We start from the raw sequence: 51,580 nt of genomic DNA, 5'->3' as shown, positions 1-51,580 counted from the left end.
TTTCCAATCAGTCAGGTGTACTTTCCCTCGCTAGAGGTTCCGTACCTTTCAAGTATTACTTGCCTGAATCCGGTAAGTGCCCACACAGTTTGCTTGGCTTGGTATATTGTTAAAGAGCGTTCGCTTCTCGTGAAGCGGGATGCGTATTCTACGTCATCCGTTGGTCAGGTCAAGATCCTTTTGGATCTTTTTTTGTGATTTACATCACCTTCTGAACCGGCGTCATCACTTGGTGACAACGGCGGCGAATTATAAGGATCGCCGCCAACTGCGCAAGATCTATTTTCATATTTTTGTTCAAGTGATTTATTTTTACCCAAATTGAACAAAGTTTGACTATTGTTTGTCTATAAAGACTGCTATGTTTACAAATCGTCACTAATTATTACTACAAAGACATAATGATATAATCGGGGTGCGCCTATGAAAGTTTTACCAACTTTATTGGCTGCGAGCGTATTTATGACATGCGCTACATACGCGGCAGATTCTGCTGTCACTGAAGTTTCTAAGACTAAAACTTATGTTTTAGACGAGGAAAATCAACGTCTAGCTGAAACTTATGCACGGATGCTTCGATACTACGAACAACGAAATTTCTCCTCAACTCGATCCGTAAGGGTCTTAATGGGCAATTATCCGCAACATGTGGAGCCTATCCTATATGCTGCTTTTGAACGGTATCCAAACCACTACCGCCATATCATAAAAGCCGCTATTGACGCTGAGCCTGCATTTACTCGCGACATTATAACCGTCGCTTTAAACCTGGAAGTTGCAGACCCAGCCGAAATTGTTCGTATCGGCGTCGAGACTGAACCAAGCTATGCTGAAGCAATGGTTAGTACCGTCGATCAAATTAATCCCGAACAATTTAACGAAGTAATTCGGGTTGCTGTATTAACTGAGCCTCATACAGCCGATGGTATTTTACGCGCTAATAAAGAAGCTGAAGTTGGCAAGCTAGAGTCAATCATTCGTTCTGTACTTGCGGCGGCACCGGCTCTCGGTGGTTACCTTGCCGACACTATCAGCGATATTATTGGTAGCGCCTCAGATACGGATGAACTTCAAGCACAAGATATTGAACGCCAACGTGCAATCGCTTTATTACGAAGCGCTTATGATGCTGGTGGTATCACCGCCGAGCAACTGAAGGTCATCGCGGCACGGCACGAACTTTCTGAAGATGAGCTTGAGTTAATCCTGAATCATTAAAAAAACAGATATTCCATAAACGAAAAAGCCGCTCAATTGAGCGGCTTTTTTATGTAACTTCTTTCAAAGCTACTTATTCTACTACTGCAACTTCTTCAGTTTCAGTAACGTCTACTTCTGGACGGTCAACAAGTTCAACGTATGCCATAGGTGCGTTGTCTCCAGCACGGAAGCCACACTTCATAATACGAGTGTAACCACCAGCACGCTCTTGATAACGTGGACCTAGTTCATTAAACAGCTTACCAACTACTTCTTGGTCGCGAGTGCGAGCAAAAGCCATACGGCGGTTTGCTACGCTATCTTGCTTAGCTAAAGTAATTAGCGGCTCGATAACGCGACGCAGTTCTTTAGCTTTTGGCAGCGTGGTTTTAATCACTTCGTGACGAACCAGTGAGCTTGCCATATTGCTGAACATCGCTTTACGATGGCTGCTGTTGCGGTTGAGTTGACGACCACTCTTACGATGGCGCATACCTATACCCTTCTCAGTAAATCTCTGTAAAAGATGACTTAGTCTCGATCAACCAAGCTTGCTGGTGGCCAGTTCTCTAGGCGCATGCCTAGTGACAAACCACGTGATGCAAGCACGTCTTTGATTTCGGTGAGCGATTTTTTACCCAAGTTAGGAGTTTTTAATAACTCAACTTCGGTACGCTGCACTAAGTCACCAATGTACTGAATAGCTTCTGCTTTTAAACAGTTCGCAGAACGCACAGTTAATTCCAAATCGTCTACCGGACGCAAAAGAATCGGATCAAACTCCGGCTTCTCTTCTTTCTCTTCTGGTTCGCTCATGTCACGTAATTCTACGAACGCTTCAAGCTGTTGAGCAAGAATTGTTGCAGCGCGACGAATCGCTTCTTCTGGATCCAACGTACCGTTGGTTTCCATATCGATAACCAATTTATCCAAGTCAGTGCGCTGCTCAACACGTGCTGAATCAACACTGTAAGCAATACGCTCAACTGGACTGAAAGAAGCGTCAACTAATAGAAGACCGATTGGACGCTCTTCATCGTCAGCGGACTGACGTGCCGAAGCTGGAACATAACCGCGACCACGTTCTACTTTGATTGACATTTCAATCTCAGTATCACCTGTTAACGTACAGATGAGGTGGTCAGAGTTAAGAATTTCAACATCACCATCATGCGTGATGTCGCCAGCCTTGACAGGGCCCGCTCCGGATTTTTTCAAGGTCAGAATCGCTTCATCTTTGCCTTCCATGACTACTGCCAAACCTTTAAGGTTCAACAGAATCTCGATGATGTCTTCCTGAACACCCTCTTTGCTGCTGTATTCGTGCTGTACACCTTCAATCTTAACTTCAGTCACTGCCACACCTGGCATTGACGAAAGTAAGATGCGGCGCAACGCGTTGCCCAGCGTGTGACCAAAGCCACGCTCAAGAGGCTCCAACGTCACTTTAGCGTGAGTCGGGCTAATTTGTTCGATATCGACTAGCCTTGGCTTTAGGAATTCGGTAACAGAACCCTGCATTGTGTCCTCTCTTTATGCTTAAGCTTTACTTAGAGTAAAGCTCTACGATCAACTGTTCGTTAATTTCAGCAGACATATCTGCACGCTCTGGAAGACGTTTAAACTGACCTTCCATCTTAGTGCCGTCTACTTCCAACCATACTGGCTTCTCACGCTGTTCTGCGAGTTCCAATGCGGCTGCGATCCGCGCCTGCTTTTTCGCTTTTTCGCGAATTGTCACAACGTCTTCCGGGCGTACTTTAAACGACGGAATGTTGACTACCTGACCATTCACTACTACTGCTTTGTGGCTTACCAACTGGCGTGCTTCAGCACGAGTTGATGCGAAGCCCATACGGTACACCACGTTATCAAGGCGTTGCTCAAGCAATTGCAGCAGGTTCTCACCAGTGTTGCCCTTAATACGGGCAGCTTCTTTGTAATAGTTACGGAATTGCTTTTCCAGTACGCCGTAGATACGACGAACCTTTTGCTTTTCACGTAACTGCAAACCGTAATCAGACAAACGGCCGCGACGTGCGCCGTGCTGACCCGGTGCGCTTTCGAGTTTACATTTCGTATCGATTGCGCGTACGCCGCTTTTCAGGAACAAGTCTGTTCCTTCGCGACGACTCAGTTTGAGTTTTGGACCCAAATATCTAGCCATGTTCTTTCTCCAACTATCGTTTGGCGCCTATTAAACGCGACGTTTCTTAGGCGGACGACAACCGTTGTGAGGAATAGGCGTCACATCAGTAATGTTCGTGATGCGATAACCTACAGCGTTCAATGCGCGAATCGATGATTCACGACCAGGACCTGGGCCCTTTACGAACACTTCTAGGTTTTTCAAACCGTATTCCTTCGCCATTTCACCCGCGCGCTCAGCAGCAACCTGTGCAGCAAATGGGGTAGATTTACGTGAACCACGGAAACCTGAACCACCTGCAGTTGCCCATGCTAACGCGTTACCTTGACGGTCAGTGATGGTCACAATGGTGTTATTGAAAGATGCATGGATGTGAGCCATGCCATCAGCGACTTGCTTTTTAACGCGCTTACGAGTACGAGTTGGTTGTTTAGCCATTTCTTCTCAACTCCCTACTTCTTAATTGGTTTACGCGGACCTTTACGGGTACGCGCATTTGTTTTAGTGCGCTGTCCACGTAGAGGCAAGCCACGACGATGACGTAGACCACGAAAACATCCGAGATCCATCAAGCGTTTTATGTTCATAGATACTTCACGGCGAAGATCGCCTTCAACAGTAAACTTAGCTACTGCTTCACGAAGTACATCCAGTTTTTCTTCTGACAAAGAGCCGATTTTAGTATCTTCCGGCAACTCGATCGAAGCTAGGATAGCTTTAGAACGAGTACGGCCGATACCGTAAATCGCAGTCAAGGCAATGACTGCATGCTTATTGTCAGGAACGTTAATGCCAGCGATACGGGCCACTAACACGTCTCCTTTAGTTTATGGGTGACCGGATTTGAAAAGCCCGTTAGGATACTCAACCAGTCGCCAATTTGCAAACATATCAAAGCCGCAGCCAAAAATTTAATTTTGACTGCGGTCTTCTTCATCGAATTAACCTTGCCGTTGCTTGTGCTTAGGGTCACTGCAAATTACGCGCACAACACCGTTGCGCTTGATAACTTTACAGTTACGGCAGATTTTCTTCACGGAAGCACGAACTTTCATTGCTACACTCCGTAATTATCCAATCTTAACGGCCGAAGCCCTTCAGATTAGCTTTTTTCAGGACCGAGTCATACTGATGTGACATCAGATGAGTTTGGACCTGCGCCATAAAGTCCATGATAACAACTACGATAATTAAAAGCGACGTACCACCGAAATAGAATTGTACGTTCCACGCAATCATCATGAACTCAGGAACCAAACAGACAAAGGTAATGTATAGGGCGCCCGCAAGCGTCAAACGTGTCATCACTTTATCAATGTAACGGGAGGTTTGCTCACCTGGACGAATACCAGGGATAAACGCGCCCGACTTCTTCAAGTTATCTGCTGTCTCGCGTGGGTTAAATACCAACGCGGTATAGAAGAAACAGAAGAAGATTATTGCTGCTGCATAAAGCATTACGTACAGGGGCTGACCCGGTGACAATGTCAACGAAAGCTCTTGTAAGAAGTTTGCTACCGCACCTTCACCTTGGCCAAACCAAGTTGCGATGGTGCCTGGGAACAAAATAATACTTGATGCGAAAATCGGTGGAATTACACCCGCCATATTAACTTTCAATGGCAAGTGTGTGCTTTGCGCGGCAAACACCTTACGGCCTTGCTGACGCTTCGCATAGTTCACTACAATACGACGTTGACCACGTTCTACGAACACAACGAAATATGTAACTGCGAGAACAATAACACCAATTAGCAATAACAATAATAAATGCAAATCACCTTGACGTGCTTGCTCTGCCGTCTGACCAATGGCCGACGGAAGGCCTGCTACAATACCGGTGAAGATCAGAATAGAGATACCGTTTCCAATTCCACGTTCGGTAATCTGCTCACCTAACCACATTAAGAACATGGTACCAGTAACCAAACTCACGATAGCCGTGAAGTAAAACCCAAAGCTCGGGTCAATAACAAGACCTGGCATTAGGTTTGGCAAGCCAGTGGCAATACCAATTGATTGGAAAGTTGCGAGTACTAATGTACCCCAACGCGTGTATTGGCTGATCTTACGACGGCCACTTTCACCTTCTTTCTTAAGCTCAGCTAAGCGCGGATGAACCACACTCGCCAATTGCATAATAATCGAAGCCGAAATGTACGGCATAATACCTAGTGCGAATACCGATGCGCGTTCAAGAGCACCACCGCTGAACATGTTAAACATGGCCACGATGGTGTCTTTCTGCTGATCGAATAGTTGCGCCAATACTGCGGCATCTATACCAGGAATCGGCACAAAGGAGCCCGCACGGAACACGATTAACGCGCCGAGTACGAAGAGCAGTCGACGTTTAAGCTCCGACGTGCCACCTTGAGCTCTGTTAGATTCCAATCCTGGTTTAGCCATGTGCTCTATCCTTCGATTTTGCCGCCAGCAGCTTCAATAGCTTCGCGGGCGCCTTTGGTGACCTTGATGCCTTGAACTGTAACTTTACGGCTGATTTCGCCTGACTTGATGACTTTTACAGTCAACACGTCGTGACGAATTAAGCCTGCTTCTTTTAATGAAGCAAGGGTTACAGTATCACCAGCAACTTTTGCAATCTCTGCCAAGTTCACTTCAGCAGTCGTAATTGACTTGCGTGAAGTAAAGCCAAACTTCGGCAAACGACGTTGAATTGGCATTTGTCCGCCTTCAAAACCTGGCTTAATAGAACCGCCAGACCGTGAAGTTTGACCTTTATGACCACGACCACTCGTTTTACCAAGGCCTGAACCAATACCACGGCCGAGACGCTTTTTGCTAGTTTTTGCACCAGGTGCAGGGGAGATCGTATTCAAGTACATAAATTAATCCTCCACCTTTACCATGTAAATGACTTGGTTAACCATGCCGCGGACGGCTGGAGTATTTTCCAGCTCGACCGTGTGACCAATCCGGCGCAGACCAAGACCACGAAGTGTAGCTCGATGCTTCGGTAAACGACCGATTGAGCTACGCGTCTGGGTTACTTTGATTGTCTTATTCGCCATCGCTCACTACCCCAAAATTTCGTCAACGCTCAATCCACGTTTAGCCGCTACTTGCTCAGGCGACTTCATACCGTGAAGTGCCTTAATAGTGGCACGAACAACGTTGATTGGGTTGGTTGAACCATATGCTTTTGACAGCACGTTGTGTACACCTGCAACTTCAAGTACTGCACGCATCGCGCCACCGGCGATGATACCTGTACCCTCTGAAGCTGGCTGCATAAATACCTGTGAACCTGAATGACGGCCTTTAACAGGGTGCTGTAAGGTATCACCTTTCAGCTGAACAGTTACCATATTGCGACGTGCTTTTTCCATTGCTTTTTGAATAGCAGCTGGAACTTCACGTGCTTTACCGTAACCGAAACCCACTTTACCTTGACCATCACCAACTACAGTTAGTGCAGTGAAACTAAAGATGCGACCACCTTTAACAACTTTCGCTACACGATTAACCGTAATCAGCTTTTCTTGCAGATCACTTTGTTGAGCTTCTACATTTGCATTTGCCATGTTCGTCTCCTAGAACTGAAGTCCAGCTTCACGAGCTGCGTCAGCCAAAGCGGCGACACGACCGTGATAACGGAAGCCACTGCGATCGAATGCGACGATTTTCACGCCTTTTTCAATCGCCCGTTCAGCGATCAGCTTGCCAACTGCTTTAGCAGCTTCAACGTTACCAGCAGCTTTAAACTGCTCACGCATAGCTTTTTCTACAGTTGATGCTGAAGCTAGTACTTCAGAACCGTTCGATGCAATAAGCTGAGCGTAAATGTGCCGTGGTGTACGGTGAACGACCAGGCGGTTTGCACCCAACTCTTGCATTTTCTTACGAGGGCGCGTTGCGCGACGTAAGCGAGCTGTTTTTTTGTCCATAGTCTTACCTTACTTTTTCTTGGCTTCTTTACGGCGCACTTGCTCATCGGCATAACGTACACCTTTACCTTTATAAGGCTCAGGCTTACGGTACGCACGAATGTTAGCGGCAACTTGACCCACTAACTGCTTGTCGACACCTTTAACGACTACTTCAGTTTGTGCTGGGACTTCGATAGTGATTCCCTGAGGGATATCGAACTCAATCGGGTGTGAGAAACCTAGCGTAAGGTTCAATTTCGAACCTGCAGTATTGGCACGATAACCAACACCAATTAGCTGTAGTTTTTTCTCATAACCCTGCGCAACACCAACCACCATGTTTTGCAGTAATGCACGTGCTGTACCTGCTTGCGCGTTAGCGTTCGCAACACCTTCACGTGCAACAGTGCGTAAAACGTTGTCTTCTTTGACAAGTTCTACAGCATCGTTAACTACACGGCTCAATGAGCCTTTGGCACCTTTGATTGTTACTTCCTGGCCATTTAGCGTAACTTCAACGCCAGCAGGAATGGCAATCGGTGCTTTAGCAACTCGTGACATTTCCTAACTCCTCGTTAAGCTACGTAGCCAAGAACTTCACCGCCAAGACCCGCTTTGCGAGCGGCGCGATCAGTCATTAGGCCTTTCGAAGTTGAGACTACTGCGACACCTAAACCACCCATAACTTTAGGTAGTTCATTGCGTTTCTTATAGATACGCAATCCAGGGCGACTTACGCGCTCAATTGTTTCAATAACAGGCTTACCTTCAAAGTATTTCAGAGTAACTTCAAGTTCAGTTTTCACTTCACCTGAAACGCTGAAATCCGCGATATAACCTTCTTCTTTAAGAACTTGGGCAATAGCCAATTTCTGTTTAGAAGCAGGCATGCGCACGGCAACTTTGTTAGCACCCTGAGCGTTGCGGATGCGAGTGAACATATCCGCAATTGGATCTTGCATGCTCATATTTGCTTTCTCCCGTGACTCGTGGCTTACCAGCTAGCTTTTTTCAAGCCAGGAATTTCACCGCGCATCGCTTTCTCACGTACTTTAATACGGCTCATGCCGAATTTACGTAGGAAACCGTGTGGGCGGCCCGTTACGCGGCAGCGGTTACGCTGACGGCTTGGGCTCGAATCACGAGGAAGACTTTGCAATTTAAGCACGGCTTCCCAACGCTCTTCGTCCGAAGTACTCGGATCGCTGATCACAACTTTAAGTGCGATGCGTTTCTCTGCGTATTTAGCTGCTAGCTTTTGACGCTTCAGCTCACGCATTTTCATTGACTCTTTTGCCATAACTCTACACCTTACTTCTTGAACGGGAAGTTAAAGGCAGCGAGCAAAGCGCGAGCTTCGTCATCAGTGCCTGCAGTAGTGGTGATAGTGATGTCAAGACCACGAACCTTGTCGACTTTATCAAAGTCGATTTCTGGGAAGATGATCTGTTCACGTACGCCCATACTGTAATTTCCCCGACCATCGAAAGATTTCGGGTTCAAACCACGGAAATCACGAACACGCGGGATTGCAATAGTAATTAAACGTTGCAAAAAGTCCCACATGCGTTCGCCACGCAGAGTCACTTTACAGCCAATTGGGTAGCCTTCACGGATTTTGAAGCCAGCGACAGATTTACGAGCAACAGTTTTAACTGGACGCTGACCAGAAATAGCTTCTAGGTCTGCGGCAGCGTTGTCGAGAATCTTTTTGTCTGCCAGAGCTTCACCAACACCCATGTTAAGGGTGATTTTTTCAATCCGAGGGACTTGCATGACGCTGTTGTAGCCGAACTGTTTAACCAGTTCTGGAACTACTGATTCTTTGTAAAAATCATGCAGTTTCGCCATCGTAAAACTCCAAATTAAAAATTAAATGATTGCGTTGTTAGATTTGAAGAAGCGAACTTTCTTGCCATCTTCAATCTTAAAGCCAACACGATCTGCTTTATCAGTCTCTGGGTTGTAAACTGCTACGTTAGAAACGTGGATTGCTGCTTCCTGCTCCACGATACCGCCAGCTACGCCCAATGCAGGGTTTGGCTTTTGGTGTTTCTTAACGATGTTTACGCCTTCAACGAATACACGATTCGAAGCGGTATCGACTTTAAGCACTTTACCGCGCTTACCCTTGTCTTTACCTGCCAGGACTACTACTTCATCATCACGTTTGATTTTTGCCGCCATATCTGGACTCCTTACAGTACTTCTGGTGCCAGAGAAACAATCTTCATAAATTGCTCAGAGCGCAATTCACGAGTCACTGGTCCAAAGATACGAGTGCCAATCGGTTGCTTGTTATTGTTCAACAAAACAGCCGCGTTGCGGTCAAAACGGATGACTGACCCGTCTTGACGACGGACGCCTTTCTTGGTGCGAACGACCACCGCATTCACAACATCACCTTTCTTCACTTTACCGCGAGGAATTGCTTCTTTAACAGAAACTTTGATGATATCGCCAATGTTTGCATACCGGCGGTGCGAGCCACCCAGAACCTTAATACATTGTACGCTGCGTGCGCCGCTGTTATCAGCCACGTCCAGAGTAGTTTGCATTTGGATCATTGCAGTGCTCCGCTTTATGTAAAAAACAGACTCTTTCGAGCCACTGATGTCCAGCCATTCTCAAAGACATTTGAGAATATAAGACTTCCCCTTATAAAAGGGCGGCGAATTGTAACAGATATAATTTTCAGATGGTAGTGAGAGATGTGAAATAAAAACAGAAAAGTTTGGGTGGTAGGGGTACTATGCCGAAACCCCGTTGAGTTAGGTTTAAACACCTGCCTCGAAATAGAGGCGCCACTATACCATAGAGAGCATTTTAGTCCATCGCTAATTGCCCTTCTTATTTATGAGTTCTGATCAATACGCAATCACGGTAAGCGGCGTATATCAAGCGTTCGAAGCTGTTGGCAACCGCTTGAGCTAAGTGGTAAATTCAGTAATACGAAATCAACGACTGATAGAAATTTGCAACCTAAGGATTCACATGAATCTCGCTATCATTGTTATGCTGCCGTTTGTCGGCGCGCTATTCCCCATGTTGGTGAGTCATAAACCACGTTGGGTTAGCACAGCACTCGCAGCAGCAACGACAACCATTAGTTTAGCGCTACTACTAAGTTTGGCACCTCAAACACTCAATGGCCTCATACCAAGTTATGCGGTTGATTGGCTGCCGTCACTGGGCTTAAGTTTTAGCTTTCGTCTTGATGGATTGTCATTGTTATTTGCAGGATTAATCCTTGGCATTGGTCTACTTATTGTCATCTACGCGCACTACTATTTGAGCACTAAAGATGACGCCGGTCGTTTTTTTTCCTGTCTACTGCTTTTCATGGGTTCAATGCTCGGTATTGTGACCGCCGATAACCTTATTCTTTTATGGTTATTCTGGGAATTAACCAGCGTTTCATCATTTCTACTTATCGGTTATTGGTTCCATCAAAGTAACGCGCGCCGAGGGGCTCGCATGGCACTAGCTATTACTGGTGCCGGCGGCTTGGCATTGCTTGCGGGTATTCTACTCATCGGTAACATTGCGGGCAGTTATCAACTCGATGCGGTGTTTGCAGCAGCTGACACCATCCGCGCGCACTCGTTGTACTTACCAGCTCTAATTCTGGTTCTGCTGGGGGCATTTACCAAATCAGCACAATTCCCTTTCCAGTTTTGGTTACCACATGCCATGGCGGCTCCAACGCCGGTAAGTGCATACTTACATTCGGCAACGATGGTAAAAGCCGGCATTTTCTTAATGGCGCGTTTATACCCAGTGTTAGGCGGCACCCCTGAGTGGTTCACAATTGTCACCCTCACCGGTCTTGCAACCATGTTGTTCGGAGCATATTTCGCATTATTTAAGACCGATTTAAAGGGCCTTCTGGCATTTTCAACCATCAGCCATTTGGGCTTAATTACTATGCTGTTGGGCTTGGGTAGTCCTGCCGCATTGCTGGCTGCATTGTTCCACATTCTCAACCACGCAACCTTCAAAGCTGGCTTGTTTATGATTGCCGGCATTATTGACCATGAAACAGGTAGTAGAGATTTACGCAAGCTAAGTGGGTTAAGAAAGTTCATGCCTTACACCATGGTTCTCGCTGTAATTACTTCAGCATCAATGGCTGGCATTCCACTATTTAATGGCTTCTTATCAAAAGAAATGTTCTTGATGGAGTCGTATCAGCAGCATTTATTTGGTGGACTTTCATGGCTTGTACCCGTGCTTGCAACTGTCGGGGCAATGCTCTCCGTGGCTTACTCGATTCGATTCGTGCACGGCGTGTTTTTCGATAAAGCAGCCGAAAACCTCCCCAAAACACCGCACGAGCCACCGTTAATGATGCGCGTGCCCGTAATCATCCTCGCAGGGTTATGTATCGCGGTGGGTATCGCGCCGATGCTGTTTGTTGCCGACATTCTAACACCTGCGCTGGCGGCCGTTAGCCCTGCCCCGATGGAAATTAATATCTCCATTTGGCATGGCTTTAACATGGCGCTACTTATGAGCGTATTGGCAATTGTCGGTGGTATTGGAATCTATGCAAACCGCGCCGATTTGCTGTCATTTAATCGTCAGTTTGATCATCACGATGCAAAAGAAGTATTTGCCCGAATTGTTAAATCGGTAACGAACTTCTCTGACGCACTTATGAACCGTATCGAAACCGGTTCACTGCAACGCTACATCGCTGCACTGCTAATTTTAACTGTGGTTTTCGTTATTCCGGAGTTATACAACATTGAGCAATTAACGGGCGGACGTGAGCAATTGCCAATAAATGTCGTCAGCCTAACTGGAGCAGTTATTGTCATTCTTGCTGCCATCGGCACCGCAGCATTCCATCATCAGCGCCTCACTTCGTTAATGATGCTATCGGTGGTTGGTCTCATGGTTTCATTAACCTTCGTTCATTTTTCAGCACCTGACCTCGCGCTAACACAGCTTGTGGTTGAAGTGGTGAGTATCATACTCATGATTCTGGCGCTATTTTTCATGCCACAACGCATACCAAGGGCGTCAAGCGGTGGTCGCGTAGCGCGTGATATTTTGCTGGCTGGTTTCGTTGGTGGAATCGTTGGTACGCTGAATTATGCGCTCTTAACGCGCCCCGCCAACAGCATCTCTGACTTCTTTTTAGAAAACTCGGTGTCTGGTGGTGGCGGTACCAATGTAGTTAACGTTATTTTGGTCGACTTCCGTGGCTTCGACACCTTGGGTGAAATCACGGTATTGGCCATTGCTGCCGCAGGTATCCATAAGTTACTCAATAACTTGAGACCATTCATGCCATCCAGCGACGTTGATGGTCGCCCCTGGCACCGCGTGAAGCACCCACTATTAGTACAAACGGTTTCCCAAGCAATTCTGCCTTTGGCATTAATGGTTTCGGTGTATATTTTCCTACGCGGCCACAATTTACCTGGTGGCGGCTTTATTGCTGGCCTGATTACCGCATCTGCAATGATTCTTCAGTACATGGCTAATGGTGTCGATTGGGTAAAACATCGCTTTAACTATAACTATCAAACCTTAGCGGCCGTAGGCGTTATGATTGCTCTGTTTACTGGTGTCGGCAGCTGGTTCTTTGGGCATAATTTCCTTACGTCTTGGTTCACTCATGTCGACTGGCCGATTGTTGGAGAGTTCGAAATTGCCACTGCAATCTTATTTGACCTAGGTGTTTACCTCACGGTAATCGGCGCCACGCTGATGATACTTGCCAACTTTGGCCAAATGACCACACGCCACCGTCCTCGACAGGAGAAGCATTAATGGAAGCTCTGTACGCTATTACAGTGGGCATGCTTACCGCATGCAGTATTTATCTCATTCTTCGCGGTCGGTCATTTCCAATTGTGATCGGTATCACCATGCTTTCTTACGCGGTGAACTTATTTTTGTTCTCCACGGGGCGTTTGGTGCTGAATCAATTACCGATTATTGGCAATCAAGAGAGTTACACTGACCCGCTTCCGCAAGCTTTGGTGCTAACTGCAATAGTAATTGGATTTGCGATGACCGCTTATTCGATTATTTTGGCAGTGCGCGTGCGCGGTGAGCTCGGTACTGACGAAGTAAATGACCCAAGCCCCGTTGATGACGAGGGGCAACGCTAATGCTTACTAAACACTTAGTTATATTACCATTGCTGATACCGATGCTGGCAGCTTTGCTGCAGTTGTTACCTTGGGGGGAAAACCCTCAGCGCTATCGGCGGGCTATTGGCATGACGTCCTGCTCATTGCTCATAGTTGTAGCTGTAGCACTCATACAGCAATCAAGCGCTGGGCCGTTAGTTTATGCCTTAGGTAGCTGGGAAGCGCCGTACGGAATTGTCTTAGTCGCCGACGGCTTATCGTCATTAATGGTGCTACTCACCTCAATCTTAGCGTTACCAGTGCTCTGGTACGCTTGTTATGGCGAAGACAACCTAGGTTCACATTTTCAAGCGCTGTTTCAATTTCAGTTGCTGGGCATTCTTGGCGCATTTTTGACTGGTGACTTATTCAACCTATTTGTATTTTTTGAAATTCTACTTATCTCAAGCTATGCCCTGCTGATGCACGGTGGCGGTAAACAAAAGCTGCGCGCGTGTTTACATTACGTGCTTTTGAACCTGACCGGTTCGGCTATATTCCTCATCTCATTGGGAGTGTTGTACGGCATTACCGGCACGCTTAACATGGCTGATTTAGCCGTGAAAATTTCGGCCCTCACAGGGGACGATGCAAGCATCGCGCGTGCTGGCGGACTGCTGTTGCTCATTGTATTTGCACTTAAGGCAGCGTTACTGCCGTTATATTTCTGGCTACCGCAAGCTTATGCTATGACTACAGGCACCGTTGCTGCGCTGTTTGCAATCATGACGAAAGTAGGTATCTACGCAATTATTCGTGTATTCACACTGATTTTCGGTGATGACTCGGGCGCCGCAGCATTGTTGGGTTATGATTGGCTGTGGTGGCTGGGCCTTGGAACCTTAGCCATTGGCGGTATCGGCGTTATGGGAAGCCGCGATCTACGCTTGGTTATTTCATATTTGGTGGTGATTTCAGTCGGCACCATGCTAACCACTTTCAGCATGAATACTGAACGTTCAATCACAGCAGTAATGTATTACATGTTGCACTCAACTCTAATTACGGCAGCGCTTTTCCTAATCGTTGATGTCGTAGCAAAACAGCGTGGCAAAACTGCCTCGCGCATTGTTAAAGGGCGCAAAATGGCGCAACATGCAACCTTGGGTATCATGTTCTTTGTTGCTGCAATCGCGATTATTGGCATGCCCCCTTTCTCAGGGTTCATTGGCAAGCTATTTATACTTGAAGCTGCACGAACTGGGGCGCAAGTAGCATTGCTATGGCCGCTAGTATTGGGTAGCACTTTTTTGGTGATGGTTTCATTGTCACGTGCCGGTAGCAGAATGTTTTGGCATACGTTCGAAGGTAAGCCCGGCGATGTCACCAATCCACCCAGCCAACTTGTGGCGATAGGTTTGCTATTGGCCGCAATTGTCGCCTTAACCTTGTTCGCGAACAGCATTAGTGGATTCATTGAAGGCATCGCCTATGATGTCATGCACCCATCGACATATATCGAGGCAGTGCTTGGAGGGAGTCAACCTTATGAATAAACTTCTACCAGCACCTTTTTTAAGTCTGTTTCTATTAGTGTTCTGGCTACTGTTGCAGAATACCGTTTCTGCTGGGCTTATTGTCCTCGGCATAATCTTAGCGATATTGATTCCGCTGTACACCAATCGCGGTCGAGACTTTCCTGCAACAATCCATAAGCCCTTTAAGGCGATTGAGTATTTTATCCTGTTGATGGTCGATATCCTTATTTCGAACCTCAATATTGCAGCAATTATTCTGTTGCCATCACGACGCATCAAGCCAGCCTTGATTGAATACCCGCTCGATATCGTTGGTGAAGTTCCTATCACAGTGCTTGCCAGTACCATCAGCCTGACTCCCGGCACGATTACCGCAGAAATTCGACGAGACGGCCGTGCGCTGATGATCCACGCATTAAATGTTGATGATCATGAGAAGCTCATTGCTTCAATAAAACAACGCTATGAAATGCGTTTGAAGGAGATTTTCAAATGCTAATTTACGCTGTGCAGTTCGCATTCATTGCATTTTGTGTTGCGCTACTACTTAACTTATGGCGCTTGTTTCGGGGGCCTGATTTGCCCGACCGTATTCTCGCGCTAGACACCATATACATAAATTCATTGGCGTTATTGGTTCTGTTTGGAATCTGGCATGGCACTGCCTTCTATTTTGAAGCGGCACTGCTTATCGCGATGCTTGGATTTATAGGCACTGTAGCTGCGGCTAAATTTCTATTGCGCGGCGATATCGTCGAATGATTAAGGTAAAGGTATCACTATGGTAGAACTTCACGGTTGGGCCGACTGGTTAGTTTCTAGCCTGCTTATTATCGGCGCCTTGTTTGCACTCATAGGCTCAGTTGGGTTAGCACGGCTGCCAGACTTTATGGCTCGCCTGCACGCACCAACCAAAAGCACAACCTTAGGGGTTGGTGGTGTTATTCTTGGCTCGATTGTTTACTTCTCGGTAACAGCATCATTTTCGTGGCACGAACTGTTAATTACAATTTTTCTGTTTTTAACTGCACCCATCAGTGCCCATTTACTTGCCAAAGCTGGGTTACATTTAGAGCTGCGTCGCGTTGAAAACACGCGTGACTTACGTGCTCAACCCAAACAATACTCGGACAAAGATTAGAATGGTGATGGCCCCGGATCTTGTTTTCGCATGTAATCACTTAACTCTTGATACTGAAGATTGATGCGATTCAGTAATGCTTCAATTTCTGGCGCCATATATCGAGCACTCGCAAAATAGTCGATATACAATGCGCCCGGAATCCTCAGCTGTTCAATGGCTCCCTGTTCAGTCTTCAACTGGCTCAACGTCATTAATCCATTAATATTAATACGTTGAGTCGTTAGCCTATTAACCGAAGCGATATCAAAGTTAGCCATTGAGAGCACGCTGTTCATTGTTGCTGGAGCTACTCGGCTTAGCTTGGCTGACTCGAGTTCAGAGTCAACGGCTTCAGCACGCATGACGAGCTCAACGCTAGTTTCTGCAACAACTAAGTATTCAGGCTGAATTGTTGCACTGATACGCTCAACAATTTCTTGCTGCACGTTCAACCACCTTAAACGAAAATCCAATCCCTCTCGAACCCCTAACAAATAACTCGGCGGTTCAGGCAGTTGATAACTGGCTGCCACAGCAGTTAATGAGTCAGGCCATACGCCATACTTCTCGTAGTAACTGAAAACAGCGCGTTGCCAATGCCACCACATCGCGTGGAGATAATTTGCACGCTCCACACTAAGCGCTTCTTGCGATGGCGCAAGCGGTATCACCGTAGCCGTGATAAGCAGCGCAAAACCGAGCATAAGCGGTAAGAACAAACCCTGTTGCTTAATCATCGCTAATCATTTCTGTTGAATACCCTGCTACACCATGCAAACGCCCAAGTTCATTCAATAAACGGGTATAGTTCACGGCAAAGGAAGATGCGCTACCCGCCTCGTTTAACTCAGGAATGTAAGCCCGGCCTGTTAATAAAAACTCAGTCGCTTCACGCAATTTTACTGCCGCCAAGTTATGCCAAATTTCCGGTAGCTCTGGGGTTAGCGACAAACACCTTTCATAAGCGTTCGTCGCCGCCGAATAGCGATTTAAACGGTAGTTAATATGCCCCAACTTACACCAACTAGCACTGTCCTTTGGTAGGCTCGATACAATGCGTTGCAAATAACCTTCGGCGACATGTAAGTCGCCTTGTTGATAGGATTTCGACGCAATTGCTCGCTGTTGCTCAAGCGTATTAAAGGTAGTTTTTTCGGTGGCGGCGCAGCCCGAACCAATGACCACTGACGGCAGCACGGCGAGTACACATAGCTTAACTATCTTCATAGCAAACTTCCTTGCTCATAAACTCCAAAGCTTCGCCCTGCCACAACTCCAACGGTAAAGGACAACCTGCTTCGCATTCGATAATGGAATCCACATTGACCAGCCGAACAACATTTGCCGGTTGCACATTTCTGATAACTGTTTGAATACGCTGGTGCTTATCCAGACCTATTACATCGATGGCGAAGCGCATCCCCCACGTATGCACAGAACTGCAACGAGGAAACCAAAACGCGCGCTGTGGCGACGCAACTCGCAGGTACAGCATTCCTACTAAACGTTGCGGGAAATATTCCATCACTTTTACATCGCACCAAATGCAACGACCTGTTTTGCCTAAATAGAAACGTCCTTGTTTCATGAAAAACCTCCTTGTGTAAACCCAATAAAAACTGGGCCTAAAATTAACAACATGGTGACTGGGAAAAAGCAAAAGATTAGTGGAAACATCAGTTTCACAGACACTTCTTGAGCGCGTTTTTCTGCTTCCAGCAACTGCTGCTGCCTAAGTTGCGTCGCTTGCTGTTGTAACGTATTCGCTAAACCACCGCCGGTTGCTTGTGCTTGCACAACCGCGCCAACAAATAGTCGAACCCAAGGGTGCGGTAGTCGTATTGATAGACTCTCCAGAGCTTGAGCAAGGCTATATCCGCTTTGCTGTGCGCGCTGAACTCGCACCAGCTCATGGATAGCTGGCGAATCTTTTGGGGCGCTTTGAAATGCATGAATTGATGCGCGAAGTGATAACCCTGAATGCATGAGCATTGCTAAAATATCTAAGGCACTTGGCCACTCCCTTAATGCTCTGCGAATGTGCCACTTACGCCGTTGAATTTGCCTTAGGCCGGCAAGCGCGAAGAACAACGTAACTCCTATTTTCACCCACAGAGTTATCGGCAATAACCACACCAAGAAAATAGTCACTACGGTTACCATTCTACGTAATAGCCAGCGCGCAGCTGACTGCTCTTCGAGAGCGCTCTGAGCAGAGCTTTCTATCATTTCTTGAAACCACTCAGGCATAACTCTTAGCCGCTTGGCAAGCTGTTCTTCTATTCTAGGATTGCTAATCAACGTCTGCGAAAGCTTCAGCCATGCCCATGCCACCCAAGCACTGAAGCTGCCCAACATTATCCATAGCAATAATTCATTGCGCATAAGCGCTACCTAAAACTTTTCGTATTAGATAGTTCCCCACTAGCATAAGTACAAAACAACCGAATAGCAGATAATGGCCTGCAGACGTTTCGACTAATACGCGCGTGTTTTCCGGGTGCAAGAAGTGAAGAATAATAAATAGGCCGACAGGAAGTAACATCATAACCTTACCCTGCATGCGCGCCTGCGCGGACAAGCTTTTCACGCGCTCAATGGCGTAATGCTGCTGACGTAACGACAGCGCCAAACGCTGTAAAACCTGGGCCTGTTGAGCTCCGTGCTGTAACCCGAGCTGAACCGTAAGAAGCATCTGTAATACGCCCTCCGTGGGCACACGATGATAAAAATTTTGTAGCGCTGAAGTTATCCCTTCGCCTGTGCGTGTTAAGCGAGAAATCAATTGCCATTCGAAGCGTAAAGGAATTGGTAGCTGACTGGCAGTTCGCTCTAAAGCCGCATGAAAGCTTAGCCCTGCACTGGTTGCTGTAACCAGCATGTCGAGTGCATCAGGAAGTTGTCGGGTAATAAGATGATGACGACGCGCCAGCATAAAATTTTTCCCAACAACCACAGCGATCGGCAAGCACACTGCGCAAAACACCGCAATATTGACCGAAATAGACATCGCAACAGCGCACAAAATGGGAGTTATCACTAACGCTAAGCGAGCCCAGAATACCCTCGCGGGCATGTAAATAAGGAAATCAGCCAGTGACTGTTCAGTACTAACTTTCAGCCAATTTTGCGCCGGTGCTTGCCACCTCTTAACGCACCATAGCAAGCCATAGACCACAATCATGTTCACCGCAAAAATGAATACAAAGACTACGATCAGGTTTGTCATAACCATTCGGATAGCACTCCGGTCGCTTTGCATTCAGTGTTATTTCTAACAAACATCTGGCTTAGCTGAATAATCTCAGCATCGACACCCGTAACTTCACTGATCTCGGAAATTACACGTTGACCGTTACTGCTCCGATGTATTTGAATCACGATGTCTATTGCCGAGGCTATTTGCTGACGCACAGCCGTGAGCGGTAAATCGAGGCCAGCCATTAACACCATAACTTCTAAACGTTGGAGTGCATCTCGCGCTGTATTGGCATGTAGCGTCGTCAATGAGCCTTCATGACCGGTATTCATCGCTTGCAACATATCGATTGCTTCAACACCGCGGCACTCGCCGATAATTATTCTATCGGGGCGCATCCTTAAGGCATTAATAAGTAGCTCTCTAATACTAATTCGACCATTGCCTTCTGCATTTGCTGGCCGCGCTTCTAGGGCAATTAGGTTTTGGTGGTTGAGCTGCAGCTCTGCTGCGTCTTCAATTGTAACCAGTCGCTGATGTGCAGAAACAGCGCCAGCTAAGGTATTCAGTAATGTGGTTTTGCCGGTACCGGTGCCCCCAGCAATCAAGATGTTTCGCCGTTGCTCAACAGCTTTTCGCAAATACTCGGAGGCCTCTGCCGATAAAACGTTTTGGGATACCAAGTCGTCAAATTTCAGCTGTTTCGTAAGAAATTTACGTACTGTCAGGCAACTTCCATTTAGCGCAATGGGTGAAAGGACGGCATTGATGCGTGACCCATCGGGCATGCGCGCATCAACCATTGGTTGAGAGCTATCTAAACGACGACCTAGTGGCGCAATAATTCGGTCGATAACACGTAATAGATCATCTTCAGATTCAAAAACCACCGGCGATTGATGCAGCTGCCCACAGCGTTCAATAAATATTGTCTGGTAATTGTTGACCATGATCTCGGTAATACTGGAGTCATTCAATAAAGACGTTAATGGGCCAAACCCAATACAATCGTTAATGATTCCATCCTTCGCGGCGTCGAAATCTAACTGTTCTTGTTCAGACAGACCTTGACCATAAGCTTGTAAGATTTGCATCGAATGCGCACGAAGCTCATCTGCGGCCATGAGCTCAATGTTTGATTCGCTGCGTTGCAAAGCTTGGCGTAAATAATTACGCGCATGATTAATATCAATAGCCATCGATAAGTCCTACGCAAGACGCTTGTTCACGAAATTCATGGATTGCACGCTGCGCTGCAATGTGGCGCTGCGATTGCCGCTTGATTTGCTCATTGAGCCTTGGTGTAACCACCACAACGAGCTCGGTTTCTGCATCTCTGAACTCTTTCGATGTAAATAAGCGACCTACGATTGGCACTTGGTGTAGAAATGGAAATACATCTGCTTGATACGATTGTTCGTGACTAATTAAACCCGAAAGCACAATTGATTCACCGCTAGCGGCGGTGATCATTGAACTAACGCGCCGGGTTAGCATGCCGGGAATTCCATTGACACTGGTCGCAGGATCGATAGTGCTTATTTCAGCCTTAATGGATGTCGCAATGCGCTGCTGTCCCAAGTCTTCAGGGGACATCGTTAAGGTAATTCCGTACTCTCGAAAATCAACATCCTGCAAACCTTGTGCAACAACTTGCGGAACGGGGAACTCGCCCCCAACTAAGAACTCGGCCTGCCCACCGCTCGCCGCGGTCAATTTAGGCTCAGCAAGCACTTTTGCACTGCCACTTTGTTCCAATAGGTTTATTGTAGATTGCATCGCAACTGGGAAGCTAAGCCACTGCCCTACATCACGAGTTACCAAGGGGCCATTAATTGCACTTGGCCACGACAACCCCAAGTTTTTTAAATGATGGCGCTTTACTTCGAGTATCTTTACTTCAAGCTCAATCATTTGAGCTAGTGACGCTTCTGGCCTGGTAATTTGTAATAGCCAGTCTGGGTTTCGCTGAGCGTGGTTCAGTAGAAGTTGGTGGTCAGCTTCATTCAGTTCACCGGCGATAATCACTATTCCTTCTGTCACCGTGATAGAAAGACCTGGCATATTCGCCTTTATCCAGTTTAATTGTGTTTGTTCACTTTCATTTTTAAAACCGTTTATCGTAACTTCAATGCGCTCTGTTAGCCCGTTTGATAGCCTCAATAACAGTTCAGTGACACCGGGCTTTAGCGCTTTAATAATTAACGTGTCGGCACCTAATAATTGCACCTGCGCTACGTTGTCATCGCCGATTACAATATCAGTCACTTCATGCATAGTGATTACACGCGTTTTGCCAACTGCGAGTTCGATAGTCGAGTCTTCTGCGGCGGCTGGCCTCGACATGATCAGCAAACCAAGTAGCACGTGTTTAATAAGTCGCATGCTGGGATGCCTCAACAGACTTTAATCGGTGTATTGCAATCGGCTCATTGACCTTTATATCCGCGTAGGGTGAGTCTGGATGCTGCAACCAAACAGCAAAGCTTTGCTGCCTCATGGTTTCAAAGATAATCGCTTGAGAAGGCGTAAGTTCAAACGTTATGGTGCTTGGCAGGTAGTGCGTAGCCGACATGTCGAGCTGACTGCTATGATCAAAATTATCCAATGCGACAACTTCAATATTTACCAGTACCGCTTGTTGCGATTCACTCACCGAGTTGCGCGAAACTAAAGTCACTTTGTCCCCCACTTGAATCAGGCCATTGTGAAGCTGCTGTTTAGATATCATGCTCGTGACTGCGTAGTTGCCCGATTGAATTCTTTTTGAAAAGCCGTAGTCATCGAACGGCAAGAGCGCATCCGCAGTTAATGGCTCGCCCTTCTCAATATATCGCGTGGTTGATAAGCCAATTATCATTGGCGCATCTTCTGGGCGTAACCAGCTATCCTGAACCAAACTCATTGGGTAACTCCTTTTAACGAGGCTTCCTGCGTCTATGATTTCACCGGCGAGTAGATCGTCTCGACTGACCAAAACCGCAAACATGTGCTCTTGCTGTTGTTGAATTTCAATGTTTGTTTTCTCTTCAACGTAACTTTGAATCAGCTGGTAACCCGCAATGGTCATTAATAAACTCACTAGCACAAACGAGCTGATCTTTGCACGCTGACTAACTCTCATTGACTACCTCGGCTATAAAACCAATGGATTTAACGTGAACTGCGTCCATATCCACGCCACATGGAGCGAGGTGGAATGCGCAATTTGCTCAAATAATTCAATTACAGTCACTTCTGCTGAAGTGACAGGTGTTAACCAAATGGCAGCAGCAACAAGCATCATCAACAAGATTTCAATCGCGCTCTGCCCGCATTGAGATTGCAATCGTGTCCGGCGCGGCTGTCGGTTTATCTGCCTGTTGGATAACCAGCACATCCTCTTGCGGTGCACGCAGTTGCACGTGATAACGTCCATGCTCAAGCTCCCTGATAGAAACGATACGCGTGGCCTGACGAAACCTAAATCCGCGGATTAACGTATCCGCCGAGAGCCGATTGCGATAAGTGGAAAGTATAAAACCATCAATCGTGTACACCCCTAAACGCTCACCAAGCCACGCATGATGAGCGCTACTGTCGCGCCTCAACGATTCTTTCAATTCAAAACCTTGCACATAGTGCTTGCTGCCAACCTCGCTCAACAACCAAAGCCGCTTCGGCGTGCGACACCACTTTTGTCGTTCCATCTCCAGCTCCTGCACACACGGCAAACGCGCGTGCAGAACATGTACATCTGCTGCTTCCGATACTTGCCACAATTGGCTTTCACGTGAATGAGTTATGAGCTGCGCGTTTACCGCCAGCCATGCGGCGGCTATTGACATGATGCGTCCAGGCATCTGAGTTCAAACGGGGTAATTTCGGCATCCACCTTACCGAGCACTAGGGATTTATTTCTCAGCTCTTTTGCAATCGGAAGATGACCAATACCATCAAACACTGCATTAAAGCCCATATTTTTCAGGTGATAACTGGCTGTTAGCTGCGCTGGACGTTGCGTAAGCTGAACGGATGATTCGGCTTGCCAACCATGTGAAAGGCGCGCGAGCTTGTATGGAGAGTTTTCCGCGTGCACTTGAATGACGTTATTCATTGGTAAATCAAATTGAACCACTGCATTAAGCGCGTCAGCGACAGGCTTTACACGCTGACTAAATTCGTCGTTCGGTTTGTGCTGCCACTGCAACTGAGGAATTGGCTGAAAAATTTCAGCCCGGAGTTTATTCAAGTGCCCGTGCTGAGCAATCATACTTTCATTCAATTTCCCCAAGGCAAATGACAGAATGACTGACATCACACCAAGCGCCATCACCAACTCAATAATTGCTTGCCCGTGGTGTTTGTTCATGACTGTTGCTCGCGAAGTTGACTGATAATTAGCTTTTCTGGTCGCGTCAGTGATTGCAGCTCAGGTTCCCAAAGTGCGTTAAAGAGATTAGCCCGTTCCTTACGCTTATCGCGCCGGGGGAAAACAGCATGCGGTCGCGAGAACCGTATTCCAGCTTTGGCGACCACATCGTCAAATTGAATAATTACCGACGGCCAGTGCGCGGGTTCAAGCTCTTCGCGGTTGAAATAGCTTGGTGTACTCATTCCACCTAAGCTGTACTGTTCCGTAAGTGCCCACCGTGCCGTTCGCGGATTCTTTCTTGCACTGCCACCAAATCGCTGCGGCTGCAATCTTGTGACTCTTCTATCCGTGTGGGTAACGCCGTTTCCCCACGGGATTTCTTCGCGACCAAACAATATCCGCACATGCAGCGCAACCGTATCCATAGACTGCCATGACCAGCTACCTTGTTGACTCACTACAAGATCGGTTCCGCCGGTTTTTTGTGCTTTGATAAGCCCAACGTTAAACCAGGTGTAGGTGCGATGCTGGGAGAAGGAATCCCGACTATGACGCACCAAATCGGCCAGCAAGTCTTTATCGCGAGCTGCTGACTGCGGCGGGATAAACGTCCACCAGAGCCATGGGAACTGGACTAACCCCGGACTATGTAACAAGGTCCACTTGTGCTCAGGAATGTTCTGTAGCTGCGCCAGCTCCGCCATAGTTTTGGGAATTATCATGGCAAATGAATAGCGCACCATAATTTGAGCGATGCGCAATGACTCAACCAAGGCACGTTGCAGTAAGAGGCCTGCTGATAATAGGGTTTGCAATGGCGTATTGACGTACCGTGTAGCATTCGCAAGGTGGCGCGTCACCACGTTCAAATAAGGAATCCAGCTACTTACCAACGCCAACCGATCAGTAGCTGTGGCCAGATTGCGATACCAGCTGGAAAGTCCGAGCAGTTGTGCTTGAGCGACTTGATTGGCAATCAACGCCCGATTAAGTACCGCAAGTAAATTAAATTCGCGGGCCATAATCGTTGCGGCACTGTGAGCCATGGTGTCCGCTGCGCTTTGCAAATGCCAGCGTTGTTGAAGCTTATGCTGCTGGCTGACAACGCCAAGTAATAACATCAGCAAACCAGCTAATGCGGGCAAGATTAAGACGCTGACGTAACCGTTGTGGTACCTCATATTAATTGCCCGACTCGGTAACTTCATCGTAGTTACCTAAGCTCACATCTTGGCGACCCAATGTATTAGCTCGTCGAGCTGCAGAACGCGCGCTGTTGAGTTGTTCAGATGAGCTTTGACCGGTTATTTCATTGGCTATACCGGCAACTTGACCGCGCACGGTTTTGCCGAGCAAGGAATAAACGCCGATGGCAGCCACCGCAATGAGTGCAACAATAATAATGTACTCGGTCATGCCCTGACCGCGGGTTCGTCCAATTATTTGACAGGTACTGGAATGTAGGTAACGGCGAGCCATCTGAATTTCCTCTTGCTGCTGGGCACTGGAAACTCAGTATAGGAATAACTAAATGGCCGAGATTAAAAGTAGGCTGAGCGCCTACTCAATTTTGAGATACTTATGCAACTGTGCAGACAAACGCCAATTTCTCTCGATACAAACCTTAATCGCAAGCTCAGTGGCGCGTGGACGCTGACTAATCGGTTGTAACGCGATGATGGCCTCAGCTCGAGGCGGACACGCTTTTAGGAGTTTATCAAACTGTTCAATGTGCTTTTGCATGGCAACCGGGTACTTGATCTCGTTCGCGCGTTTCATACAGTCGGGCCGCACAAGATAGCCGCCCGGCATGTCCAATTTAGGCGATACTGTCACCCAAGTAGACGGCGTTACCTGAATTGCGAACGTACCACTGGTTTCAATTTGAAGCTGATAGCCTTTTTGCTCTAACGCCTGCCCAAGCGGAATAAGATTGAACATTGCTGGTTCACCACCAGTAATCACCACATGCTTCGCCGTGTAGCCCTTAGCTTCTATCAACTTAACCATTTCATCGGCAGTCATCGAGGCCCAGTTTGAGCTTGGTTGTTGTTTTTCAACAACCTCAGTTGCCTCAACCTGATCGCTCTCACGTTGCTCCCATGTATGTTGTGTGTCACACCACGGACAACCCACAGGACATCCTTGCAGACGGATAAATATGGCTGGCACGCCAGTGAATACCCCCTCACCTTGAATGGTTTGGAATATTTCGTTAATTGGGTACAGGGTGCTAATAGGATTCTCCAACATCTGCTAAAAGAATTGCGATACAATACACATGCGCATGTTTGTACATTAAGCGCATAATTTTAGCGTAAATTCAGCAAGAATAGGATCTTCTAATGGCAAAAGTTGTCGTTATTTACTCAGGTGGTATGGATTCCTTTACCGTGTTGCATCATGCACTGAAGCAAGGACACGACGTATACGCCTTGAGTTTCAACTATGGGCAACGCCACGTTCGCGAGCTCGACGCAGCGGCCACAGTCTGCAAATCCTTGGGAATTAACCATAAAGTAGTGGATATTACAGCGATTAATACGTTGCTCGCTGGAAGCTCTTTGACTTCCGATATCGACATTCCTGAGGGGCATTACGAAGCTGAATCAATGCAGTCAACTGTGGTACCGAACCGGAATATGATTTTGCTTGCGCTTGCCATCGGGTACGCCGTTAGCATTAAAGCTGAGGCCGTGTATTACGGTGCGCATTCTGGTGACCACGCGATTTACCCTGACTGTCGCCCTGAGTTTGTAGAAAAGATGAATGCCGTTAGCCTAATCGCCAACTATGAACCGATACCTATCGAAGTGCCATTTTTGACCAACTCGAAAGCAGAGATTCTTGCGGCTGGTTTAGCCATGGGCCTCGACTACGCGCAAACGTGGACCTGTTACAATGGCCGAGAAAAAGCATGCGGCAAGTGTGGAGCCTGCGTTGAACGACTTGAAGCATTTGCAGCGAACAATTGCGTTGATCCGCTGCCTTACGCCTCAGCATAGTCTATTACGAGTCAGTTGATTCTGACCCGATTTCCGACGCCATTTCTGCCAATATTGCCTGCGCTGCATGCCAGCGCGGGTGGTTATGTAACACCGATAAGGTCATGCCTGCTGGCTTGGCCAACTGTTGGTAGCAGCGTTCTTGTTGCTTGTTAAGCTGTGCCAAGCGCGGTTCAATTGCTTCGATAACCTCAATGGCTCCAGCTCGATCATTACAGACCAGTACCATGTCACAGCCCGCATCTAATGCAGCGTACGCGCGATCTGTCATAGAACCCGCAACCGTTGCCCCAGCCATACCTAAGTCATCGCTAAAAATAATGCCTTTAAATTGCAATTGTGCACGCAGAATATCCTGCAGCCAGTAGTGTGAGAACCCTGCTGGTTTATCATCAACTGCCGGATAGATAACATGGGCAGGCATCATCGCATCAAGGCTACTTGCTAGCTCGATAAAGGGTGGAAGGTCGGTCTCAAGAATTTCATTCCAGCTGCGTTCATCAATCGGTATTTCAATGTGGGAGTCGGCTCGCACAGAGCCATGCCCTGGAAAATGCTTGCCGGTAGCTTTCATGCCAGCTTGGTGCATGCCTCTGATAAAAGCCCGAGCGACAGGTATGATTTGCTTGGCTTCAGTGGCAAATGCGCGGTTACCGATCACTTCACTAATGCCATTAATATCCAGCACTGGTGCAAAACTGATATCAATGTCCATCGCCAGCACTTCTGTTGCCATCAACCAACCCATCTCTTGAGCCCAGTGCAAGGCCTGCTCGTCGTTTGAGGCTTTTACCAATATATCGGCCATGGCAGGAATTTTGCTAAATCCATCTTTGAATCGTTGTACCCGACCGCCTTCATGATCAACTGCAATTATCAGTGGGTTTCTCGCTGCGGCACGTGTTTGTCGCACGAGTTCCACCAACTGTTCAATATCGTGAAAGTTACGACTAAATAAAATCACCCCACCTACCGCTGGATGCGCAAGCAATTCGCGCTCCTCAGCTGTTAGCTCATGGCCTGTTAAATCAATCATTACTGCGGTCATAGATGAATCTCTTAAAAACGACGTGGCAGGCAGTGTGCCAAATTTGGTGACCCGCGTCACTAGGGAAAGTTTGGCGATTTGCGTAAAAATCTGTCATCTTAATAACGTACATATTACCTGTAGAGAGATTGATAGAATGAAAACAAATCAAAAGTTTGTACTGTCGAGTCTAGCGAGCTGCTTTATTCTTGCGGGATGCGGAAGTGATAGTGGCGAAGAGTTTACACCTATCGTGGATCAGTGCAGCAACGCTGGCCAAGTAAGTCGGTTTTACGATTACATGCAAGACGACTACCTGTGGAATGAAGATTTGCCGACCAATATTAATCTGGCGAATTATTCCAATGTGTATGACTTACTTGAAGATTTGGTCATTCCTGAAGATCGCTACAGTTTCATCTTAACCGAAGAAGAATACCAAAGCCGCTTTGTGGATGCAGAGTATGCCGGACTTGGGTTTAGCTCTCGAATCACCACCGATAACCGTGTTTTTATTAATTACGTTTACGCCGAATCGCCAGCCGCAGTGGCGGGTATGAAACGCTCTGATGAAATCACGCACATTAACGGTGTGTCGGTACAAACTTTGCTTGAGCAAAACCGCTACGAAGAGGAGCTTGGCGCCAGCGACGTTGGCGTAAGCGTTGAAATTACCTGGCGGGAACAAGCCGGAACCAGTTTTACTGATGTCTTAACGAAGGACATTGTCGAAACCAATACCGTTTTGGCTGTTGATCGCTTTGCAGTTGACGGAAAAGATGTCGGGTACTACGTACTCAATAGCTTTATTAATCGTACCGGTGAAGACCTCAATTCGGCTTACGACCAATTTGCAGGCGTCGATGAGCTGATTATCGATGTTCGCTATAACGGGGGTGGCTTAACGCGATTCGCCAACCAAGCGGCGACACAAAGCGCAGGTGATAACGTCATCGGCGAAGTGTTCACCAAGTATCTGTTTAATGCCAATAATTCTGACTCAAACTTTATTGAGCAATTCCAACTGTATGAAGGCATCAAGCAGTTAAACCTGAACCGTGTTTATGTATTAACAACACGGGCCAGCTGTTCCTCGTCGGAACTGATCATTAATGCACTTGACCCATACGTTGAGGTTGTTGTTGTTGGCGGGCCAACGTGTGGCAAACCGGTTGGTCAAATTCCTGAACCGCTCTGTGACAAACGCGCTTTTGTCGTCAACTTTGAAACCGTTAATGCGCTTGATGAAGGGCGTTACTTTGACGGGTTAGCACCTAACTGTGCCGCCAGTGACGTACTTGTAGGTGACTGGGGCTCTGCCGATGATCCGATGTTGCAGGCTGCTGCTTATCACATGACATTTGGCCAATGCGAACCGGCCAGCACGAAGGGCGCAGACACTGTACAACGCAGTCAGTCGGCCACAACGAATGCTGTTCGCTTAGAATCACGGCCACTTACATTGCCAGAGTTATGGCGTCAGGAACATTAAAGGCGGCGCGGCAACATAGCCACACCTTTTGGATTACATAACCAATCAACGCTAACCTTGTACGCAGTGGCAAGGTTAGCGTCTGTTAATACTTGGTTGGGCGTGCCATGTGCCAACAGCGCACCATGGTGCAAAAGAAGAATTTGATCGCAATATTGCGCTGCCAAAGCCAGATCATGCAGCGCAACAAACACCAGTTTCCCTTGCTGACTGCTTGTTTTAAGCCAGTCCATAGTAAGTAACTGATAATTGAGATCCAAGCTGGCTGTTGGCTCGTCAGCAATTAACAACGGCCGGTTCATGGCATGTGTACACGCCAATGTCACGCGTCGCTGTTCACCACCTGATAGCTCAGTCACCGCACGCTCTAAAAGAGGTTCAAGCTCGAACTGCTCAATACTTAACTGACGCCACTGAGCTAACTCTTTGGCGCCAGCACGAAGATTAATTTGCGCGGTTCGCAATAAGTCGGCAACCGTTGCAGGCTCCTGAAATTGAGTTTGCTGAGGAATAAAAGCAAGGTATTGGCGGCGCTCGATTGCCGACCAGCGCGTCATATCCTGATCGGCCCACGTTGCCGCTCCTGATACATCGTTAAGTAACCCAGCCATAATTTTAAGCAGGGTCGATTTACCTGCCCCATTCGCACCAATCACACCAATCAGTTGCCCTGCTTCTGCGGTAAAGCTTAATGGCTTAAGGCGCTCCGAGTGTGCAATATTGTCCAATTTAAGCATCGCGACTTTCCTGCTTTGTCAGCAGTACCAGAAGCCACGGAGCACCTAATAAAGCAATAACCACACCAAGCTGTAACTCAACTCGGGTATCCATAGATTTTACCAAAGCGTCTACAGCAACCAATAAAACACCGCCAACAATACCGCTGAAGATGACAAGAGGTAACGGGCGGTTAACACCCAGTAGCCGAACCACATGGGGGGCGACTAATCCAATAAAGCCAATAATTCCGGCGGTTACTACCGAAGCTGATACCAGTAACGCGACCGCTAACAATAACAGGAACTTACTTCGCCCTTCGTGAAAGCCTAATGTCCGAACGGTTACTTCATCGAAAACTTGTGCCTGCAGATAACGGCGCTGACTCACCAATAACGCAACTGCTAACACCACAGCCGGAATCATCAACCACACATAAGCCCATCCTCGGTTTGCCACCGACCCCATTAACCACAACGCCCACTCTTGAAAAGCAAACGGGTTGGGCGCCAAATTCAGCACCACAGCAATCAATGCGCCGGCAATTGCAGCAAGTGCCACCCCAACCAAAATAATGCGTATGCCACGTGGCTGAGAACCCGCAAAAAGCCATAAAAGGGCAAGCGTTATAAGCCCTCCTGCCATACCAATAAACGGCAACCACCACACCACTGGGCTTACTGCCCCCCAGTAAAGAGTTATCACAGTCGCCACAGCCGCTCCTCCGGCGATACCCGTGATTCCTGGCTCTGCCAAAGGGTTGCGTAACAGCAATTGCAAAACGCTGCCGGCAACACCTAAAGCAACTCCATTTAACAGGGCCAGCATAAGACGGGGCGCGCGGATTTGTTCAAGAATGTAGTGATCAAGTGTACTTTGCGGAATCAGCGACCAGCTTTGACCGCCGCTACCAAGGTGCCAAACCCCAATCATCAGCGCCAAAGTGGCGATAATTAACAGCCGTACGGTCATTGTTGCGTCACCTTATTGAGATAGTCATCGGCGCGCTGGGCCGGGCATCCACTCAATTCTGTCGGTATCTGCACCACCTGCCGCTGCTGCAACCATGGCTGTAGAGCATTATGCCAAAGCCAGTCGTTTGCGCGCGCATAGTCACTTGCAAAGCCATCCAAAACGACACGTTGAGGTTGCATCTGAATAAGTTGCTCTAAGCGTATTTGAACCAGCGCAACATCTTCATCAGCAACGTCTACGGAAACGCCATGGTGACGCAACATATCAACAATAAAACTGCTCCCGCCCCAGCTATATTGGTTCGGCATAATAATTAATAGGTCTTGCTGAAAATTTTTCCCCACCGACATGCGCTGTTCTTGTTTGGCTGCCCACCGTGAAAGCTCATCTTCCAATTGCAGAGCTTCACCGACGGCCGTCAAACTCCGCTGCCACTGTGACCACGAATTCGGTTCATCCACCAGCACAATCTGAGTTGCCTCATCGAGCGCTGCAACTAAGCGCGCATTGGTGTAGGTACCATAAAGAACGGCATCCGGTTGAGCCGCTAAAATACGTTCCAGCCGATTGCCATGGGTGGTGCTGGGCACAAACTCCCAAGCTGCTGGCAGCCACTGCAGAACCCACGCATCGAAACAAGGGTTTAACGATACGAGGCGCTGTGCAGATGCGTTGGCACTCATCATGCAGGTCATCATAATCAGGCCAAGTGTTCGCAACACTGTCAAATAGCCTCTAAAGCATCTTGTAAACTTTTAACACCGATAACTTGCATACCTTCTATCGCTTCTTTCGGCTTATTACCAAACGGCACGATGGCTCGCGTAAAACCATGTTTGGCAGCCTCATGCAGGCGTGCTTGTCCATTTGGCACAGGTCTAATTTCGCCCGACAGCCCAACTTCGCCAAATACAATTAAGTTTTTCGGTAACTCGTTCTCACGGAAGCTTGAGACAATGGCCAACAGCAAGGCTAAGTCAGCCCCAGTTTCGGTAACCCGAACGCCACCAACCACATTCACGAATACGTCTTGGTCGGACATATGTAAACCACCATGGCGGTGAAGTACTGCGAGCAACATAGCCAATCGGGTGGTTTCCATACCCACTGCAACTCGCCGCGGGTTCGCCAACTGACTCGCATCAACCAATGCTTGTAATTCCACCAATAACGGACGTGTGCCTTCCCAAATAACCATGACCACCGAGCCACTGCCATGTTGCTCACCGCGCTGCAAAAATATTGCTGATGGATTAGTGACTTCCTTCAACCCTTGACCGGTCATTGCGAATACACCCAATTCATTGGCAGGACCAAAACGGTTTTTATGGCCGCGCAGCGTACGAAACCGTGAGTCAGTGTCGCCCTCAAGAAGAATTGAGCAGTCAATGCAATGTTCCAGTACCTTAGGGCCCGCGAGTGAACCGTCTTTGGTTACATGACCAACCATAACAATCGCTACCCCATTTTGTTTCGCGTAGCGAGTTAAATAGGCCGCACACTCTCGAACCTGTGAAACACTGCCTGGCGCTGATTGAATATCTGCTAAATGCATCACCTGAATGGAGTCAATCACCATTACCCGTGGCTTTTCTTTATCAGCTAAATCGCAGATGGTTTCAACGGACGTTTCAGCCAGCATTCGCAGCTTATTCGTTGGTAAATTTAGGCGCTGAGCGCGCAACGCTACCTGCTGCAAGGATTCTTCACCCGTTACATAGAGCACCGCCATGTTTTCAGCTAAACGACACATTGTTTGCAACAATAAAGTACTCTTACCAGCCCCAGGCGATCCACCTATCAGGATAGCCGAGCCCGGCACAATGCCGCCGCCCAACACGCGATCAAACTCTGCAAAACTGCTACTAAACCGCGGTAGCTCTTCGAGGTTAACATCGCTAAGTGTCTGCACCGTTGCACGCGTAGAGCCAGCATAGCCGCGCCGTTCGGCGCCGGTCGGTTTAGCACTCGCCAGGCGCAACTCTGTGATTGTGTTCCACGCCTTGCACTCAGGGCATTGCCCTAGCCAGCGCGCAAAGTCTGCTCCGCAATCGTTGCATACAAACGTTGTTTTTGTTTTTGCCATAGCGAATTTTCCCTGAGCTACAAAGCCTGTGATTGGGTGTTTATTGTTTGTTGTTCGAAATAACGCACGATGGCCATTAAATCCGGCTCGTCAATGACCAAGTCTGCAACCTCCCGCAAAGCCGGTTTTGCACAAAATGCAACGCCAAAACCGGCGGCGGTCAGCATAGGAATGTCGTTCGCACCATCGCCAACAGCCAACGTTTGAGAGATCGGTACATCAATTGCACGAGCCCATTGCACAAGGCATTCGGCTTTTGTTTGAGCATCAATAATAGGCTCTTCAACCTCACCGGTTAGCACGTCATTGTCCCAAACCAAGCGATTAGCAAGGCAAAAATCAAGCTTGAGCGTTTGGCTTACCGATGCAGCAAACCACGTGAACCCACCTGAAACCAATGCTGTTTTCCAGCCTTTTTGATGCAACCAGTGCAGCAATTCTTGCGCCCCTGGTGTGAATGGAATGGGGTCAAACAGTTGCTCCAGCTGAGCGCGTCGCACGCCGCACAATGCCGCCACGCGTGCCTTCAAACTTTCTGCGAAGTCCAGTTCGCCGCGCATAGCACGTTCCGTAATAAGGCTAACTTCGTTCTTGCACCCCGCTATCGCGGCAATTTCATCAATGCACTCAATGGTTATTAGCGTTGAATCCATGTCAAAAATGGCAAGTCCCGGTTTAGAAAAATCAAGCATCAAGCTTTAGCCTCTGGCGTTAATTTTGTTGCGAAGCCCATACATATCAACGTATATTTGACCCATGATAAAAATCCCTACTCATGTTAACAGCCTATTTAAACTTGTCTATCGGCGTGGCCGTCGGTTGGGCCTAGCTGTGCTTATCATACTACTCATTGAGCAGTCCTGGACTGCTATGCATACAACCAGTTTGCAGGAGTTTCAAGCGCACAGCCACAACTTAGTGAGCCTAACAGCTGAACAGGCCGCATCAGAAGCGCACTACTGGCTTGAAACTGATCAAATAGTGAACTTGCAAGAGTTGGTGAATAACCTACAACAGCAACCGTTTGTTGCTTCCGCTCAAGTTCAAAACCGCTATGGCCAGAACGTTGTAGAGTCGACTTCACTAAGCGATACCGATGAAGTTCAACAGGCTTTAACCGTGGTGGAAGAAATCACCAATGAAACCCAGGTAATCGGCTACTTAACCTTAACCATAGATGAAGCGTTGTTGCTGCAAGCCCCCGTAAAAACCCATGCCTATTTGACTTTTTATGGTCAATTTTTGCTGTTCTTTGCAATTATTGCCGGTGTATTTATCGCAATCACGTTCAACCGCTGGCGTTACCGACGCTCAGCCGTGCCAACCAAATAAACGACACGCGTTGTTCCAGGTTGCAACGGCGAGTTCCTCAGCTGATTCCTCCCGCAATTCCGCCAACACCCGCACTACGTCGCTACAGTGAGCCGGTTCATTGCGCTGGCCTTGATATCCTGAAATTGGCATATCCGGCGCATCCGTTTCTAGCAGCAAGTGCGAAAGCTTTGCTTGCGCCACTGCTGCACGCGTTTTACTGGCCCTGTCATAGGTAATAGTGCCGCCAATACCCAGCATAAAACCAAGCTCTATCCACGCATTGGCCTGCTCTTTACTGCCACTAAAAGCATGAATGACACCTGGGTATTCAGGTAGTTTATTGCGCGCCTGTTTAAGTACACGCAGTAATTCGGGCTGAGTTTTACGGTGGTGAATTACAACGGGGCGTTGAAACTCACAGGCGAGATCTACTTGTGCGGTAAATAATCGGGTTTGAATTGCATAGTCTTCGCAGCAAGCATCCAAACCAATTTCACCAACAGCTGCAGTGGGATTGCTTTCCAGCTGCTGCGCCAGCCACTGTAAGTCATTGTCATGATGTTGCTGAATAAAATACGGGTGCAGCCCAAAACCTTGCAGCAGCGGTACACCAGCGCAATCGCCCGGCCATTGGTTATCGCTACGCGCGTTGCTGACGCTCTGTTGACGCGAAACACCAGGCACAAAGATTGCGCGAACACCGGCATTTAAGGCGCGAGCAATAACATCTTTACGGTCTATTGCGAAGGCGTCGAAATCAAGATGACAGTGACTATCAAATAATTTCATAACGCCCTCCGACCATTTTAAAGAAGTTAATGTTCGCGCGTGTGACTAAACACAATCTCCGGATAGCGCTCCGTGGCTAAACTGAGGTTAACCATTGTCGGTGCAATGTAAGTAAGATTATCGCCACCGTCGAGCGCCAAGTTTGATTCTGCCTTACGACGAAAATCATCAAGCTTCTTCGCATCCGAACAGCTTACCCAACGCGCGGTAGCTACGTTAATGCTCTCATAAACAGCATCAACGTTATATTCAGATTTCAAACGATGGACAACCACATCAAACTGCAGAACACCAACAGCACCGACAATCAAATCATTATTGCTTAATGGGCGAAACACCTGCACGGCACCTTCTTCAGAGAGCTGCACGAGGCCTTTTAATAACTGCTTTTGTTTCAACGGGTCTTTCAGGCGAATACGGCGGAATAGCTCCGGTGCAAAATTAGGTATACCGCTAAACTTGAATTTTTCGCCCCCAGTAAACGTGTCACCGATTTGAATGGTGCCATGATTGTGTAAGCCGATGATGTCACCCGGATAAGCTTCTTCCACGTGTTCACGATCGCCAGCTAAAAAGGTGAGCGCATCTGCAATGCGGACATCTTTACCAATGCGCACCTGATGCATTTTCATGCCCTTTTCATACTTACCCGACACGATTCGCATAAACGCCACGCGGTCGCGATGCTTCGGGTCCATGTTTGCCTGAATCTTAAACACAAACCCAGAAAACGCTGGATGCGTTGCTTCAATAACTTCTGCGTTATCGGTTTCGCGAGACAGTGGTGTCGGGGCCCAGCTAACTAGCCCATCAAGCATATGGTCAACGCCAAAGTTTCCTAAGGCGGTACCAAAATAAACTGGGGTTAATTCGCCAGCTAAAAACATCTCTAAATCAAAATCGTTCGAGGCACCTTTTACCAATTCTATTTGCATCCGCAACTCGTCTGCATAGTCGCCAATGCGCTTGTCCAGTTCCGGATTATCCAGCCCCTTAATCACATCAACTTCTTGGATACGGTGACCTTGGCCAGTCTTGTAGAAAATGATTTCATCGTTAATAAGGTGGTAAACCCCTTTGAAGTTCTTACCCGAACCAATCGGCCAAGTAATTGGGGCACACATTATATTGAGTACATTTTCAACTTCATCGAGCAACTCGATAGGGTCGCGAATATCGCGATCAAGTTTGTTCATGAAGGTAATGATCGGCGTGTCACGTAGGCGCGTAACTTCCATTAATTTAATGGTTCTATCTTCAACGCCTTTTGCGCCGTCGATAACCATTAAGCACGAGTCAACCGCGGTCAGGGTTCGATAGGTATCTTCAGAGAAATCTTCGTGCCCGGGCGTATCGAGTAAATTGACCAAGGCACCACGATACGGAAACTGCATCACGGAGGTCGTAACCGAGATGCCACGCTCTTTCTCCATTTCCATCCAGTCAGACTTTGCATGCTGACCTGATTTTTTTCCTTTTACAGTACCGGCCTTCTGTAACTTTTGTCCATGCAACAATACCTTCTCGGTAATGGTGGTTTTACCCGCATCCGGGTGAGAAATGATCGCAAAAGTGCGGCGTTTTGCTACTTCTTTTGCAATTGATTTAGCCAGTTCTGACATGCGTTGACTCTTTTAACCTTAAGGAACAGAATTGAATACGAAAGTGCCGCGAATTCTAACCGAATTCGCGGCACTTTTGTACGATTAACTCAATTCTGGCTTAGGTCACTTAGTGATGCAGCAAGTGATTATCATCAATTACTTTGATTAAAGCTGCTGCGGCGTCCTCTATAGGGCGATTTAATCCTTCAGTACGCTGCACAATACGCCCTTGAGTATCAAGGACTGTAACAAGATTGCTGTGGTCAAAGTCGCCATCTGAACGTTTGCGGTAGCGTACACCGAGCAAAGTAGCCAAAGCACGAATGTTGTTATCGTCACCATGCAAGAATGTCCAAACGTCATCACCAAGCCCATATTTATCGGCATATTCAGCGAGTGCCGCTGGGGTGTCACGGTCTTGATCGAAGCTAACCATGACCAATTTCACATGCGCCTGATACTGTTCAGGCAATGCTTCGAAAACGCGACGCGCATCATTCACAAGTACTGGGCACGCTGTAGTGCAACTGCCGTAGATCATTGAAATCACAACTGGCTGCCCCTGCAGATCAGCCAAGGTTAACGTTTCACCAGTGTGACTCTGCCACTTACCATCTAGATGATAAATAGAATCATCCTGACTTACTTCGGCAGCACCCAGTGTGGTGTGGTTTTTGTGATCATGATGGCTGTGTTGGCTGTGATCTTGCGCAAATGCAGACCCAGATACCAAGTAGAAAGCTGCGAGTGCCAAAATTAATTTGTTCATCGTTCTTTACTCCATGTCATATGCACAACGGAAACCTAGCGTGCTGGTTGTGCTTTGGGCGCGATAATTACTGCGTGACTGATAGCGGAAAAATGTTGCATAGCTGGCATCGCCAAAGTCAGCCATAAACCGCGCGCTATCACCGCAAGAGCCAGCTAACAAATCAGTGTTATCACCGTTAGTTAGCAACAACTGGAAATCTTCCACCCACTCGTTGACTCGATCATGCATATGCATCAATTGTTCCGAGCCATTTTTGATTGACTGCTGGGCGTAGGCAGTCGGATTGCTGTGTCGGCCAAACAGCAACTGCGCATAAGCTTTGTCACTTAGCCCTTGTTGCTGCAATTGATAATTCGAGGCATATTCCCATTCATCCAGTGTTGGTAAACGTCCACCTTGTGCCGAGCAATATGCGCGAGCAGCAAACCAAGATACTTGGGTAATTGCTGAGTCGGTGCGTTTCGCAGGAATCGATTCGGCGTTTGGCCAATCGCTTAAATAGTTACCATCGTGGAAGATGGCGGCGATATTATCTCGCCGCCACTTCTTATTGGCTTGTGTAAACACCAAGTAATCTGCATAAGTGACTGGTGTCGCGTCGAGCTTGAATGCTGGCATAACCACTGTATCAACGGATTCGTCCAACAATACGGCAGGCTTATACTCGCCGGCTGGAATAACTACCGGGTCCGCATTCACGCTGGCTACTACCAACAAACTCAAAACACTCAGCCACTTAGTCATTTCATCACCTCAATTACTTAGTTTTACGAGGGCCCGCGTACAAAGCGCCAGCAGCACCACGTTCAGCATCAGCAAATTCGTGGTCAACTAACTTGTACACGCCTTCTTCTGGCACGATAAACTCTACAGTAGCGCTGCTACTTGCGCCCAACAGTACTGTTTGCATGCCATACCAAGTGTTACGCGGGTCGCCTTCAGCCCACACGCGGTCGAAAATTGCACCGATAACGTGGAAGCTTGAAGTGCCTGACGGACCAGCATTTAAGAAGTGAATACGTACACGGTCACCAGCATTAGACTTCAGCGGGTTTTCGCTTAGGGCTGATACGTGGCCGTTAAATACTACGTGGCTTGGGTCACGTGCTAACGCTGCTGAATGGTCGTAGATGTAGCTGTCACCCATTTCTGATAGGTACATTTCTGACTGAACAATAACGTATTCTTGATCAACTTCTTTGTCAGTTGGGTAGCCTTCTTTTGGTGATACAACAACAGCACCATATTGACCCATAGCGGTGTGCATCAACACGCTTGAAGTACCGCAGTGGTACATGTAAGTACCTGCGTAGTTCGCAATCCATTCAAACTCAATAGTTTCGCCTGGGGCGATAGTAGCCCACTTATCGTCAGCAGCTACGGTACCGCTATGGAAGTCCATTGAGTGCGGCATTGGCGCTACAACAGGCTCATGTTTTTGCAATTGGTTTTGCGCAACTTGATTGTAGTATGGCGCTGCACCTTTAAACGGCTTAGTGATAACCACTTCTTCGGTTGAACGGTTTTTCATTTTGAATACAACACGGTCACCTTCACGAACGTGGAGTACTGGGCCTGGAACACTGCCACCAAATGTCCATGCGTTATAGCTAACACCTGGCGCTACTTCTACTTTTTGTGAAAACACGTCCATGCGTACTTCGTGTTCTTTATTGCCTTTATAATCAAGTTCAGCAAGGTGTGGAACCATAGTCACATAGTCACCAACAACTGCTGGGCCGTTGTAATCTTCACGGTAGATTTTAGCTTTTGGCATACCGTAGATTTTACCGTCAATTACATATTCACTGTCATGCTTAAGTGGAACGTTTGCATCAGCGATTGCTGGTAAACCGGCAATAGAGACTAATAGCGCACTTGCAACTGCAGTTTTAACAAAGTTTTTCATGAGACTTCTCCAAGTAATAACTAATTCTTAATTAACGAACCGCTTTAACTTCTTCAGCTGTGACAGTCTTGTTGCCGCCGGCAAACTTCTCGTTCACATAATTAACAACTGCAGCTATGTCTGCATCGCTCATGTATCCCATGGGCGGCATCATGCCGTTGTAATCAGCGCCATCGACGGTGATTTTGCCTGACTTACCTTTAATGATTGTTTCAGCAACATACGCTGGCTTATCGACAATGTTGGAGTTGCCAGCTAGCGGTGGGAATACTGCTGCCATGCCTTGGCCATTTGCTTGATGGCATGCCATGCAATTCTTTTGATAAACCGAAGCACCCGCATCCGCTTGAGCAACACCGCTAAACAATGCAAGCGCAGCAGCTGCACCAACAAACATACCTGATTTAATTTGATTAACTTTAGTCATCTTAATACCCCTATCCGAAGCTTTATTTGATGACCATAGATTAGCGGAAACCCGCGGTTTTACGAGTGATATGAGGGAGTAACTAGAAGCTACCCCTTTCAGGTTATAGCCTCTATTACCGGAGGATAGAATTTGATTTCGACTTAGAAAAAGTTATTGAAGGTAGGTTTTTTTTAACAATTAAATAAGGGCATCGAGGGTCAATTGCACCATGTCACGAAAACCTATTTGGCGTTCACTTGAGCTCATGGCTTCGCCGCGCGCGATATGATCAGAAACAGTCAATACTGTCAGCGCAGCAACACCATGTTCAGCTGCAACACCGTACAATCCAGCTGCTTCCATCTCCACACCGAGAATGCCATATTTACGCAGTAACTCGAGCCGTGACCTATCGTCCTGATAAAAAAGATCAGCCGAGAACACGTTACCGACGCGCACCTTAAGGTTTGTTTGTTCTGCCTGCTCAGCCACCTTTCTGAGCAGCCCAAAATCAGCAATCGCAGCAAAATCCAAGCCACTAAAACGCTGGCGATTTACGCCTGAATCTGTACTGGCGCCCTGCGCTAAAATGATGTCGTGAAGATTGATATCCGGTTGCACTGCTCCGCAACTGCCCACGCGGACGAGTTGCTTAACACCATAAAAGCGGATCAACTCAGTAGCGTAGATTGAGCAAGATGGTATGCCCATACCACTACCCATCACAGACACCGGCACTCCTTTGTAGGTACCCGTGAACCCCAACATATTGCGTACATTGGTTACTTGCTTGGCATCGGTTAGAAATGAATTTGCAATAAATTCAGCACGAAGGGGATCGCCCGGCAGCAAACAAATTGGTGCAAATGCATCTTTGGCTGCATTAATGTGGGGTGTAGTCATGATTCTATTTACTCAGTCAAAAAGCTTTTGCCATAATCGAGCGGTGCCAGGTTTAGCCATTCAGCCACTGTTTGACCTATATCTGCGAAGGTTTCCCTGCGGCCCATAGAGCCAGGTTCAACGTTGCTGCCAACTGCAAGTACCGGCACGTACTCTCGTGTGTGATCGGTGCCGGGCCACGTCGGGTCACAACCGTGGTCGGCGGTAAGTATCAATATATCATCGGGTTGCAACGCAGTTTTGAGTTGTGGCAACAGTTGGTCAAATAACTCCAATGCAGCAGCGTAACCACTTACATCGCGGCGGTGCCCGTAGTCACTATCAAAATCAACCAAATTGGTGAATATAATACTGTTTTCAGGCGCATTTTTTAACTGCGCTAGGGTCGTCTCCACCAGAGCCGGTATACCGGTTGCTTTTAGCTGCTTGGTAATTCCTTGATGCGCAAAAATATCTGCAATCTTGCCAATACTAATAACTTCGCCACCAGCTTCAACAAGCTTATCCAAAACCGTGGGTGCTGGCGGTGGAACCGCATAATCGCGGCGATTTCCGGTACGTTTGAAGGTGGTGGCATCGGCTCCGGTAAATGGACGCGCAATAACGCGCCCAATGTTGTATGGCTCAAGCAAATCTCGCGCTACTTCGCATAGACGGTACAAGCGCTCAAGTCCAAAACTTTCTTCATGACAGGCTATCTGAAACACTGAATCGGCCGATGTATAAAAAATTGGCTTACCCGTGCGAATGTGTTCCTCGCCCAGTTCGGCGATAATCGTGGTTCCTGAAGCATGACAATTACCCAAGTAGCCTGGCAGGTTGGCTTGCGCAACAATCGCTTCAAGTAATGCAGCTGGAAAGGAATTCTCTGGCTCAAGAAAATACCCCCAGTCAAATAACACAGGTACACCCGCCATTTCCCAGTGTCCGGACGGGGTATCTTTGCCCGACGACAATTCTTGCGCCCAGCCAAAGCGGCCGGTTATCTCTGCCGCCGGCTCAATGCCTTGGGGTTGTTCATTGGTTGCGCCATAATAAGCTTCACCCAAACCTAACTGGATCAAGTTCGGTATCTTTAATGGGCCTGTTCGCCCGACTTCTGCACGCCCTTCGGCAGCTTCCTGCGCGATATGACCAAAGGTATCAGCGCCAACATCGCCAAACTTGTCGGCATCAGCTGCTGCACCAATACCAAATGAATCGAGTACCACAATAATTGCACGCGCCATACTATGTCGTCCTGTTCGGGGCCAATTCTACTTACGAATATAGCGGTAGATGACTTTACTCGCCGCCACCGGTTCAGCTGCTACTGTCACAGCATTGCGAACGCGCTCCGCTGCATGTTCCCAACTTGCTTCGTCGCGCGCATAAAGCATCGCGACGGGTGTCTTATTGTCTATATACGTACCCAGGCCGACAATTGCATCAAGCCCCACACCGAAATCTAACGTGTCTGCGCTACGTTGGCGCCCACCACCTAGCGCAACAACAGCCATTCCCACGGCACGTGTGTCAATCTTCGTGATCACCCCAGTTGCGTTCACAAATACAGGTTTAGCCACCTTAGCGAGCGGCAAGTGACGGTGATAGTTAGAAAGTAAATCGTTCGGCCCCCCTAACTGCCCTACCATTTGGCTAAAGCGTTCTGCTGCTGCACCACTGGATAAAGCCTGTTCAACTTTAGTTTGCGCTTGCTCAAAGTCTTCAGCCAATCCGCCCAACACCAGCATTTCAGCTGATAATGCAACGGTCACCTGGTGTAGCCGCGGCGCCCTATACTCACCGGTTAAATACCGAATCGCTTCATGCACTTCAATGGCATTGCCGGCTGACTCCGCCAACACTTCATTCATGTCCGTGAGGATAGCGCTCGTTGCTAAACCGGCACCGTTAGCCACTGCAACCAAACTCTCTGCAAGCTCTGAGGCATCGGATTCAGTCTGCATGACCGCACCATTACCAACTTTCACATCAAGTACCAACCCATCGAGACCTGCTGCGAGTTTTTTGGACAGAATTGAAGCGGTAATTAACGGAATCGACTCAACGGTCGCGGTAATATCTCGCGTAGCGTAAAAGCGCTTATCGGCGGGCGCCAAATCACCCGTTTGGCCAATAATGGCAACACCTGTTTGTTTCACCACACGTCGAAAAGTTTCAAGATCGGGCAGTGTCTGATAGCCGGGTATTGAATCCATTTTATCAAGCGTACCGCCGGTATGCCCTAGCCCACGTCCAGAAATCATCGGCACAAAGCCGCCGCATGCTGCAATAATAGGCCCCAGCATTAAACTTACGACATCCCCAACGCCACCGGTTGAGTGTTTATCCAAAACAGGCCCATCCAGATCCATGGCTTGCCAGTTCAACACAGTACCGGAATCGCGCATTGCTAAGGTTAAAGCAACAGTTTCATCTGCCGTCATGCCGCGAAAAAATATCGCCATCGCGAGCGCGGATATCTGACTTTCAGAAATGGAATTGTTGGTAAGCCCTTCAACAAAGAACCTAATTTTGTCAGATGTAAGCACCCCACCGTCTCGTTTAATTCGAATGATTTCTTGTGGTAAAAACATTTAGTATCCTTCGCTGGCCGCAACATTCTTTCCTGCAAGGGTCGCGAGCAGGTTTTTCAATAAACTGCTGGCACCAAAGCGGAAGTGCTCAGCCGTAACCCATGAGCTACCCATTATAGACGCCGCTAAAGTTAGGTATTCAGCTGCTTCATCGGCGGTGCGTACGCCACCTGCCGCTTTAAATCCGCAGTTCTTCCCGCTAGCTTTGATAGCGGTTAGCATAACTTCTGCAGCTTCGAGCGTTGCATTAACTGGGACTTTTCCCGTTGACGTTTTAATGAAATCAGCACCCGCTGAAATCGCTATCTCACTCGCAGAACGAATCAAATCTTTGGTCTGCAGTTCACCACTTTCGATAATCACTTTAAGCTGCGCCCTATCGCCGCATGCGGCTTTGCACGCCGATACCAACTCAAAGCCACATTTAGTATTACCGTCTTTCAATGCTCGCCAAGGAAATACCACGTCTACTTCATCGGCACCGCACGCAACTGCGCGTTCAGTTTCAGCAACGGCGCGCGCGATATCTTCACTGCCGAAAGGAAAGTTCGTTACCGTCGCAACCTTAACTTGCGGCAAGTTTAGCCGCTGCAATTCACACTTTGCCCACACAACCATCTCAGGGAATACGCAGACTGCTGCGGGAGAACCAAAAGGCGTATCCGCAGCGGCACACAATGCGCTAATGTCTTCCGGTGTGTCGTTGTTGTTTAACGAAGTAAGATCAGTAAAGTGAAGCGCCTTTAACGCTGCCTGTGAAATATCCATAACAATTAAACTCTGTATTTTTCGATATCGAAGTGAAACGCGTCCGGCAATAACGTCGCAACGGTCCAACTTTGCTGGCCGGTATCGCAGGTTGATATAACTTCCGTTTCCGGTTGAAAAAACTCTGCCATTACCTGCCGGCATGCGCCACAGGGGGAGTACACTTGCGCACTCGGTGTATAGATGACCAATTGCTTAACTTTAGATAGATCGGCGCCCTGCGCAACAGCAGTAAAAATTGCAGTGCGCTCGGCACAGTTTGACAGACCATAAGAAACGTTTTCTACATTGCAGCCCGTGATGAGTTCACCAGCATCCGTGACAAACGCTGCGCCAACTTTAAAGCGACTATAAGGTGCATGTGCATGCGCTGCTGCCGCTTTTGCTGTTACGTGCAGATCGTGCAGTTGTGAGTGCTTATTACTCATAATGAATCTTCTTTTTGTATGGCAGTAAAGCTTACTCCGTTAGCCTTTCGAATTAAAGTACGCCAAATGGGGGAGTTTAATTAAGTAACAACTAAATTAATGATGCAAATCACTTTGCGATTATAAGATTTAGAGCTATGCTAATTTAGTAACTTCTTAATTACGGAGAATATCATGAGTGTAGAACGTGCTTTGACTGCCTTTGCTGGCTTTATGGTGTTATTATCTGTTGCCTTAACCGTATGGGTTCACCCAAATTGGGTCTGGTTAACTGTGTTTGTTGGTGCTAATTTATTCCAGCAGTCATTCACTGGCTTCTGTCCAGCCAGTATTTTCCTTAAAAAAGTTTTTAAATTGAAAACTGAGCGCGAGCTCGCACAACCACACTAGTAGAGAGATAGTTATGAGCATGCTGATGGATGCTGAAATGCAAACCGGTGAAGCGCAAGATGCCGCAGCGTTTTTGCGCTCAATCGCTAACGAACATCGCCTGCAAATTTTGTGTCATTTGGCCGGCGGTGAGAAAAGTGTTGGTCAATTAAACCAGCATTTTCCGCTCAGCCCATCAGCATTCTCACAGCATTTAGCTGTATTGCGTCAACAAGGGTTAGTGAAATTCAGAAAAGAAGCTCAAACTATTTTTTATTCCATTAATGACCCAGACACCATGCGATTTATGCAGCTGTTGCGCAGTAAGTTTTGCCCAACTTATACCAATTAAATCTCAGTAGGTTTGTGCCAGAGCATCACAATCGCGTCCTCTTTCGTGTCACTCAGGGTTGGATAATAATTCTTGCGTAAGCCAATCTCTTGAAAACCTACCTTCTGATATAACTTTCGCGCTGCGTTATTGCTTGAGCGCACTTCTAGAAAAACCTTCGCCGGCTGCCGCGCAGCTTTCGCCAATACGTGCCGAACCAACGCTTCCGCATAGCCTTGCCGTTGCGCCTGCGGTGCAACAGCAATGTTCATAATGGTCCATTCATCAGCAAGTGGTTGATGAACTAAGATAAAAGCGTACAGCTCGCGTGCATCCTGTGACCAAATACCAAAATTTTGGTAATCAGCCTCAAAGCATGATCTTAAATTCATTTCCGACCAAGGTAACGCAGCAGCTGAGGCTTCAACTTTACTAACAGCTGGTGTCCAGTCTAGAGGTGAAATGGAGAGTGTTGAGGTCACAACGAGCGGCTAACTATCTGATTCCACGTTTCGCGTTTAGCCGCAGCCGGAAATACATTGCCAGACTCTAAGGCTAAATAAATGATGCGTTCTTTCGGCCAGTTTTCGATAGTACTTGCCGCTGTTTCAGCCAGCGCGCCAGAGTTTTCCTGATCTAACGTGTGAACTAAATCATTCAGCCATTGTGGGCGGTTTACGGGAAGTGGACTGTCGGTAACGATTAACCAACTGCTCAAGCGATAACAATGCTCATGCTGTCTTGGCGGCACATCCACATTGATGGAGCGCTCATGCCAAAGCGGCAGACCGATTGCTGCCAATGCATTTTGTTGTGATTTATTAAAAAGAGGAGTCGTTCGATCTGTCATGCAATTAGCCTAGCCCAAACGCTCAAGATAAGGAAGCATTAAAAAGCTGGCAGGGGTGGAGGGATTCGAACCCCCAACCGTCGGTTTTGGAGACCGCTGTTCTACCAATTGGAACTACACCCCTGCAATCAAGGTCTGAATTATACTGGCCAAACATTCTCTGGCAAGCTATTTGTAATGTTCTATCGCTTAACTGCGGCATTTTTCACCACTTCACGGTGAGGTGGGTGCTATACTGCTGTTTTTGTATATACTTATTTGAAAGGTAATTCATGGGTGTTTGCGGTCGCTGTTTTCAGGGAATGTTAATAGTAGTCTCACTGTGCTTGTTACAAGTGAGCTATGCGCAGTCGTCGTGGGAGCCAAGTGATGCAAAGCTGGCGGTACGAATTGAAGGAATCGAAGGGCAACTGCTGCAGAATGCTAGAGCTTACATTGGTATCAAAGCACTCGAGGGCCAAACAGTCCCTTCGATATTCCGAGTGCGTTATCTCGCGCGAAAAGGCGAGCAAGAACTCCTAACGGCCATAGAACCCTATGGTTTCTATAATGCCCAAGTAAAGAGCGAAGTTATTGAGGGTGACGACACGTGGACCGTGCTCTATACCGTCGAGGTTGGCCCCGTAACGACCTATGGTGATGTAAATATTGAGCTTACTGGTAGCGCGCAATATGATGCCGCGTTTCAAAAATTGCTTGAAGAACGGTTACCCTACCGCGGCCAACCGTTTAACCATCAAGACTATGAAAGCTTAAAATCCGGATTACGTAACCTAGCAGCAGAGCGCGGTTATTATGATGCCCAGTTTTCGACACACAGCATTAAAGTAGAGCGCGACAAGCAGATTGCGAATATGACGTTGGTGTTTGAGTCAGGCGAGCGTTATTTATTTGGTGAAACCTCTTTCTGCTGTTCGTTTCTTAATGAAAGTTTGCTTGAACGCTTCATCCATCACCAACGCGGTGAACCATTTAACACGCGTGCACTGCTTGATTTGCAAGTTGACTTAGCCGGAAGTGAATACTTTAGTACCGTTGAAGTGTCGCCACGATGGGATCAAGCAACAACCAATCAAGTGCCTATTGATGTAACCCTATCGCCAAATAAGCGCGACCGTTATCAAGTCGGTCTCGGTTATGGAACTGATACCGGCGCACGGATTACCATGGGCTTCGATCGGCGCTGGGTGAATGATCGTGGCCATCGTCTGAGTAGCGTAATTCGTTTATCTGAAGTACAAAATACCGGCTATGTAAGTTATATAATTCCCGGTAATGATCCGGCTCGAGACTCTTATAGTTTTAATGGTGAGATAACCGATCGCTCCTTTGAAGCGCAGCGCTCAAAGTTATACCGCGCCTCGTTCAAAGACATAAGACATTATGACCGTTGGCATCGCACGTACCAGTTAGCCTATCAACGCGAAGATTTTTCGTTCGGTGACGAGCCTACAACCAGTTCAAACTTTCTTATTCCCTCGGTTGAATGGAGTCTTATCGAAAGCTCCAGCCTGCCAGCAAATCGTAACATCATCGATGACGGATACCGTATCTCCATTATGCTACAGGGCGCCCATGAGAATGTTCTGGCGGATACAAATTTTGCCTCGGTGAAGTTGAGTGCGAAATGGGTTCATCGACTGAGCGACGAATGGCGTGTGCTTATGCGAAGTGAAGTTGGTGCGTTACAGACAGATGATTTTGATGCGTTGGGTTCAACATTGCGCTTTTTTGCCGGTGGTGATCATAGTGTCCGCGGTTACGCATACCAACAGCTAGGTCCCACCAATGATGAAGGTGTTGTGGTCGGTGGTCGCTTTATGACTGCAAATTCTATTGAAGTGGATTATGCCTTCAAATCAAACTGGCGGGTCGCCCTTTTTACCGATATCGGTAACAGTATGATGGACTGGAACGATCGGCTTAAACAATCGGTCGGTTTTGGTATTCGCTGGGTCTCACCCATCGGTCCGGTGCGGTTAGATTTAGCTATGGCCATGGACGAACCAAGTAACCCATGGCGTTTACACTTGACGCTGGGGCCTGACTTATGAAGTTCGTAAAATATCTCGCCTGGGTCATTGTGATTCTGTTCGTTGTTATACCAAGCGCCATTGTGGCTTTGCTGATGACCACCAATGGCTCGCGCTTTATCATCGACCAGTCTACGCGTTTCACGCATATTGAAATCAAGTACACAGCCATACAAGGGAACCTACTAAGTTCACTTGAACTAACCGGTTTAGAGATAGAAAACGAATTTTGGCAACTCTCTGCGGATACAGTAAAAGTCTCTTGGCAACCGACCGAGCTCATTGAAAAAAGATTGGTTTTTGAGCAGGTTTACACCGACAAGCTGCTGTTCAAAACAACCGGTACCGCTGCGCCTCAGTCAACTGATACCCCAATTACGTTGCCAGATATTCAGTTGCCAATTCACCTGGTGATTAACCAGTTCAGCGCCACGAACAGCGCGTACACGTCACCAGAAACGACAACTCCACTCCCCGACCTGAGTGGGCGATTGGCATGGAAAGATGATCAACTCTCCATACCTGACCTACAAATAACTTATGAAGCCATCGATGCAACGGTTTCTGGACGAGTTCAAACATCTGGCACATACCCATTGCAGCTTAGCGCTCAGTGGTCCATGGCTGACCCTATTAAAGGTGCACAGATCGCTGCGGTGTCTGGTCAATCGACACTAGTCGGCGACGTTAAACACTTACGTGTCGAGAACGCGTTTAGCGTTTCAGCCAATGCCCGGCAGCAAACGGCTTCTATAGATATAAAGGACTTGCTTGAAAACCCTAGCTGGCTTGGCAAGGTTGAGGTCAGTGAGCTAGCGGTCGCGCCTTTCTTACCGATGTTCCTGGAGCAAGATTCAGCATTATATGAGTGGTTAAGCAATAGCTCGACAAGTGCCCTTGCAACAGTCGACAACCAGCAAATTATGATTGAGCGATTAGAGCTAAACCAGATTGGTGAAGAGCTGGGGGCTGTTGAGCTACAAGGTGTCGTTTCAAACTATCTGCAAGCTACCAATGCGCCAGAGCAGGTTGAGTTCGATTTAAATCTCACCGCGAAGCGCCTCGCAGTTCCGAATGAACTGGTTCCGCAGTCTGTATATTTTGAATCGGCCGTGGGCGAAGTGCGCGGCAACTTAGCAGCCTATACGCACAAGCTTTTAGCGCAGGGTACTTACGCAGATAATCAGTCAGTTAATATCGATTTTTATGGCCGAGGAAGCGCAGAAAGTGTTGATTTTGAAGTTGCTACCATTACTTCCAAATTAATTACTACCGAGTTTTCTGCACAGGCCAACTGGCAAACCGAACTCAACGCAGAGGTCGATATAAAAAATCTCAGTGCCTTCCCGCCTGAGTTAGCTGGCTACAGTGACCCCGAACTATCTGCAAACGGTAAATTGTCTTTCCTCAGCAATCGCCTGAGCGCCCATAATTTCAATATCTCTTGGATGGATAATGAGGTTGTGCTTGATGGCGCTATGACGAAGGAATCACCACTATCCGCATTGGTTAAGATACCCAACCTCGAGGCGCTTTATGACAACGACTATTTGGCGGGAACGCTGGACGTGGAATTAGCTGTCGTTGGTCAAATTGATAAGTCGTTACGAATAGAGGTTAAAGATTTTAATGCCGATCACCCCGACTTTGGCCAATGGCAAACCAATAAGCCAGCCACAATTAACTTACCAGTCAATCAGCCACTTGCCTTTTCGGTAACGGATTTTTGCGTTATTTCTGATGGTAGAACCGCAGCAGCTGAACTGTGTTTAGCAAGTGCATCTAAAGGCACAAAGCAAACCACACAAATAAATGGTGCGAATCTGCCATTAGCATTACTCAACAGATTTAGGTCTGCTGAGGTGGCTGAAAGAATTTGGGGACTCGCAACTCTTAATAGCACTATTGTGTATGACACAGAGACTTGGACGCTCGATCACACTGAAGGTAATGTCGGTAGTGAGCGTACTGTTTTATTCGCACTTGATGAAGAAGTGAGCACTCGATTTGAGTACTGGCGAATTAACTGGGCCGGAAATACCGAATCTATCAAAGCAGAAGTTACTGCTGAATTAGAGGACGACCGTGGTCTTGTTATTGGCGACATTACTATCAGTGATCTCACCGATGTTGCTGCGCTGCAAGGTGAAATCATCATGGAGCTGCATGATCTAACGGTATTGCAGTGGGTATTGCCGGATTTACGGTATGAAGAGGCCCAAGCATTAGCCCTAATCACTATTGGCGGCAACGCCAAAGCACCTGAAATAACCGGTTCCGTTGAGCTTGCAGCAAAAGAGATTGGCTTTGCACAAAGTGGTTTGCTGCTTACCGATGTCAGAATCGCGGCTTTTGACACGCCAAATGTCGATGCTTCAATTACGCTCGATGGCCAAGCGCAATCTGGTGATGGCTGGATAAGTATAAAAGGCAGTGTTCAGCCGCTGGCAACTGAACTTGATTTACAAATTGAAGGCGAAAGCTTCCGTGCTGTTCAGTTACCAACAGCCACAGTGGATGTAAGTCCAAATATCAATATCCGTGTAAAAGATCAGCGTATCGACATCACGGGCGAAGTGCTCATTCCGTACGCTGTAATTGATCAACCGGAACTGAGCGAGATTGCAACCACGCCCTCTGCAGATGTGAAAGTATTTGAAAATGGCGAACCTGTAACGCAACAAAGCGATTCTCTTTATCCTTTATATGCCGACGTAAGGGTAACCTTGGGGGATAAAATTCAGGTGACTGGTTTTGGTTTTGAAGGTGAACTAGCTGGAAGCCTCCGAGTTTCAGAAACGCCAACGCGTGCTTTAACAGCCACCGGCGGTGTTTCGGTGACCAAAGGTTTTTATGAGTTGTATGGCCAACGCTTGGAAATTGAGCGCGGTTCTTTAATTTATAGCGGTGGGCCAATCGCTAATCCAGGTTTGGATTTGCGGGTTGTTCGAGCACAGGAAAATATTATCTCGACAGAGCAGGTTTCGGTTGGCGCACAAATTAGTGGAACACTTTTAGAGCCAGACTTCCGGCTGTATTCAACACCAGCAATGCCTGACAGTGAAGTTTTGTCGTACTTAATACTCGGTCGAGGTTCTGGAGTGAGTTCTACTGGCAATGAGAACTTGCAGTTACAAGCGCTGATACTGTTAGGGTCTAAGGGAACAGATTTACTCGGAGAGTCCTTACAAGATACCTTTGGGTTTGATGAGTTTGGTATTGATTCCACCATGAACCCGAACGATACGTCATTTTACGTGGGCAAGTACTTATCACCAAGATTATACGTGAAGTATGGCGTGGGCTTATTTGAGAATACCAATAGCTTCTTAATACGCTATCTACTCTCTGAGAAGTTGATCATTGAGACTACAACCAGTGGTCAATCTCAAGGCGGCGATATCTTCTATACAATAGAAAAGTGAGAAGGCGTTATTCGTTATTCGTTGTTCGTACGCTGCGCTGTTCGTGCGTTCGGCTTCGCCTCTCTGTTCGGAACGAACAGTGCGGAGCACGGACGAACAGTGAACGCAGTGAACGCACGAACCACGAATCACGCTTTTTGCTTTCCCAAAACGAAAAAACCCCGAGCATTAGCTCGGGGTCTCGTCGTATTTAAAGCCTGGCGGTGTCCTACTCTCACATGGGGAAGCCCCACACTACCATCGGCGCTGA

63 protein-coding genes and 1 tRNA gene are annotated in these 51,580 nt (G+C 47.6%); 14 read left to right on the top strand and 50 right to left on the bottom strand.

Annotated elements, in window-relative coordinates:
• The first annotated feature begins 627 nt into the window (after positions 1 to 627).
• Complete coding sequence (locus EGC76_RS11335) at positions 628 to 1,218, top strand: hypothetical protein (protein WP_128353118.1); 591 nt, start codon at positions 628 to 630, stop codon at positions 1,216 to 1,218.
• 73 nt (positions 1,219 to 1,291) lie between these two features.
• Here the strand turns inward: EGC76_RS11335 and rplQ are convergent, their stop codons facing one another.
• The 17 genes from rplQ to rplN form a co-directional block, all read right to left on the bottom strand.
• On the bottom strand, positions 1,292 to 1,693 hold the full coding sequence (rplQ, locus tag EGC76_RS11330) for a 50S ribosomal protein L17 (protein ID WP_128353117.1): 402 nt from the start codon (positions 1,691 to 1,693) through the stop codon (positions 1,292 to 1,294).
• Between the two features lie 38 nt (positions 1,694 to 1,731).
• Positions 1,732 to 2,721, bottom strand: coding sequence for a DNA-directed RNA polymerase subunit alpha (locus tag EGC76_RS11325; RefSeq protein WP_128353116.1), 990 nt, complete (start codon positions 2,719 to 2,721; stop codon positions 1,732 to 1,734).
• Positions 2,722 to 2,746: 25 nt separating this feature from the next.
• Positions 2,747 to 3,367 (bottom strand): 30S ribosomal protein S4, encoded by a 621-nt coding sequence (gene rpsD / locus EGC76_RS11320; RefSeq protein WP_128353115.1) that lies wholly within the window; start codon positions 3,365 to 3,367, stop codon positions 2,747 to 2,749.
• Positions 3,368 to 3,397: 30 nt separating this feature from the next.
• Positions 3,398 to 3,787: a 30S ribosomal protein S11 gene (rpsK, locus tag EGC76_RS11315; protein ID WP_034734070.1), complete on the bottom strand. Its 390-nt coding sequence runs from the start codon at positions 3,785 to 3,787 to the stop codon at positions 3,398 to 3,400.
• Positions 3,788 to 3,801: 14 nt separating this feature from the next.
• A complete protein-coding gene (gene rpsM / locus EGC76_RS11310) occupies positions 3,802 to 4,158 on the bottom strand; it encodes a 30S ribosomal protein S13 (protein ID WP_128353114.1) in 357 nt (118 codons plus the stop codon).
• A 132-nt stretch (positions 4,159 to 4,290) separates the two neighbouring features.
• Positions 4,291 to 4,404 (bottom strand): 50S ribosomal protein L36, encoded by a 114-nt coding sequence (gene rpmJ, locus EGC76_RS11305; protein ID WP_055439830.1) that lies wholly within the window; start codon positions 4,402 to 4,404, stop codon positions 4,291 to 4,293.
• Positions 4,405 to 4,429: 25 nt separating this feature from the next.
• Positions 4,430 to 5,758 carry a preprotein translocase subunit SecY gene (gene secY / locus EGC76_RS11300; protein WP_128353113.1) on the bottom strand — a complete coding sequence of 443 codons (1,329 nt, stop codon included), beginning with the start codon at positions 5,756 to 5,758 and terminating at the stop codon, positions 4,430 to 4,432.
• A 5-nt stretch (positions 5,759 to 5,763) separates the two neighbouring features.
• Positions 5,764 to 6,198 (bottom strand): 50S ribosomal protein L15, encoded by a 435-nt coding sequence (rplO, locus tag EGC76_RS11295; protein ID WP_128353112.1) that lies wholly within the window; start codon positions 6,196 to 6,198, stop codon positions 5,764 to 5,766.
• 3 nt (positions 6,199 to 6,201) lie between these two features.
• Positions 6,202 to 6,384, bottom strand: a complete 183-nt coding sequence (gene rpmD / locus EGC76_RS11290; protein WP_128353111.1) for a 50S ribosomal protein L30 — start codon at positions 6,382 to 6,384, stop codon at positions 6,202 to 6,204.
• A 6-nt stretch (positions 6,385 to 6,390) separates the two neighbouring features.
• On the bottom strand, positions 6,391 to 6,897 hold the full coding sequence (gene rpsE, locus EGC76_RS11285; protein WP_055439826.1) for a 30S ribosomal protein S5: 507 nt from the start codon (positions 6,895 to 6,897) through the stop codon (positions 6,391 to 6,393).
• 9 nt (positions 6,898 to 6,906) lie between these two features.
• Entirely contained in the window at positions 6,907 to 7,260 is a 354-nt protein-coding gene (gene rplR, locus EGC76_RS11280; protein WP_128353110.1) for a 50S ribosomal protein L18, read from the bottom strand.
• Positions 7,261 to 7,269: 9 nt separating this feature from the next.
• The gene (gene rplF / locus EGC76_RS11275) at positions 7,270 to 7,803 is read right to left on the bottom strand and encodes a 50S ribosomal protein L6 (RefSeq protein ID WP_128353109.1); all 534 of its coding nucleotides are present in this window, start codon (positions 7,801 to 7,803) and stop codon (positions 7,270 to 7,272) included.
• 14 nt (positions 7,804 to 7,817) lie between these two features.
• Positions 7,818 to 8,210 (bottom strand): 30S ribosomal protein S8, encoded by a 393-nt coding sequence (rpsH, locus tag EGC76_RS11270; protein WP_128353108.1) that lies wholly within the window; start codon positions 8,208 to 8,210, stop codon positions 7,818 to 7,820.
• A 26-nt stretch (positions 8,211 to 8,236) separates the two neighbouring features.
• Complete coding sequence (rpsN, locus tag EGC76_RS11265) at positions 8,237 to 8,542, bottom strand: 30S ribosomal protein S14 (RefSeq protein WP_128353107.1); 306 nt, start codon at positions 8,540 to 8,542, stop codon at positions 8,237 to 8,239.
• A gap of 11 nt (positions 8,543 to 8,553) precedes the next feature.
• Entirely contained in the window at positions 8,554 to 9,093 is a 540-nt protein-coding gene (gene rplE / locus EGC76_RS11260; protein ID WP_128353106.1) for a 50S ribosomal protein L5, read from the bottom strand.
• Between the two features lie 21 nt (positions 9,094 to 9,114).
• On the bottom strand, positions 9,115 to 9,429 hold the full coding sequence (rplX, locus tag EGC76_RS11255; RefSeq protein WP_128353105.1) for a 50S ribosomal protein L24: 315 nt from the start codon (positions 9,427 to 9,429) through the stop codon (positions 9,115 to 9,117).
• An 11-nt stretch (positions 9,430 to 9,440) separates the two neighbouring features.
• Positions 9,441 to 9,809, bottom strand: a complete 369-nt coding sequence (gene rplN / locus EGC76_RS11250; protein WP_055439819.1) for a 50S ribosomal protein L14 — start codon at positions 9,807 to 9,809, stop codon at positions 9,441 to 9,443.
• Between the two features lie 427 nt (positions 9,810 to 10,236).
• On the opposite strand from rplN, the gene EGC76_RS11245 reads away from it, so the two are divergent.
• The 6 genes from EGC76_RS11245 to EGC76_RS11220 are packed head-to-tail and all read left to right on the top strand — an operon-like array spanning position 10,237 to position 16,010.
• The gene (locus EGC76_RS11245; protein WP_128353104.1) at positions 10,237 to 13,026 is read left to right on the top strand and encodes a monovalent cation/H+ antiporter subunit A; all 2,790 of its coding nucleotides are present in this window, start codon (positions 10,237 to 10,239) and stop codon (positions 13,024 to 13,026) included.
• The gene (locus EGC76_RS11240; protein ID WP_128353103.1) at positions 13,026 to 13,370 is read left to right on the top strand and encodes a Na+/H+ antiporter subunit C; all 345 of its coding nucleotides are present in this window, start codon (positions 13,026 to 13,028) and stop codon (positions 13,368 to 13,370) included. Before EGC76_RS11245 ends, EGC76_RS11240 begins: the two co-directional genes overlap by 1 nt.
• A complete protein-coding gene (locus EGC76_RS11235; protein ID WP_128353102.1) occupies positions 13,370 to 14,887 on the top strand; it encodes a monovalent cation/H+ antiporter subunit D in 1,518 nt (505 codons plus the stop codon). Before EGC76_RS11240 ends, EGC76_RS11235 begins: the two co-directional genes overlap by 1 nt.
• Positions 14,880 to 15,368, top strand: coding sequence for a Na+/H+ antiporter subunit E (locus EGC76_RS11230; protein WP_128353101.1), 489 nt, complete (start codon positions 14,880 to 14,882; stop codon positions 15,366 to 15,368). The genes EGC76_RS11235 and EGC76_RS11230 overlap by 8 nt, the downstream gene beginning before the upstream one ends.
• Positions 15,362 to 15,631 (top strand): K+/H+ antiporter subunit F, encoded by a 270-nt coding sequence (locus EGC76_RS11225; RefSeq protein ID WP_128353100.1) that lies wholly within the window; start codon positions 15,362 to 15,364, stop codon positions 15,629 to 15,631. Before EGC76_RS11230 ends, EGC76_RS11225 begins: the two co-directional genes overlap by 7 nt.
• Before the next feature lie 19 nt (positions 15,632 to 15,650).
• Positions 15,651 to 16,010, top strand: a complete 360-nt coding sequence (locus EGC76_RS11220; protein WP_128353099.1) for a Na+/H+ antiporter subunit G — start codon at positions 15,651 to 15,653, stop codon at positions 16,008 to 16,010.
• Here EGC76_RS11220 and EGC76_RS11215 read toward each other — a convergent pair.
• The 13 genes from EGC76_RS11215 to queE all read right to left on the bottom strand — a co-directional run bounded on the left by EGC76_RS11215 (position 16,007) and on the right by queE (position 25,798).
• Positions 16,007 to 16,729 carry a hypothetical protein gene (locus EGC76_RS11215; protein WP_128353098.1) on the bottom strand — a complete coding sequence of 241 codons (723 nt, stop codon included), beginning with the start codon at positions 16,727 to 16,729 and terminating at the stop codon, positions 16,007 to 16,009. The two genes, EGC76_RS11220 and EGC76_RS11215, sit on opposite strands and share 4 nt — an antisense overlap.
• Complete coding sequence (locus EGC76_RS11210; protein WP_128353097.1) at positions 16,722 to 17,219, bottom strand: tetratricopeptide repeat protein; 498 nt, start codon at positions 17,217 to 17,219, stop codon at positions 16,722 to 16,724. Before EGC76_RS11210 ends, EGC76_RS11215 begins: the two co-directional genes overlap by 8 nt.
• Positions 17,206 to 17,580, bottom strand: a complete 375-nt coding sequence (locus EGC76_RS11205; protein WP_128353096.1) for a DUF192 domain-containing protein — start codon at positions 17,578 to 17,580, stop codon at positions 17,206 to 17,208. Before EGC76_RS11205 ends, EGC76_RS11210 begins: the two co-directional genes overlap by 14 nt.
• Positions 17,577 to 18,377 (bottom strand): type II secretion system F family protein, encoded by an 801-nt coding sequence (locus tag EGC76_RS11200; protein ID WP_128353095.1) that lies wholly within the window; start codon positions 18,375 to 18,377, stop codon positions 17,577 to 17,579. The genes EGC76_RS11205 and EGC76_RS11200 overlap by 4 nt, the downstream gene beginning before the upstream one ends.
• Positions 18,367 to 19,221, bottom strand: a complete 855-nt coding sequence (locus EGC76_RS11195) for a type II secretion system F family protein (RefSeq protein ID WP_164876838.1) — start codon at positions 19,219 to 19,221, stop codon at positions 18,367 to 18,369. The genes EGC76_RS11200 and EGC76_RS11195 overlap by 11 nt, the downstream gene beginning before the upstream one ends.
• Entirely contained in the window at positions 19,218 to 20,390 is a 1,173-nt protein-coding gene (locus EGC76_RS11190) for a TadA family conjugal transfer-associated ATPase (protein ID WP_246013971.1), read from the bottom strand. The genes EGC76_RS11195 and EGC76_RS11190 overlap by 4 nt, the downstream gene beginning before the upstream one ends.
• On the bottom strand, positions 20,380 to 21,576 hold the full coding sequence (locus EGC76_RS11185; RefSeq protein ID WP_128353093.1) for a type II and III secretion system protein family protein: 1,197 nt from the start codon (positions 21,574 to 21,576) through the stop codon (positions 20,380 to 20,382). Before EGC76_RS11185 ends, EGC76_RS11190 begins: the two co-directional genes overlap by 11 nt.
• The gene (locus EGC76_RS11180; protein WP_164876837.1) at positions 21,563 to 22,261 is read right to left on the bottom strand and encodes an RcpC/CpaB family pilus assembly protein; all 699 of its coding nucleotides are present in this window, start codon (positions 22,259 to 22,261) and stop codon (positions 21,563 to 21,565) included. Before EGC76_RS11180 ends, EGC76_RS11185 begins: the two co-directional genes overlap by 14 nt.
• Before the next feature lie 226 nt (positions 22,262 to 22,487).
• Positions 22,488 to 23,018 carry a hypothetical protein gene (locus tag EGC76_RS11175; protein WP_128353091.1) on the bottom strand — a complete coding sequence of 177 codons (531 nt, stop codon included), beginning with the start codon at positions 23,016 to 23,018 and terminating at the stop codon, positions 22,488 to 22,490.
• Positions 23,009 to 23,542 carry a hypothetical protein gene (locus tag EGC76_RS11170; protein WP_128353090.1) on the bottom strand — a complete coding sequence of 178 codons (534 nt, stop codon included), beginning with the start codon at positions 23,540 to 23,542 and terminating at the stop codon, positions 23,009 to 23,011. Before EGC76_RS11170 ends, EGC76_RS11175 begins: the two co-directional genes overlap by 10 nt.
• On the bottom strand, positions 23,539 to 24,753 hold the full coding sequence (locus tag EGC76_RS11165) for a hypothetical protein (protein WP_128353089.1): 1,215 nt from the start codon (positions 24,751 to 24,753) through the stop codon (positions 23,539 to 23,541). Before EGC76_RS11165 ends, EGC76_RS11170 begins: the two co-directional genes overlap by 4 nt.
• The gene (locus tag EGC76_RS11160) at positions 24,728 to 24,961 is read right to left on the bottom strand and encodes a Flp family type IVb pilin (protein ID WP_339879842.1); all 234 of its coding nucleotides are present in this window, start codon (positions 24,959 to 24,961) and stop codon (positions 24,728 to 24,730) included. Before EGC76_RS11160 ends, EGC76_RS11165 begins: the two co-directional genes overlap by 26 nt.
• Before the next feature lie 144 nt (positions 24,962 to 25,105).
• Positions 25,106 to 25,798 (bottom strand): 7-carboxy-7-deazaguanine synthase QueE, encoded by a 693-nt coding sequence (queE, locus tag EGC76_RS11155; RefSeq protein ID WP_128353087.1) that lies wholly within the window; start codon positions 25,796 to 25,798, stop codon positions 25,106 to 25,108.
• A 92-nt stretch (positions 25,799 to 25,890) separates the two neighbouring features.
• Between queE and queC the strand changes: the two genes are divergently transcribed.
• Positions 25,891 to 26,550 (top strand): 7-cyano-7-deazaguanine synthase QueC, encoded by a 660-nt coding sequence (gene queC / locus EGC76_RS11150; RefSeq protein WP_128353086.1) that lies wholly within the window; start codon positions 25,891 to 25,893, stop codon positions 26,548 to 26,550.
• A gap of 4 nt (positions 26,551 to 26,554) precedes the next feature.
• On the opposite strand, the gene nagZ is transcribed toward queC, so the two are convergent.
• Positions 26,555 to 27,598: a beta-N-acetylhexosaminidase gene (gene nagZ / locus EGC76_RS11145; protein WP_128353085.1), complete on the bottom strand. Its 1,044-nt coding sequence runs from the start codon at positions 27,596 to 27,598 to the stop codon at positions 26,555 to 26,557.
• A gap of 136 nt (positions 27,599 to 27,734) precedes the next feature.
• Between nagZ and EGC76_RS11140 the strand changes: the two genes are divergently transcribed.
• Positions 27,735 to 29,069, top strand: a complete 1,335-nt coding sequence (locus EGC76_RS11140; RefSeq protein WP_128353084.1) for a S41 family peptidase — start codon at positions 27,735 to 27,737, stop codon at positions 29,067 to 29,069.
• On the opposite strand, the gene EGC76_RS11135 is transcribed toward EGC76_RS11140, so the two are convergent.
• From EGC76_RS11135 to serB, 5 genes are read right to left on the bottom strand one after another with little or no spacing between them, the layout of a single operon-like run.
• A complete protein-coding gene (locus EGC76_RS11135) occupies positions 29,066 to 29,806 on the bottom strand; it encodes an ABC transporter ATP-binding protein (protein ID WP_128353083.1) in 741 nt (246 codons plus the stop codon). The two genes, EGC76_RS11140 and EGC76_RS11135, sit on opposite strands and share 4 nt — an antisense overlap.
• Positions 29,799 to 30,758, bottom strand: a complete 960-nt coding sequence (locus EGC76_RS11130; protein ID WP_128353082.1) for a FecCD family ABC transporter permease — start codon at positions 30,756 to 30,758, stop codon at positions 29,799 to 29,801. The genes EGC76_RS11135 and EGC76_RS11130 overlap by 8 nt, the downstream gene beginning before the upstream one ends.
• Complete coding sequence (locus EGC76_RS11125) at positions 30,755 to 31,483, bottom strand: ABC transporter substrate-binding protein (protein WP_128353081.1); 729 nt, start codon at positions 31,481 to 31,483, stop codon at positions 30,755 to 30,757. Before EGC76_RS11125 ends, EGC76_RS11130 begins: the two co-directional genes overlap by 4 nt.
• Positions 31,484 to 31,485: 2 nt before the next feature.
• Positions 31,486 to 32,847 carry a DNA repair protein RadA gene (gene radA, locus EGC76_RS11120; RefSeq protein ID WP_128353080.1) on the bottom strand — a complete coding sequence of 454 codons (1,362 nt, stop codon included), beginning with the start codon at positions 32,845 to 32,847 and terminating at the stop codon, positions 31,486 to 31,488.
• Positions 32,848 to 32,864: 17 nt separating this feature from the next.
• Entirely contained in the window at positions 32,865 to 33,539 is a 675-nt protein-coding gene (serB, locus tag EGC76_RS11115; protein WP_128353079.1) for a phosphoserine phosphatase SerB, read from the bottom strand.
• 178 nt (positions 33,540 to 33,717) lie between these two features.
• On the opposite strand from serB, the gene EGC76_RS11110 reads away from it, so the two are divergent.
• Positions 33,718 to 34,179: a hypothetical protein gene (locus EGC76_RS11110; protein ID WP_128353078.1), complete on the top strand. Its 462-nt coding sequence runs from the start codon at positions 33,718 to 33,720 to the stop codon at positions 34,177 to 34,179.
• Here EGC76_RS11110 and EGC76_RS11105 read toward each other — a convergent pair.
• The 11 genes from EGC76_RS11105 to EGC76_RS11055 form a co-directional block, all read right to left on the bottom strand.
• On the bottom strand, positions 34,159 to 34,950 hold the full coding sequence (locus EGC76_RS11105) for a TatD family hydrolase (RefSeq protein WP_128353077.1): 792 nt from the start codon (positions 34,948 to 34,950) through the stop codon (positions 34,159 to 34,161). The two genes, EGC76_RS11110 and EGC76_RS11105, sit on opposite strands and share 21 nt — an antisense overlap.
• A gap of 26 nt (positions 34,951 to 34,976) precedes the next feature.
• Positions 34,977 to 36,572, bottom strand: a complete 1,596-nt coding sequence (prfC, locus tag EGC76_RS11100) for a peptide chain release factor 3 (protein WP_128353076.1) — start codon at positions 36,570 to 36,572, stop codon at positions 34,977 to 34,979.
• A gap of 109 nt (positions 36,573 to 36,681) precedes the next feature.
• The gene (locus EGC76_RS11095) at positions 36,682 to 37,323 is read right to left on the bottom strand and encodes an SCO family protein (RefSeq protein WP_128353075.1); all 642 of its coding nucleotides are present in this window, start codon (positions 37,321 to 37,323) and stop codon (positions 36,682 to 36,684) included.
• Positions 37,324 to 37,329: 6 nt separating this feature from the next.
• Complete coding sequence (locus EGC76_RS11090) at positions 37,330 to 38,070, bottom strand: formylglycine-generating enzyme family protein (protein ID WP_128353074.1); 741 nt, start codon at positions 38,068 to 38,070, stop codon at positions 37,330 to 37,332.
• 13 nt (positions 38,071 to 38,083) lie between these two features.
• Positions 38,084 to 39,235 carry a multicopper oxidase domain-containing protein gene (locus tag EGC76_RS11085; protein WP_128353073.1) on the bottom strand — a complete coding sequence of 384 codons (1,152 nt, stop codon included), beginning with the start codon at positions 39,233 to 39,235 and terminating at the stop codon, positions 38,084 to 38,086.
• A 31-nt stretch (positions 39,236 to 39,266) separates the two neighbouring features.
• On the bottom strand, positions 39,267 to 39,662 hold the full coding sequence (locus tag EGC76_RS11080) for a c-type cytochrome (protein WP_246013970.1): 396 nt from the start codon (positions 39,660 to 39,662) through the stop codon (positions 39,267 to 39,269).
• A 180-nt stretch (positions 39,663 to 39,842) separates the two neighbouring features.
• Positions 39,843 to 40,547, bottom strand: a complete 705-nt coding sequence (deoD, locus tag EGC76_RS11075; RefSeq protein ID WP_128353072.1) for a purine-nucleoside phosphorylase — start codon at positions 40,545 to 40,547, stop codon at positions 39,843 to 39,845.
• 8 nt (positions 40,548 to 40,555) lie between these two features.
• Complete coding sequence (locus EGC76_RS11070) at positions 40,556 to 41,776, bottom strand: phosphopentomutase (RefSeq protein WP_128353071.1); 1,221 nt, start codon at positions 41,774 to 41,776, stop codon at positions 40,556 to 40,558.
• A 27-nt stretch (positions 41,777 to 41,803) separates the two neighbouring features.
• Positions 41,804 to 43,126, bottom strand: coding sequence for a thymidine phosphorylase (gene deoA / locus EGC76_RS11065; RefSeq protein WP_128353070.1), 1,323 nt, complete (start codon positions 43,124 to 43,126; stop codon positions 41,804 to 41,806).
• Positions 43,127 to 43,894, bottom strand: a complete 768-nt coding sequence (deoC, locus tag EGC76_RS11060) for a deoxyribose-phosphate aldolase (RefSeq protein WP_128353069.1) — start codon at positions 43,892 to 43,894, stop codon at positions 43,127 to 43,129. It abuts the gene before it with no gap.
• Positions 43,895 to 43,899: 5 nt separating this feature from the next.
• Positions 43,900 to 44,322, bottom strand: coding sequence for a cytidine deaminase (locus tag EGC76_RS11055; protein ID WP_128353068.1), 423 nt, complete (start codon positions 44,320 to 44,322; stop codon positions 43,900 to 43,902).
• A 174-nt stretch (positions 44,323 to 44,496) separates the two neighbouring features.
• Here EGC76_RS11055 and EGC76_RS11050 point away from each other — a divergent pair, with 174 nt between their 5' ends.
• Both EGC76_RS11050 and EGC76_RS11045 read left to right on the top strand, forming a co-directional pair.
• Entirely contained in the window at positions 44,497 to 44,712 is a 216-nt protein-coding gene (locus EGC76_RS11050; protein ID WP_128353067.1) for a YgaP family membrane protein, read from the top strand.
• 13 nt (positions 44,713 to 44,725) lie between these two features.
• Positions 44,726 to 45,043 carry an ArsR/SmtB family transcription factor gene (locus EGC76_RS11045; protein WP_128353066.1) on the top strand — a complete coding sequence of 106 codons (318 nt, stop codon included), beginning with the start codon at positions 44,726 to 44,728 and terminating at the stop codon, positions 45,041 to 45,043.
• Here the strand turns inward: EGC76_RS11045 and rimI are convergent.
• From rimI to EGC76_RS11030, 3 genes are all read right to left on the bottom strand, one after another.
• Positions 45,040 to 45,504, bottom strand: coding sequence for a ribosomal protein S18-alanine N-acetyltransferase (gene rimI / locus EGC76_RS11040; RefSeq protein WP_128353065.1), 465 nt, complete (start codon positions 45,502 to 45,504; stop codon positions 45,040 to 45,042). The two genes, EGC76_RS11045 and rimI, sit on opposite strands and share 4 nt — an antisense overlap.
• Positions 45,501 to 45,872 carry a hypothetical protein gene (locus EGC76_RS11035; RefSeq protein WP_128353064.1) on the bottom strand — a complete coding sequence of 124 codons (372 nt, stop codon included), beginning with the start codon at positions 45,870 to 45,872 and terminating at the stop codon, positions 45,501 to 45,503. The genes rimI and EGC76_RS11035 overlap by 4 nt, the downstream gene beginning before the upstream one ends.
• A gap of 47 nt (positions 45,873 to 45,919) precedes the next feature.
• Positions 45,920 to 45,996: transfer RNA gene (locus EGC76_RS11030), tRNA-Trp, on the bottom strand.
• A 178-nt stretch (positions 45,997 to 46,174) separates the two neighbouring features.
• Here EGC76_RS11030 and EGC76_RS11025 point away from each other — a divergent pair.
• Positions 46,175 to 47,926 carry an autotransporter assembly complex protein TamA gene (locus EGC76_RS11025; RefSeq protein ID WP_128353063.1) on the top strand — a complete coding sequence of 584 codons (1,752 nt, stop codon included), beginning with the start codon at positions 46,175 to 46,177 and terminating at the stop codon, positions 47,924 to 47,926.
• Positions 47,923 to 51,330 (top strand): translocation/assembly module TamB domain-containing protein, encoded by a 3,408-nt coding sequence (locus EGC76_RS11020; RefSeq protein ID WP_128353062.1) that lies wholly within the window; start codon positions 47,923 to 47,925, stop codon positions 51,328 to 51,330. The genes EGC76_RS11025 and EGC76_RS11020 overlap by 4 nt, the downstream gene beginning before the upstream one ends.
• The last annotated feature ends 250 nt before the right edge of the window (positions 51,331 to 51,580 follow it).

The sequence above is a fragment of the Pseudidiomarina gelatinasegens genome (genome assembly GCF_004025325.1).
In the GTDB taxonomy this organism is placed as follows: Bacteria; Pseudomonadota; Gammaproteobacteria; order Enterobacterales; family Alteromonadaceae; genus Pseudidiomarina; species Pseudidiomarina gelatinasegens.
This window is presented reverse-complemented; position numbering and strand designations above follow the sequence as displayed.

Coding starts and splice junctions, on each gene's coding strand:
- EGC76_RS11335 (WP_128353118.1), top strand. CDS start 628: ATGGGCAATTATCCGCAACATGTGGAGCCTATCCTATATGCTGCTTTT.
- rplQ (WP_128353117.1), bottom strand. CDS start 1,693: ATGCGCCATCGTAAGAGTGGTCGTCAACTCAACCGCAACAGCAGCCAT.
- EGC76_RS11325 (WP_128353116.1), bottom strand. CDS start 2,721: ATGCAGGGTTCTGTTACCGAATTCCTAAAGCCAAGGCTAGTCGATATC.
- rpsD (WP_128353115.1), bottom strand. CDS start 3,367: ATGGCTAGATATTTGGGTCCAAAACTCAAACTGAGTCGTCGCGAAGGA.
- rpsK (WP_034734070.1), bottom strand. CDS start 3,787: ATGGCTAAACAACCAACTCGTACTCGTAAGCGCGTTAAAAAGCAAGTC.
- rpmJ (WP_055439830.1), bottom strand. CDS start 4,404: ATGAAAGTTCGTGCTTCCGTGAAGAAAATCTGCCGTAACTGTAAAGTT.
- secY (WP_128353113.1), bottom strand. CDS start 5,758: ATGGCTAAACCAGGATTGGAATCTAACAGAGCTCAAGGTGGCACGTCG.
- rplO (WP_128353112.1), bottom strand. CDS start 6,198: ATGTACTTGAATACGATCTCCCCTGCACCTGGTGCAAAAACTAGCAAA.
- rpmD (WP_128353111.1), bottom strand. CDS start 6,384: ATGGCGAATAAGACAATCAAAGTAACCCAGACGCGTAGCTCAATCGGT.
- rpsE (WP_055439826.1), bottom strand. CDS start 6,897: ATGGCAAATGCAAATGTAGAAGCTCAACAAAGTGATCTGCAAGAAAAG.
- rplR (WP_128353110.1), bottom strand. CDS start 7,260: ATGGACAAAAAAACAGCTCGCTTACGTCGCGCAACGCGCCCTCGTAAG.
- rplF (WP_128353109.1), bottom strand. CDS start 7,803: ATGTCACGAGTTGCTAAAGCACCGATTGCCATTCCTGCTGGCGTTGAA.
- rpsH (WP_128353108.1), bottom strand. CDS start 8,210: ATGAGCATGCAAGATCCAATTGCGGATATGTTCACTCGCATCCGCAAC.
- rpsN (WP_128353107.1), bottom strand. CDS start 8,542: ATGGCAAAAGAGTCAATGAAAATGCGTGAGCTGAAGCGTCAAAAGCTA.
- rplE (WP_128353106.1), bottom strand. CDS start 9,093: ATGGCGAAACTGCATGATTTTTACAAAGAATCAGTAGTTCCAGAACTG.
- rplX (WP_128353105.1), bottom strand. CDS start 9,429: ATGGCGGCAAAAATCAAACGTGATGATGAAGTAGTAGTCCTGGCAGGT.
- rplN (WP_055439819.1), bottom strand. CDS start 9,809: ATGATCCAAATGCAAACTACTCTGGACGTGGCTGATAACAGCGGCGCA.
- EGC76_RS11245 (WP_128353104.1), top strand. CDS start 10,237: ATGAATCTCGCTATCATTGTTATGCTGCCGTTTGTCGGCGCGCTATTC.
- EGC76_RS11240 (WP_128353103.1), top strand. CDS start 13,026: ATGGAAGCTCTGTACGCTATTACAGTGGGCATGCTTACCGCATGCAGT.
- EGC76_RS11235 (WP_128353102.1), top strand. CDS start 13,370: ATGCTTACTAAACACTTAGTTATATTACCATTGCTGATACCGATGCTG.
- EGC76_RS11230 (WP_128353101.1), top strand. CDS start 14,880: ATGAATAAACTTCTACCAGCACCTTTTTTAAGTCTGTTTCTATTAGTG.
- EGC76_RS11225 (WP_128353100.1), top strand. CDS start 15,362: ATGCTAATTTACGCTGTGCAGTTCGCATTCATTGCATTTTGTGTTGCG.
- EGC76_RS11220 (WP_128353099.1), top strand. CDS start 15,651: ATGGTAGAACTTCACGGTTGGGCCGACTGGTTAGTTTCTAGCCTGCTT.
- EGC76_RS11215 (WP_128353098.1), bottom strand. CDS start 16,729: ATGATTAAGCAACAGGGTTTGTTCTTACCGCTTATGCTCGGTTTTGCG.
- EGC76_RS11210 (WP_128353097.1), bottom strand. CDS start 17,219: ATGAAGATAGTTAAGCTATGTGTACTCGCCGTGCTGCCGTCAGTGGTC.
- EGC76_RS11205 (WP_128353096.1), bottom strand. CDS start 17,580: ATGAAACAAGGACGTTTCTATTTAGGCAAAACAGGTCGTTGCATTTGG.
- EGC76_RS11200 (WP_128353095.1), bottom strand. CDS start 18,377: ATGCGCAATGAATTATTGCTATGGATAATGTTGGGCAGCTTCAGTGCT.
- EGC76_RS11195 (WP_164876838.1), bottom strand. CDS start 19,221: ATGACAAACCTGATCGTAGTCTTTGTATTCATTTTTGCGGTGAACATG.
- EGC76_RS11190 (WP_246013971.1), bottom strand. CDS start 20,390: ATGGCTATTGATATTAATCATGCGCGTAATTATTTACGCCAAGCTTTG.
- EGC76_RS11185 (WP_128353093.1), bottom strand. CDS start 21,576: ATGCGACTTATTAAACACGTGCTACTTGGTTTGCTGATCATGTCGAGG.
- EGC76_RS11180 (WP_164876837.1), bottom strand. CDS start 22,261: ATGACCATTGCGGGTTACCAGCTGATTCAAAGTTACGTTGAAGAGAAA.
- EGC76_RS11175 (WP_128353091.1), bottom strand. CDS start 23,018: ATGTCAATAGCCGCCGCATGGCTGGCGGTAAACGCGCAGCTCATAACT.
- EGC76_RS11170 (WP_128353090.1), bottom strand. CDS start 23,542: ATGAACAAACACCACGGGCAAGCAATTATTGAGTTGGTGATGGCGCTT.
- EGC76_RS11165 (WP_128353089.1), bottom strand. CDS start 24,753: ATGAAGTTACCGAGTCGGGCAATTAATATGAGGTACCACAACGGTTAC.
- EGC76_RS11160 (WP_339879842.1), bottom strand. CDS start 24,961: ATGACCGAGTACATTATTATTGTTGCACTCATTGCGGTGGCTGCCATC.
- queE (WP_128353087.1), bottom strand. CDS start 25,798: ATGTTGGAGAATCCTATTAGCACCCTGTACCCAATTAACGAAATATTC.
- queC (WP_128353086.1), top strand. CDS start 25,891: ATGGCAAAAGTTGTCGTTATTTACTCAGGTGGTATGGATTCCTTTACC.
- nagZ (WP_128353085.1), bottom strand. CDS start 27,598: ATGACCGCAGTAATGATTGATTTAACAGGCCATGAGCTAACAGCTGAG.
- EGC76_RS11140 (WP_128353084.1), top strand. CDS start 27,735: ATGAAAACAAATCAAAAGTTTGTACTGTCGAGTCTAGCGAGCTGCTTT.
- EGC76_RS11135 (WP_128353083.1), bottom strand. CDS start 29,806: ATGCTTAAATTGGACAATATTGCACACTCGGAGCGCCTTAAGCCATTA.
- EGC76_RS11130 (WP_128353082.1), bottom strand. CDS start 30,758: ATGACCGTACGGCTGTTAATTATCGCCACTTTGGCGCTGATGATTGGG.
- radA (WP_128353080.1), bottom strand. CDS start 32,847: ATGGCAAAAACAAAAACAACGTTTGTATGCAACGATTGCGGAGCAGAC.
- serB (WP_128353079.1), bottom strand. CDS start 33,539: ATGCTTGATTTTTCTAAACCGGGACTTGCCATTTTTGACATGGATTCA.
- EGC76_RS11110 (WP_128353078.1), top strand. CDS start 33,718: ATGCATACAACCAGTTTGCAGGAGTTTCAAGCGCACAGCCACAACTTA.
- EGC76_RS11105 (WP_128353077.1), bottom strand. CDS start 34,950: ATGAAATTATTTGATAGTCACTGTCATCTTGATTTCGACGCCTTCGCA.
- prfC (WP_128353076.1), bottom strand. CDS start 36,572: ATGTCAGAACTGGCTAAATCAATTGCAAAAGAAGTAGCAAAACGCCGC.
- EGC76_RS11095 (WP_128353075.1), bottom strand. CDS start 37,323: ATGAACAAATTAATTTTGGCACTCGCAGCTTTCTACTTGGTATCTGGG.
- EGC76_RS11090 (WP_128353074.1), bottom strand. CDS start 38,070: ATGACTAAGTGGCTGAGTGTTTTGAGTTTGTTGGTAGTAGCCAGCGTG.
- EGC76_RS11085 (WP_128353073.1), bottom strand. CDS start 39,235: ATGAAAAACTTTGTTAAAACTGCAGTTGCAAGTGCGCTATTAGTCTCT.
- EGC76_RS11080 (WP_246013970.1), bottom strand. CDS start 39,662: ATGACTAAAGTTAATCAAATTAAATCAGGTATGTTTGTTGGTGCAGCT.
- deoD (WP_128353072.1), bottom strand. CDS start 40,547: ATGACTACACCCCACATTAATGCAGCCAAAGATGCATTTGCACCAATT.
- EGC76_RS11070 (WP_128353071.1), bottom strand. CDS start 41,776: ATGGCGCGTGCAATTATTGTGGTACTCGATTCATTTGGTATTGGTGCA.
- deoA (WP_128353070.1), bottom strand. CDS start 43,126: ATGTTTTTACCACAAGAAATCATTCGAATTAAACGAGACGGTGGGGTG.
- deoC (WP_128353069.1), bottom strand. CDS start 43,894: ATGGATATTTCACAGGCAGCGTTAAAGGCGCTTCACTTTACTGATCTT.
- EGC76_RS11055 (WP_128353068.1), bottom strand. CDS start 44,322: ATGAGTAATAAGCACTCACAACTGCACGATCTGCACGTAACAGCAAAA.
- EGC76_RS11050 (WP_128353067.1), top strand. CDS start 44,497: ATGAGTGTAGAACGTGCTTTGACTGCCTTTGCTGGCTTTATGGTGTTA.
- EGC76_RS11045 (WP_128353066.1), top strand. CDS start 44,726: ATGAGCATGCTGATGGATGCTGAAATGCAAACCGGTGAAGCGCAAGAT.
- EGC76_RS11035 (WP_128353064.1), bottom strand. CDS start 45,872: ATGACAGATCGAACGACTCCTCTTTTTAATAAATCACAACAAAATGCA.
- EGC76_RS11025 (WP_128353063.1), top strand. CDS start 46,175: ATGTTAATAGTAGTCTCACTGTGCTTGTTACAAGTGAGCTATGCGCAG.
- EGC76_RS11020 (WP_128353062.1), top strand. CDS start 47,923: ATGAAGTTCGTAAAATATCTCGCCTGGGTCATTGTGATTCTGTTCGTT.